Raw genomic sequence first — 55,607 nt, forward strand, 5'->3', positions numbered from 1 at the left:
TGAACATCTCGAGCATGCGCCGCGTGACGAGGAAGCCACCGAAGACGTTGACCGCGCACAGCGCCACGGCGAGAACGCCCATGGTCTTGCCCAGGTCCGTCTCGGTCAGCGCCGCCGCCAGCATCGCGCCGACGATCACGATCGCCGAGATCGCGTTCGTCACCGCCATCAGCGGCGTGTGCAGGGCCGGCGTCACGTTCCACACCACGTGGTAGCCCACATAAATGGCCAGCACGAAAATGATCAGGTTCGTGACGGTATGGCTGACGATTTCCATCTCCGCCTCCTTCAGTTCTTCTTCAACTCGCCGCCCTGCGCCATCAGGCAGGCAGCCACGATGTCGTCGTCGGCCGGGATCGCGAACGCGCCCTCCTTCGTCACGACCAGCTTGAGAAAATCGAGCACGTTGCGCGCGTACAGGCTCGAGCTGTCGGCCGCGACAAGCGCCGGCAGATTGGTCTCGCCGATGATCGTCACGCCGTGCTTCTTCACCGTCTGCCCGGTCTCGGTCAGCGGGCAGTTGCCGCCGACACCGTCCGGGCCGCGGCCCGCGGCCATGTCGACGATCACCGAGCCCGGCTTCATGCTCTTGACCATCTCCTCGGTGATCAGCACCGGCGCGGCGCGCCCGGGGATCAGGGCCGTCGAGATGACGATGTCGGCCTGCGCCACACGCTTGGCGACCTCGACCTTCTGGCGCTCGAGCCAGCTCGGCGGCATCGGCCGCGCGTAGCCGCCCACGCCTTCGGCCGCTTCCTTCTCTTCGGGCGTCTCGTAAGGCACCTCGATGAACTTGGCGCCCAGCGACTCGACCTGCTCCTTGACGCTGGGGCGGACGTCGGACGCTTCGATGACCGCACCCAGCCGCTTGGCCGTCGCGATCGCCTGCAGACCGGCCACGCCCACACCCAGGATCACGACACGTGCGGCCTTGATCGTGCCGGCCGCCGTCATCAGCATCGGGAACAGGCGCTGGTAGCGGTCGGCCGCCATCATCACGGCCTTGTAGCCGCCGATGTTGGCCTGGCTGGACAGCACGTCCATGCTCTGCGCACGCGTCGTGCGTGGCGCGGCTTCGAGCGCGAACGCGGTCAGCCCTGCACTCGCCAAGGCCTGCAGCCCGGGCTTGTCGAAGGGGTTGAGCATGCCCACCAGCACCGCGCCCGGCTTCATCAGCGCGAGTTCGTCGGCGTCCGGGCTCCTGACCTTGAGCACCAGCTCGGCAGCCAGCGCACCCGCGCGGTCCGTGATCTCCGCACCGACGGCCGCATACGCTTCGTCGGGTGCGCTTGCCGCCACCCCCGCGCCGCTCTGCACCTTCACGGTGTGGCCCTGGGCCTTCAGTTTTTTCGCCGTCTCCGGGGTGACGGCGACCCGGGTTTCCCCGAGGTACGTCTCCAACGGCACTCCGATGTTCATGACCACAGTTCTCCTCGGAAGACAGGGCCTGACGGCCGCCGTCTCCGGTGTATTACGTATCTCACGATGCACCCGCTATTTCATCCAAACAGTGGATAAGGCGAGGCGCTCGCACTAGACTGACGTGCCGCCTGCGCAGGGCGGCGCAGGCAACCGCAGTACGGCATCAGGTGGACACCGCCAAGCTTCTCGAACTGCCCCTGATGAGGGGCTTCTCGCAACCGCTGCGGCACGCAATCGCCGACGGTTCCAAGGTCCGGACCTACCCGAGCAACTCGGTCGTGTTCCCGCAGGGCACGCACCCCGGTGGCGTGGTCTACACGCTCACCGGCATGCTGTTCTCGTGGATCTCGAACGCCGAGGACGAACGCATCCTGCTGACGCATTTCCATCCGGACCGCCTGCTGCTCGTGAACAACACGCTGCAGCATAGGCCGCTGGATTTCGAGCTCTACGCCGTCACGCGCGTCGAGCTGCTGCTGATCCCCAGCCACGTGTTCGTGCACCTGCTGGAACACTTTCCCGAGTTCCAGGCCTTCGTCATCAATGGCCTGGGCCAGACGCTGGACGACATGCGGCTGGCGCTGCGCACGCACAAGGCGGGCAGCAAGGAGCAGTGTGTCGCCCAGTTCCTGGTGCACTGCTGCGGCTGGAGCGCGATCCCGCAGCAGCAGTTGCCGTTCTCGATCGAGTTCATCTCCGACTGCCTGCGCCTGTCGCGTCCCTTCGTCGCCAAGACGCTCAAGCGCTTCGCGCAACTGGGCATCATGGGTTCGAAGTACGGCAAGACCATCGTGCTCGACCTGGAAAGGCTGCGCGACATCGCCGCCAACGGTCTGCACCACCTGGAGCAGACCGTTGCCGATGCCGCCGATCCGGACACGCCGGATCTGGCGGACACGGCCGAGGCGGGCAGGCTGCCGCACGACGGCTCCAACTTCAGGCTTGACGCCTGAGCTGCAGGATCTCGCGCGCCTCGTCCGGCGTCGCGACTTCCTTGTCGACCTCGGCCGCCAGGCGCTTGACGCGCTCGACGAACTCGACGTTGCTCTTCGCCAGCTGGCCCTTGCGGTAGAAGATGTTGTCTTCCATGCCGACGCGCACGTGGCCGCCCAGCGCCAGGCAGGCGAGCTGGATCGGCAGATGGCCCTTGCCTATGCCCAGGCCGCCCCAGGTGAAGTCCTCGCCCACGGCCTCGCGGCAGGTGTCCAGCAGGAACATCAGGTTGCGCACTTCGGCCGTCATGCCGCCGGGCGCGCCGAGCACGAACTGGAAGTGCGGCCGATGCTGCAGCAGGCCTTTGCGGCGGTAGTAGGCGATGTTGTAGATCATCCCGGCGTCGAAGATCTCGTACTCGGGCTTGACGCCGCAGGCCGCGGTCTCGATCGCCAGCTTCTCCAGGAAACGCGGGCTGTTCTCGAAGATCGTCGAGTGCGCCCAGTTCATCGTGCCGGCGTCGAAGGAGCAGATCTCCGGGCGCAGCTGCTGGAACGGCTTCATCCGGATCTCGTCGGTGAGGCCCAGGCCGCCGGAGGTCGTCAGGTTGATGACGATGTCCGCACGGGCGCGCACCAGGCGCACGGTCTCGGCGAACTTGTCGAAGTCCATCGAGGCCTTGCCTTCGTCGTTGCGCACGTGGATGTGCGCGATCGAGGCCCCCGCCTCCCAGCAGCGCACGATCTCGTCGGCTTCTTCCTGCGGCGTCAGCGGGATGTACGGCGTGTCGGCCTTGCTCGGCCACGCACCGGTGCACGCGACGGTGCAGATCACTTTGTTGCTGAGGTTCATGTCAGTCTTTCCGTCGTTCGACCGAGCACCCGCGAGAGCCCGGCCGGCCAGCCCCGCGCCCGCCAACGGACGCGGCACCGGCAGATGTTCAGCAGCGCCTCGCTAACCGTCCGGGCCCTGCCGAACGAGTCAAGCTGCCGCAGTGGCCCGGCTTTGCCGGGTCACTTGCGGCGCCCCCTTGAGGGGGAGCGCCGAAGGCGCTTCGGGGGTGGGCCTTAATAAGTGCCGTACTTGTAGACGCGATCGGGCACGGGATTCAGGTCGTCCTCGTCGATCTCGGCGACCAGGCGCACCCACGAGCCGTCGCCCATGTACCAGCGGATCGGGAAGCCCATGATCTTGAAGCGCTTGCCGACCACCTTCTCGATGTCGCCGCCGACGTTCTCGTAGCCCATGATCCCGTTGCCCAGGATCAGGTTGTGGCACGGTTCCCATTCGGGGAAGTCGTCCTTGACCTCGCGGCCGGTGCGCTCGCGGTACTCGTCCATCAGGCGCGGCACCAGCGGGCCGGTGCCGTGCGGGCCGATGGCGGTGTGCAGCGGGTGGTCCAGCGCCTGCTGGTCGACGCCGACGGCCTTCACGCCCTTCTTGACGAACCATTCGCCGGCGCTGCGGCCCAGGCCCGGCGCGTAGTGGTAGTACTTGGTGTTGTCGCCGTAGTACTTGTGCCAGCCGGTGTGCACGATGACGATGTCGCCCGGGCGGATTTCCGGGGTCGCCTTCTCGAGGTCTTCACCGGTGATCACGCCCCACTCGGGCTTCTCGATGTGCACGCACACCGCGTCGCCGTAGTACTTGTCGAGCGGGATCTCGTGCGTGAACTCCTTGCCTTCGACCACGTGCGCCGGCGAGTCGGCGTGGGTCGAGCAGTGCATCGTCGCGGTGATCTGCTGCGTCAGCACGCCCGACTTGGCCATGTAGTGCAGCTTGCTGATCTGCGGTGCTTGGAAATACGGCCACAGCGGCGAGGTTGCGCCGAACGGGTGGCTGAGGTCCACGAGTACTTTCTTGCCCATGATGAATCCAGTTTGGTGTTGAGACAGGCCGCCGCGGGGGCCGGGCCCCGAGGGAGGAGCGGCGGCGAAACGAAAAGGGCGGTCCTCAGCCCGCGGTACAGCCGCCGTCGACGTAGACGATCTGGCCAGTGATGAAGTCCGAGGCCGGCGAGCACAGGTAGACCGTGGTGCCGACCATGTCGATCACTTCGGCGGCGCGGCCCATCGGGATGCGGTCGAGGAAGATCTTCTTCAGCTTCTCGTCTTCCAGGACTTCCTGCGTCAGCGGCGTCCAGAAGATCGTCGGCGCGACGGCGTTGACGTTGACGCCGTACTTGGCCCATTCGGTGGCCAGCTGCTTGGTCATCAGGTTGACCGCGCCCTTGCTGGTGCCGTAGGCCGCGTAGCCGCCCGGGTGGCCGGCGAAGGCACGCACCGAGGAGGTGTTGACGATCTTGCCGCTCTTCTGGCGCACGAAGATCTCGCCGAACACCTTGCAGGGGATGAAGGTGCCGGTGACGTTGGCTTCGATGACCTTGCGGAAGTCCTCGACCGGGAACTTCTCGGCCGGGTGCCGGCGCGCGATGCCGGCGATGTTGACCAGCAGGTCGACGCGGCCGAACTGCGTCAGCACCTTGTCGGCCAGCGCCTGCACCGAGGCTTCGTCGGTGACGTCGCTGGTGATGGCCACGGCCTTGCCGCCGGCCTCCTCGACCTGCGCCACGGCCTTCTGCAGCGTCTCCAGCGTGCGGCCGGTGACGACCACCGTCGCGCCGTGCACGGCCAGGCCGCGCGCCACGCCTTCACCCAGCGAGCCGGCACCACCGGTGACGACGGCCACCTTGCCCGTGAGGTCGAACAGAGCCTTCACGCGTTGATCCCATTGACGGTCCATGTCTTTCTCCTCTTTCAGCTGTTCATGGCCACCACCAGCATGCTGGCGGGGTAGTTGGTCTTGTTGATCACCGAGCGGCCCTCGAAGGGCGCCAGGAACACGGCGTCGCCGGCACGCACCGTCTGTTCGCCTTCCTTGGTCTTGATGACGAGCTCACCCGAGATGACGTAGTAAAGCTTCTCGGTCGGCGAGTCCTCGTAGGCCCAGTCGGCGCCGCCGCCGGGCAGGAAGTGCGACATGCCGCACCAGAACTTCTCCGCGCCCGTGAGCGCCTTGTCGCTGAGCTTCAGCGCCACCATGCCGTTGTGCAGCGGGGGGTTGTAGGCTTTGGCCGCCGCCACGTTCGTGACCTTCATTGCTCTAACTCCTCTTCACCGAAAGTCTTGAGATCGAGCGCGACCGCAAGCCGCGCCCCCGTCGTTTGCATGACTTCGTCGACCGTCGTGTCGACGGCGATCTCGGTCAGCAGGGGTCCGTCGGCGGTCATCGCGATGACCGCCTTTTCCGTCACGATCAGGTCGACGACAGCGACCGCCGTGAGGGGCAGGGAGCAGCGTTGGAGGACGCGCGGCCTGCCGTTCTTGTCGCAGTGCTCCATCGCGACGATGACGCGGCGCGCCCCCGTCACGAGGTCCATCGCACCGCCCATTCCCGGCACCAGCTTGCCGGGCACGATCCAGTTGGCCAGGTTGGCCTCGGCGTCGACTTCGAGCGCGCCGAGCACGGTCACGTCGACGTGGCCGCCGCGGATGATCGTGAACGACATCGCGCTGTCGAAGTAGACGGCGCCGGGCAGTTCGCCCACCGGCTGGCCGCCGGCGTTGGTGATGTCAGGGTCTATCTCTTCCTGCTGCGTCGGCGCCGGGCCCACGCCCAGCATGCCGTTCTCGGACTGGAAGACGACGCCCAGTTCGTCGGGCACGAAGTTGACGACCGCAGTCGGCAGGCCGATGCCCAGGTTCACCAGGTCGCCGCTCTTGAGTTCGCGCGCGACGCGGCGCGCGATGCGCCGCCGGATCAGGTTCTTGTCCATCAGCGCCGCTCCCCTTGGACGAGGTGGTCGACGAAGATGCCGGGCAGCTGGAAGTCGTCGCCGCAGCCGTAGCCGATCTCGACGATCTCCTGCGCCTCGCAGACGACGATGTCGGCCGCGGTCGCCATCGTCGGGTTGAAGTTCTTCGTCGTCTTGAAGAAGGCCGAGTTGCCGGCCGCATCCGAGCGCGAGCTGCGGATGAAGGCGATGTCGGCGCGCAGCGGCGTCTCGACCAGGAAGTCGCGCTCGCCGACCCGCACGCGCGCCTTGCCGGTCTCGACGACGGTGCCCAGGCCGGTGGGCGTCAGCACCCCGCCGAGACCGGCGCCGTGGGCGCGGATGCGTTCGATCAGCGTGCCCTGGGGCACGAGTTCGACCTCGAGCACGCCGTCGGACATCTGGCGGCCGGTTTCGGGATTGGTGCCGATGTGCGAGGCGATGACCTTGCGCACCTGGCGGTTGGCGACCAGCTTGCCGACGCCGCGGTCGACGAAGCCGGTGTCGTTGGCGATGATCGTCAGATCGCGCCGGCCGCTGGCGACCAGCGCGTCGACGATGGCTTCCGGCGTGCCGACCGCCATGAAGCCGCCGATCATCACCGTCATCCCGTCCTCGACGAGGGCCGCCGCGTCGGCGGCCGTGATCAGGGGTTTGGAGATCATGGTTTCTACTTGGTTTTCCGACCGGGAGCGGCGGGCTCGTCGCGCCGCGGTCGGTGAATATCAGGAGTTGGCCTCTGGATATTCAGTGGGCGTAGCCCGCGTCATTCGCATCGACCCGGCCCTTGCATTCGGTGGTGATGAAGAAGATCAGCACGGCACCGACGAAGTCGAGGAAGATGAAGAAGATGTAGGCGGCGTCGAAGTCGCCGGTCCATTTCAGGCTGGCGGCGATGACGGCGAAGCACATCACCCGGAAGAGGCAGGCGATCGTCGAGATCACGCGGTTCGCGGCGGCGAAGTCATAACGCCCGTAAACCGACCCGACCTGCGACGTCGCGAGTTCCTTGATACCCGCGATGCTGGCACCCACCATCAGCAGCGTGAAATACGTGAAGGTATCGCTGCCGCGCACCAGGAGACAGGCGTGGGTGGCCGCGAAGAAGAACGCGTAGGCGATGCTGGTGCGGCGCGTGCCGAATTTCACGTCGGCCCAGCCCCAGAAGTAGCTGAAGATCGCGCAGAACAGTGCCGCAGTCGTGAACATCATGATCGCGGTCTGCTTGTCATAGCCCACCGAAATCAATCGCGGGATCAGCTGGCTGACCACACCGATATCCACCAGCCAGAGCACGCCATAACCCACCGAGATCAGCCACATGTCGCGGTCGCGCAGCAGCACGGGCAGCGTGAACGGGCTCTTGTGCTCGTTGAACTCGCGCAGGTTTTCTGCCATCGCCTCCTTGGACAACTGCTCGTTGTCAGGCGAGCAGCCGAGTTCCTCGGGGGTGTTGCGGACCCAGAAGAAGGAAACGATGCCGAAGACGATGAGAACGCCGCCGACGACCGCGTAGGTATCCTGGACACCGAATCGGCTGAACAGCATGACCATCAGCGGGACGAGCGTCGCGGTACACAGCGACATACCCATGGTGGCCCAGCCCAGAGCCAGGCCCTTTTTCCGCGGGAACCAGGTCGTGAGCAGCGTGCCGGGCACGTTGAAACAGGTTCCGGTGGCCAGGAAGTTGATCAGCGTGAGGCCGATCGCATATTCCATCGGGGTCGTCACGCGGCCGAACCAGATCATCGTCGCGCCGAGGCAGACCAAACCCCCGACGGCGACCAGGCGGGCGCCTTTGCGGTTGATCATCTCGGCGATCAGGAACGAGCCGAGTACCCCCAGCCAGCCTGCCGGCGTCGAGAATGCGAGCAGCGTCGCATAATCCCAGCCGTGGAGATCGACGAAACTCTCGACGATGACGTTGAGGCCATCCGCGGTCCAGGCCGCGAAGTTGTAGTACATCAGCAGGCTGAAGCCGATCATGCTCCAGCCCCAACCGCCGAAATTATTCGCGCCGGTTTTCTTCTTGTTTGGTGGAGTCGCTTGGGACCCCCCAAGCGTGCCGTGTGCGCCCATCTGTTTTCTCCTCGTGTCATGGCCCCTGAATGGGGTCCGGTGAATTCATCTTCGGATTTACTTGGGACGGCCACACGATATCGCCGCGGCTCGCGCCGTTCGGGCGCGAACTGTCATCGCTTGACATTGCGTTTTTGATCTGCCGCAAAGTCGGATTCGCGCTGCGCGAAGCGCGACTTGCCGCCGCGCAAGGGGCTGGCGGGCCGCCGCGGCGCCAAAAAAAGAAGGCCCGGCAGAGCCGGGCCTTCGGGGGGCGGGAGGGTGAGCGGCGGCCGCCGCCGGCTTCAGCCGCCGGCCTGCAGCGAAGCGAAGGCTCGGGCCAGCGCCAGGCGCGCCGCGCCGGGCTCGTCGGCGGCTGCCGGGGCCGGGGCCGACGTCAGCGTCACGGCCAGCAGGCCGATCAGGCCGAAGAGCGTGCAGCGCGACATGCCGCGCCGGTCGGTCCGCGCCGGCACCGCGTTGCCGCCGGCCAGCCAGTGTTCGAACACTTCGCGGGCGAGCGCACGCATGCGGGCGTCGTCGGCCCAGTCGATGCCGAGCGCCAGGCCCACGCGCTGCAGCTCGGCCTCGATCTGGCCCAGCGTCCTGTCGTAGTCGATGAACATGAGGATCTCCTGCCGCGCCGGCGGCCGCGACGGCCGCCCGGTGGGCGGGTGTGCTGCGCAACCCCCGTGCCAGACGCTGCGGCCCGGCCGCCGCGGCGTTTTCCCCCGGTGCGCGGCGGCTGCGGCCGCTTGCGGGCGCGCAGCCCGCTTCACACCTGCGCAAAGCGCTGCGCAGCGGCGCCCCAAAGAAGAAGGCCCGGCGCGGGCCGGGCCTTCAGGGGCGGGTGGTTGCCGCGCGGATGTCAGCCGTGCGCTTCGCGCCGGCCCAGCAGCGCCCACAGCAAGATGGCGCCGAAGGTGGCGGTTCCGATGCCGCCGAGCGTGAAGCCGCCGAACTTCAGCGTGTAGTCGCCGGTGCCCAGCACCAGCGTGATCGCGGCGACGACGAGGTTGCGGTTGTCCGAGAAGTCGACCTTGTTGTCGACCCAGATCTTGGCGCCGGCCACCGCGATCAGGCCGAAGACGACGATAGACACGCCGCCCATCACCGCCAGCGGAATGGCCTGGATCAGCGCGCCGAACTTGGGCGAGAAGCCCAGCAGCAGCGCGATGCCGGCGGCGCAGACGAAGATCGCGGTCGAGTAGATCTTGGTCGCCGCCATGACGCCGATGTTCTCGGCGTAGGTGGTGACGCCGGTGCCGCCGCTGGCGCCGGAGATCATCGTCGCGATGCCGTCGCCGACGAAGGCGCGGCCCATCATCGGGTTCAGGTCGCGGCCGGTCATCGCGCCGACGGCCTTCAGATGGCCCAGGTTCTCGGCGACGAGGATGATCGCCACCGGCGCGATCAGCAGCATCGCGCCGCTGTCGAACACCGGCGCCGCGAACTTCGGCGCGCCGAACCAGGCGGCGTTGATCACGCCCGACAGGTCGATCGCCTTGCCCAGGCCCAGGCCGTTGGTCAGCACGGCGTAGACGGCGCTGGCGACGATCAGGCCGACGAGGATCAGCAGGCGCTGCGTGAAGCCGCGCGTGAACACCGCGACACCGGCGACACAGACGAAGGTCACACCCTGCATCCAGGCGTCGAACGAGGTCGGCGCCATGTTCTTGATCGGCACGCCGGCCAGGTTCAGGCCGATGACCGCGACCACCGAGCCGGTGACCACCGGCGGCATCAGCGCCTCGATCCAGCGTGTGCCGACGGCCATCACGATCAGGCCGATCAGCGTGTAGACGGCGCCGCAGGCGATGATGCCGCCGAGCGCGACGCCGAGGTTGCCGTTGGCGCCATGGCCGGCGTAGCCGGTGGCGGCGATGACGACGCCGATGAACGCGAAGCTCGACCCCAGGTAGCTGGGCACCCGGCCGCCGACGATGAAATAGAAGAGCAGCGTGCCGACGCCGCTCATCAGGATCGCGAGGTTGGGGTCGAAGCCCATCAGGATCGGCGCCAGCACGGTGGCGCCGAACATCGCGATGACGTGCTGCACGCCCATCGCCGCGGTCTGCGGCCAGGGCAGGCGTTCGTCGGGGGCGACGACGGCGCCGGGGGCGGGGCGCACTTCGCGCCAGCGGAAGATCGAACTCATCGGGGTGGTTGCTCTCTTTAGGTCTTGGGCTCGTGGCCGGCCGCGAGTCTAGGCCCGCGCGCCCCGGCCGACGTCTGCGGGCCGCACGGTCGCGTGGGCCGCGGCGCCGTTTGCAGCGCGCGCGGCCGCGGCTACAGTGCGCACGCCGATGTCCGCCGCCCGTTTCGTCCGCCATGCCACCGTCGTCGCCGCCGCCGTGCTGCTGGCGGCCTGCGCCAGCCGGCCGGCGCGCGACGGCGCGCCGGCGCGCGTGCCGGGCGACCTGTCGAATACACCCGACGCCCAGCCGCGTGTCGAGCCACTGCGCCGCGGCGGGCCGAACAAGCCGTACGAGGTGCTGGGCCGGCGCTACGTGCCGATGGCCGCCGACGAGCCCTACAGCGAACGCGGCCTGGCGTCCTGGTACGGCACCGCCTTCCACGGCAAGTCCACGTCCAGCGGCGAGCCTTACGACATGTACGCGATGTCGGCGGCGCACAAGACGATGCCGCTGCCGAGCTACGCCGTCGTGCGCAACCCCGCCAACGGGCGCGAAGTCGTCGTGCGCGTCAACGACCGCGGCCCCTTCGTCGCCGGCCGCGTCATCGACCTGAGCTACACCGCGGCGCTGCGCCTGGGGCTGCTGGCCGGCGTCGCGCCGGTGGAGGTGCGGCGGCTGACGCACGACGAGATCCGCGCCGGCCTCTGGCGCCGCGGCGCGCCGCAACCCGAAGCGGCGCCGCAGCCCGCGCCGGTGCTGGCCGCCGCTGCCCCCGATGCCGCCGACCCGCTGATGGCGCTGGTGGCCGCGGCCGATGCCCGCGCGCCGGCACGCAGCGCAACAGCGCCCGCCGGAGCGACGACGGCCGCGGCCGCGCCCGGTTTCTGGCTGCAGCTGGGCGCGTTCCGCCAACCTGAGGGCGCGGCGACGCTGCGCCGCCAGGTGCTGGACGCTGCCGGCGACCTCGCCGTCGCCGTCTTCGACGACGTCTTCGCCTACCGCGTGCAGGTCGGCCCCTACGCCAGCCGCGGTGAAGCCCAGGCCGCCGGCGAGCGGCTGCGCTCGCTGCTGCTGATCGCGCCGCTGCTGGTCGAGCGCCGCCCCTAGGCCGGTGGATGCGCCGGCTTGCCCGGCACCGGCCTTTGCCGGATGCTCGCCCGCGACCCGCAGCACCAGGAACCGCCATGGCGAGCCAGACCATCACCTTCATCGTGCCCGGCCGCCTGCAGCGGGGCGCCGCGCGCGACGGCACGCCCCAGGCAGGCCGCAGTGCGCTGCCCGGCCGCGTGCTCGAGTCGGTGCAGCTCGGCGCGCTGCGCGCCGGTGGCGAGCGCCAGCGCCTGGTGGCGCGCATCGGCCAGGACGCGGTCGCGCTGCACCTGCAGGGCGGGCCGGTGCTGGTGCTGCACCCCGAACACGCACGCGACCTGGCCTGCGCCCAGGCCGGCACGCCCCGGCCGAGCCGCGGCGCGGCCGCCGCCGACGTGGTCGAACTGAGCCCCTCGCTGCGCTGGGCCGGGCTGGAACAGGCGGCGCCGACCCGCGGCGCGGGTTTTCTCGGGGAGGTGCTGCTGAGCGCGGTCGAGATCCTCACCGACCTGGGCCGCGACGCGCTCGCCGACGCCGCGGTCGAGGCCGTCGCCGCCCGCGCCGACGGCCAGACCGGCGACGCCGTCTACGCGCTCGCCCCCGACACCCTGCCGGCGCTGAAGGGCCGCCCGCCCTGTGCCGCGGGCAGCATCGCGGCCCGCGCCGACGGCGGGCCGCTGCTGGTGCTGGCGCACGGCACCTTCGTCGACACCGCGAGCACCTTCGCCAAGCTCTGGAGCGAACACGCCGCGGGCGTGCAGCGCCTGTTCGGCCACTACGGCGGCCGCGTCTATGCGCTCGACCACCCGACGCTGGGGCAGAGCCCGGTGCGCAACGCGCTGACGCTGGTGCAGGCGCTGGCGCCGGGCCAGCCGCTGCGGCTGCACCTGCTGACGCATTCGCGCGGCGGCCTGGTGGCGGAGGTGCTGGCGCGCGTCGCCGCCGGCCCTGACGCGGCGCTGGCCGACTTCGACCGCCTCGAAGCCCAGGACGGCGGCTGGGGCGACGCAGCACGGGTGCTGCGCCCCGAACTGCAGGCGCTGGCCGACGCGGTGAAGCAGTGCGATCTGCGCGTCGAACGCATCCTGCGCGTGGCCTGCCCGGCGCGCGGCACGCTGCTGGCGTCGCACCGGCTCGACGCGTATATCTCGGTGCTGAAGTGGGCGCTGGAGCTGGCGCAGATCCCGGTGGCGCCGGCGCTGGTGGGCCTGCTCGGCGAGGTCGCGCGCCGGCGCGAAGACTGGCTGCAGCTGCCCGGCCTGGCGGCGATGACGCCCGACAACCCGCTGCTGCAATGGCTCAACCTGTCGGACGCCAGCCTGCCCGGCGAGCTGCGTGTCGTCGCCGGCGACCTGCAGGGCGACACGCTGGGCAGCTGGGTGAAGACGCTGCTGGCCGACGCCTTCTACTGGACCGACAACGACCTCGTCGTGCAGACGCGCTCGATGTACGGCGGCACGCGCCGCGCCGACGGCGCCGCCTTCGTGCTCGAACGCGGCGCCCGGGTCACGCACTTCGACTACTTCCGCAACACGCGCAGCGTCGAGGCCGTGGTCCAGGGGCTGACCGAGGACAGGCCCGACGGCTTCGCCACGATCGGGCCGCTGTCCTGGGCCGGGCGCGAAGCCGACGGCCTGCGCGGCGGCGCCGCGCCACGCGCCGACGGCCGCGCCGGTGCCGAACTGCCGGCAGTCTTCGTGCTGCCGGGCATCCTGGGCAGCAACCTCGCGGTCGACGGCCGGCGCATCTGGCTCGGGCCGCACTTCCTCGGCAGCCTGCCGCTGCTGCAGTACGACCCGGACCACGCCGACGCGGTGCAGCCCGACGGCCCGGTGGCCGCGGTCTACGAGGACCTGGTGCGCCACCTGGAGCGCAGCCACGAGGTCATCGCCTTCGGCTACGACTGGCGCCGGCCGCTGGAGGACGAGGCGGCGCGCCTGGGCGACGCGGTGCTGCAGGCGCTGGACGCACGCGTGGCCAGCGGCCAGCCGGTGCGGCTGCTGGCGCATTCGATGGGCGGGCTGCTCGCGCGCACGCTGCAGCTCGAGCGCCCCGAGCTCTGGCAACGCCTGATGGAGCGCCCCGGCGCGCGCCTGCTGATGCTGGGCACGCCCAACGCCGGCTCGTGGTCGCCGATGCAGGTGCTGTCCGGCGACGACAGCTTCGGCAACACGATGGCGGCCTTCGGCATGCCGCTGCGCGACCACCAGGCGCGCACGCTGATGGCCGGCTTCCCCGGCTTTCTGCAGCTGCAGGCCGGGCTGTGCGACGCCAGGCTGGGCCTGGGCGACAGCGCCACCTGGAAGGCGATCGCCGCGCGCGACCTCGAGGCCGCGCGCCGCTTCAACTGGTGGCACCGCCCGTCCGACGGCTGGGACGAGACCGTGCCGGCCTACGAATGGGGCGTGCCCGGCCCCGCGGTGCTGGCGCGTGCGGTCGCGCTGCGCGAGCGCCTGGACCGCCAGGTGCAGGAGGCGCTGCCGGCCTTCGCCGACCGGCTGCTGCTCGTCACCGGCCGCGCGAAGTTCACGCCCGACGGTTTCGAGTGGAGCGAACACGGCCTCGAATACCGCGACGCCGTCGACGGCGGCGACGGCCGCGTGCCGCTGCCCTCGGCGCTGCTGCCGGGCGTGCGCACCTGGACGCTGGACTGCGAACACGGCGCGCTGCCGACCCGCGCCGAGGCCTTCGACGCTTATGTCGAGCTGCTGGAGCGCGGCGACACCACGCGGCTGGCGCCGCTGGCGCGGCCCGACGCCGCCGCGGTGGCGGTGGCGCACCAGCTCAGCCGGCCCGCACGCGGCCAGCGCGACGACGCCACGCCGGCCGGCGACCCGGCTTCGGTGTTCCGGCTGCCGGCGCGCGGCGCCGAGGGCGCGGCGCCACGGCGCACGCCGCCGCCGCTGCGCATCAAGGTGCACAACGGCAACCTGTGTTTCGTGCGCCAGCCGCTGGTCGTCGGCCACTACGACTCGCTGCGGCTGGAAGGCACCGAACGCGCCGTCGACACCCTGGTCGGCGGCGCGATGGGCCAGGCGCTCTCGCTCGGGCTCTACCCCAACGGGCTCGGGCGCTGCCAGGTCTTCCTGAACCCGTCGCCGCTGGCCGATAGCGGCGTGCTGGTGCCGCGGCCGCAGGCGGTGGTCGTCGTCGGTCTCGGGCCCGAAGGCGGCCTGGCGGGCAACGAACTCGCCGACGCCGTGCGCCTGGGCGTGCTCGCCTGGGCTCAGCGTCTGGTCGAAAGCGGGCACGGCGGCGCCGACTTCGATCTCGCGGCGACGTTGCTGGGCAGCGGCGGCCTGGGCGTGTCGCCCGGCAGCGCCGCGCGTGCGATCGCGCAGGGCGTGCGCGACGCCAATGCGCTGCTGGCGCGCAAGAGCTGGCCCGGCGTGCAGGCGCTGACGCTGGTCGAGCTGTTCCTGGAACGTGCGGTCGAGGCCTGGAAAGGCCTGCGCGTGCAGGCCACCGCCGCTCCCGGCACGCTGGAGGTCGAGCCCCGGGTCGAGAGCGGGCTGGGCGCGCTGCGGCGCTCGCTCGACGCCTACCGCGGCACCGACTACGACTTCATCCGCGTCAACTCGGCGGCCGCCGACTTCATCGAGTTCACGCTCGACTCGCACCGCGCGCGCAGCGAGGTGCGGGCGTGCAAGGCGCAGCGCAAGCTGATCGCCGAGATCGTCGCCTGCGCCGCGCGCGACGCCAACGACGACCCGCAGCTCGGGCGCACGCTGTTCCAGCTGCTGGTGCCGGTGGAGCTGGAGCCCTTCCTCGGCGGCACGACCAGCACCGTGCTCGAACTCGACGCCGGCACCGCCGGCATCCCCTGGGAGCTGCTGGACACGCAGCAGGCCGGCCAGCCCGGCGTCGAAACCCGGCCCTGGGCCATCCGCAGCCGGCTGCTGCGCAAGCTGCGCACGCCGCACTACCGCGAGCAGGTCAGCGACGCCAGCGCCGACGACGCCGTGCTCGTCATCGGCGAGCCTTCCGCCGCGCCGCTGCCCTATGCCCGGCTGCCCGGCGCGCGGCACGAGGCGCAGGCCGTCGCCGACCTGTTCCGCGGCGCCGGCGGCGTCGGCAGCGACCGTGTCCGGGCGCTGATCGCGAGCGAACAAGGCCCCGGCGACGATGCGCTGGCCGTCGTCAACGCGCTGCTCGAGCGCCGCTACCGCATCGTGCACGTCGCCGGCCACGGCGAACCCGGCGCCAAGGGCGGCGTCGTGCTCTCGGGCAAGACCGTGCTCGGCGCCGCCGAGATCCAGGCGATGCGCACGGTGCCCGAACTCGTCTTCGTCAACTGCTGCCACCTCGGCGCGCGCGACGCGGGCGAGCTGCTCGCCGGGCCCGATGGCTTCGACCGGGCGCGCTTCGCCGCGACGGTGTCGGAGGCGCTGATCGACATCGGCGTGCGCTGCGTCATCGCCGCCGGCTGGGCCGTCGACGACGCCGCCGCCGAGGCTTTCGCGCGCACGCTGTACCGCGTGCTGCTGGCCGGCGAGCCCTTCGTCGAGGCGGTGGCGCAGGCGCGGCTGGCGGCCTGGCACGAAGGCGGCAACACCTGGGCCGCCTACCAGTGCTACGGCGACCCGAACTGGTGCTTCCGCCCGCGTTCCGGCGACGCGCAGACCGTGGCGCCACGCAGCGGCGGCGACAGCGAGGAGATCGGCTCGCCGGTGGGGCTGGCGCTGGCGCTGGAGGAGATCGCGATCGAAGCCCGGTTCTCCAGCCCCGACGGCCGCGGCGCACGGGCCGAGCGCCTGCGGCGCCTGGAGGCGCGTTTCCAGGCGCCCTGGGGCGGCATGGGCGCGGTGGCCGAGGCCTATGCCGTCGCCTGGGCCGAGCTCGGCGAGGACCGCAAGGCCATCGGCTGGTACCAGGCCGCGCTCGCGGCCAACGACGGCAGCGCCTCGATGCGGGCGGCCGAACAGCTCGCCAACCTGAGCGCACGCGCCGCCTGGGAGCAGCTGCAGGCCGCCGAGCGCGACGCCGCACCGGCGCCCCGGGCCGCACGCCGCGGCGCGCGCACGGCGGGGCGGCCCGAACTCGACGCCGCCCGCCAGGCGCTGCTGGACGCCGTCGCCCAGCTCCAGCGCCTGGTGGCGCTCCAGCCCACGATCGAACGCCTGGCGCTGATCGGCTCGGTGCACAAGCGGCGCGTGATGCTCGAACGCCTCGCGGCCGACGCCGCGGCCGAGCACGCGGCGCTGGTCGAGATGCAGCAGGCCTACGCCGCGGCCGAAGGCCTGGCCCGCGACCGGCACGACCCGCAGCTGCACTACCCGCTCAGCAACCGCCTGGCCGCCGAACTGGCGCTGCATGCCGGCAAGGCGGGCTGGGCCGGGCTGGACCCGGACGCGGTCGCCGAGCTGCGCCAGGCACTGGAGCAGCGCATGGCCGAACAGCCCGAGTTCTGGGCCGCGGCCAGCCTGGTCGAACTCGACCTGATGCTGGCGCTGGGCGCGGGCGAAGCCGGCCTGGCGGCCGCGCTGCAAGGCATCCGCAGCCGCTTCGAGGACCTGCACAACCGCGTGCCGGGAAGCCGCCACTGGGCTTCGGTGCTCGACCACGCCGAGTTCGTGCTGCAGCCGGCCCCGGCGCGGCGCGCCGAGGCGGCGCGCGACGCGGCCGGGGAGTTGCTGCAGCTGCTGCGCGGCTGGGCCGGACGCTGATCAGGCGGCGTGCAGCAGCGCGGCGAAGAAGTGGCAGACGCTGCCGGCGATGACGAACAGGTGCCAGACGAAGTGCGCGAAGCGCAGCTTGCTGTCCAGCAGGTAGAAGACGGCGCCGCCGGTATAGGCCAGGCCGCCGGCGACCAGCAGCACCAGGCCGCCGACCGGCATGCGCTCGGCCAGCGGGCCGATCGCGAAGATGACCAGCCAGCCCATGCCGACGTACAGGCCGGTCGACCACAGCGGGTGCGAGAGCCGGTCGAAGGCCTTGGCGACGACGCCGAAGATCGCGATCGTCCAGACCGCCGCCAGCAGCGCCCAGCCCCAGGTGCCATGCAGCGGCCCGAGCGCGAACGGCGTGTAGCTGCCGGCGATGAACAGGAAGATCGCCGCGTGGTCCAGGCGCTGGAACCAGCGTTTGGCGCGCCAGTCCTGCGGCAGTGCGTGGTACACCGCCGACGCCAGATACAGCAGCATCATCGTCGCCGAGAAGATGCAGGCGCCGACGAGCGAGCCGTGGCCGCCGTGGCGGCCGGAGAAGACGACGAGGATGGGCAGCGAGGCGACGGCGAGCAGGAAACCGATGCCGTGGCTGATCGCGTTGGCGAGTTCCTCGCGCAGCGTCTGAGGGCGGGTGGCGGTCGCGTTCATAGATGATGTTCGGCTGATTCAAACATGGTGCGCCCGGAACTTCGAAACAAAACCTCTCCGGATCAAATGTTTTACCGGAGTTTTGCCGACAGAAGCCGCCGGCAGATATGCATCAGCCGTGCCAGCGCAGGCCCCGGCAGCGGCCGCGACCTGCGATCCGGCACGGCCCTGCCCTGCCGCGCGGGCGACAGCCGGTGTTCGATGCCGGGCGCCGGCCCGGCGCGAGCCCGCCGCGCCGCGCTAGAGTGCGACGCATGAACACCCGACGCCACCTCCTCGCCGCCGGGGCGACCCTGCTGGCCGCCCCGGCGCTGCTGCGCGCCCAGACGCTGGAAAAGCCCCGGCTGACGCTGGCCGTCGGCGGCAAGAACCTGCTGTATTACCTGCCGCTGACGGTGGCCGAGCAGCTGGGCTACTTCAAGGCCGAGGGCCTGGACGTCTCGATCGTCGATTTCGCCGGCGGCGCCCAGGCGCTGCGTGCGCTCGTCGGCGGCAGCGCCGACGTCGTCTCGGGCGCCTTCGAGCACACGATCAACATGCAGGCCAAGGGCCAGCGCCTGCGCGCCTTCGTGCTGCAGGGGCGTGCGCCGCAGGTGGTGCTGGGCATCAACCCGAAGACGCTGCCCAACTACCGCGGGCCGGCCGACCTGAAGGGCCGCAAGATCGGCGTCACCGCGCCGGGTTCGTCGACCAACGTGATGGTCAACTACTTCCTCGCGCGCGCCGGCATCAAGCCCAGCGAGGTGTCCATCATCGGCGTCGGCGCGACCCAGGGTGCGGTCGCGGCGATGCGCTCGGGCCAGATCGACGCCATCGCCAACCTCGACCCGGTGATCTCGCTGCTCAAACGCAGCGGCGACATCCGCATCATCTCGGACACACGCATCGTCGCCGAGTCCGACAAGCTCTTCGGCGGCCCCATGCCCGCCGGCTGCCTGTACGCGCCGCAGTCCTTCGTCGACAAGAACCCGGCGACGGTGCAGGCGCTCGCGAACGCGATCGTGCGCGCCGACAAGTGGATCCAGGCCGCCGGTGCCGGCGACATCATCAAGGCCGTGCCCGAGAGCTACCAGCTCGGCGACCGCGCGATCTACGTCGACGCTTTCCTCGCCGCCAAGGGCGCGCTGTCGCCCGACGGCACGATCCCCGAAGCCGGCGCCGCGACCGCGCTGCGCGCGCTGCAGAGCATCGACGCGTCGCTGAAGAACACGAAGTTCGACCTCGCCGCCGCCTGGACCAACGACTTCGCCAAACGCGCCAACACCCGTTACCCGCGCGCCTGATCGCGCCCACCGGGGCGCCCGCAGCCCCGCTCCCTCCATGACCCAGACAACCGATGCCGGCGCGCCGGCGCTCGCCCTGCGCGGCGTCTCCTGCACCTTCCTGAGCCGCCACGACCCCGGCCAGCGCTACACCGCGGTGCGCGAGGTCGACCTGAGCATCGGCGCCGGCGAGTTCGTCTCGGTGGTCGGCCCGACCGGCTGCGGCAAGAGCACGCTGCTCAACGTCGCCGCCGGGCTGCTGCTGCCGAGCTCCGGCACGGTCGAGGTCTTCGGCGCGCCGCTGCAGGGCCTGAACCGCCGCGCCGGCTACATGTTCCAGGCCGAAAGCCTGATGCCCTGGCGCACCGCGCTCGGCAACGTCATGGCCGGGCTCGAGTTCCGCGGCGAGCCGCGCGCCGCCGAGATCGCCCAGGCCTGGCTGCGCCGCGTCGGCCTGGGCAACTTCGGCGACCGTTACCCGCACCAGCTGTCCGGCGGCATGAGAAAACGCGTCAGCCTGGCGCAGACGCTGGCGCTGGACCCCGACATCATCCTGATGGACGAGCCTTTCAGCGCCCTGGACATCCAGACGCGCCAGCTGATGGAAAACGAGCTGCTCGCGCTCTGGGCCGAGAAACGCAAGGCGGTGCTGTTCATCACCCACGACCTGGACGAGGCGATCGCGATGAGCGACCGCGTCGTCGTGCTGTCCGCCGGCCCGGGCAGCCGGCCGATCGGCGAGTTCACGATCGACATCCCGCGCCCGCGCGACGTCGCCGAGATCAAGACCACGCCGCACTTCATCGAGCTGCACGCCGCCATCTGGGCGGTGTTGCGCGCAGAGGTGCTCAAGGGTTACGCGCAGCAGCTGGAGGTGGTGTGATGGGCCGCACCCTGCAGCTCCGGGCCTGGCAGCTGGCGCTGCTGTTCGCGCTGTTCGCCTTCTGGCACCTGATGACGACGCCCGGCCTGGTGCCGCCGTTCATGTTCGACGACGAGCAGCAGGCGGCCTTTTTCTTCGGCGAGCCGCTGAAGGTGCTGGGCCGCGTCTGGGCCTGGTTCGTCACCGACGCCGACATCTACCGCCACCTGGGCGTCACGCTGCTGGAGACGGTGCTGGCCTTCGGCATCGGCGCCGCCGCCGGGCTGGGCACGGGGCTGTGGCTGGCGCTGGCGCCGACGGCCTCGGCCATCCTGGAGCCTTACGTGAAGGCGGCGAACTCGATGCCGCGCATCATCCTGGCGCCGATCTTCGCGGTCTGGTTCGGGCTGGGCGTGGGCTCCAAGGTCGCGCTCGGCGTGACGCTGGTGTTCTTCATCGTCTTCTTCAACGTCTACCAGGGCGTCAAGGAGGTGAGCCCGGTGGTGCTGGCGAACGCCCGCATGCTCGGTGCCAACCGGCGCCAGCTGCTGCGCCACGTCTACCTGCCGAGCGCGACCAGCTGGGTCTTCAGCAGCCTGCACACCAGCGTCGGCATGGCCTTCGTCGGCGCCGTCGTCGGCGAGTACCTGGGTTCGGCCCAGGGCGTGGGCTACCTGATCCTGCAGGCCGAGGGCACTTTCGACATCAACACCGTGATGGCCGGCATCCTGGTGCTGACGCTGTTCGCGCTGCTGCTGGACGCGGTGGTCGGCCTGGCCGAGCGCCGGCTGATGAAGTGGCAGCCGCGCAGCGGCGAGACCGAAAAGCTCTAGGCAGGCGCGTCGACGACGAGGCGGTTGCGGCCTTCGGCCTTGGCGCGGTAGAGCGCGCGGTCGGCACGTTCGAACAGCGGGTCGAGCTCGTAGCTCGGGGCGTGCGCCAGGCCGATCGACAGCGTCACCGCCAGCCCGGGCGCCAGCTCGGCCCAGTCGTGCTCGTCGACGCAGTGCCGCAGCCGCTCCAGCACCTCGTGCGCCAGTTCGGGCGAGGTGTCGAAGAGCACGACGACGAACTCCTCGCCGCCGACACGCGCCAGCACGTCGGCCTGGCGCAGCCCGCCGCGCAGCAGGCGCGCGATGGCGACCAGCACGCGGTCGCCGAGTGCGTGACCATGGCGGTCGTTGATGCGCTTGAAGTGGTCGAGGTCGACGACGGCCAGCGACACCGGCCGCAGCTGCGTGGCCGCAACCAGCAGCTGCGCCGGCAGTTGCTCCTGGAGTTCGCGCCGGTTGGACAGCCCGGTGAGCGCGTCGCGCCGCGCCTCGTCGCGGAAACGCTGCGCGCGCTCGCGCGCCGCCAGCGCCTCCTGACGCACCCGTTCGGTCTCGGCACGCGTGACGAAAAGCTCCGACTGCGCGCGCAGCTGGCGCGTCGCACGTTCACGTTCCAGCCGTTCGTAGGCCTCGAGCGCAGCGAGCGCGCGTTCGTTTTCGCCGAGCGTGCGTGCGGCGCGGTAGATCGCCTGATGCAGGCGGATCAGCGTCGCACGCTGTTCGGCAGCGGCGACGGTGTCCAGCAGCGCCTCGAGCTCGGCCAGTGCCTGCTCTGGGTGACCGAGCGCGAGTTCGAGTTCGGCGATCGAACAGGCGATGCGCCAGGTCTGGGCGTGGTAGCCGCCCTTGCGGCTGCGCGCCAGCGCGTCGTGCAGCATCGCCGCGGCTTCGTCGAGCAGGCCGGCATAGAGCAGCGCCTCGCCGAGGTTGCCGTCGACAAAGACCGCGAACAGCGGGTCGGGCATCAGCGGCAGCATCGCCTGCGCCGCCAGCGCATGTGCGATCGCGCGTTCGATCGACGCCCGCGCGTCGGTCTCGTCGACCTCGCGCAGGCGGTGGAAGCGGCCGATGCAGACGGCACACAGGTTGTTCAGCACGACCATGCGCACGTAAGGCTCGTCGACCCGCTGCGCGGCTGCGTAGGCCTCGTTCATCAGGCGCTCGCCCTGCCAGGCGTCGCCCATGCGTTCGAAGCAGGCGCCGAGCGCGGTCAGCGACAGCGCCAGCTCGCGGTCGTCGGGGTGCAGCCGGGCCGATTCGCAGGCCTCGTTGGCATGTGCCAGCGCGACGTCGAAACGCGCCAGCTCGCAGGCCGAGATGACGATGCGGCGCAGCAGGTCGCCGTATTCGCGCCGCCGCGCCGGCAGCGCCTGCAGCCGCGGCTTGAGCAGAGCGCCGTCCTCGAGCATGGCGACGTGGTCGCCGAGCTTGAGGTCCAGCGCATAGCAGGCGAGCCCCGCCTCGACTGCGACCTCGGCCTCGTCGGCGGCTATCGCGTCGCGGAAGGCGGCACGCGCCTGCTCCCGGGCCGGGGCCAGATCACCCGCCTGACCCAGGCGCGTGACCTCGGCGAGCCGGGCGCGCAGCGCCTGCGGATCGCCGCCGGTGCTCATTTGGCCGTCGGCATCACGAACTCGGCGCCCTTGGCGATGCTCGCCGGCCAGCGCTGCATCACGCTCTTTTGCCGCGTGTAGAAGCGCACGCCCTCTTCGCCGTAGGCGTGCAGGTCGCCGAACAGGCTCTTCTTCCAGCCGCCGAAGCCGTGCCAGGCCATCGGCACCGGCAGCGGCACGTTGATGCCGACCATGCCGGCCTCGACGCGGCGCGTGAACTCGCGTGCGACACCACCGTCGCTGGTGAAGCAGGCGACGCCGTTGCCGTATTCGTGCGCGTTGACCAGTTCCAGCGCGGCGGCGAAATCGGGCACGCGCACGCAGGCCAGCACCGGGCCGAAGATCTCCTCGCGGTAGATGCGCATGGCCGGCGTGACGTGGTCGAACAGCGTGCCGCCGGTCCAGAAGCCGTCCTCGTGGCCGGGCACGCTCAAGCCGCGGCCGTCGACGACGAGTTCGGCGCCTTCGGCGACGCCGGCGGCGATGTAGCCCTCGATGCGGTCGCGCGCCTCGCGCGTGACGATCGGGCCCATCTCGGCGTCGAGCTCCATGCCGTTCTTGATCTTCAGCGTGCGCGTGCGTTCGGCCAGCAGCGGCAGCAGGCGGTCGGCAACGTCGCCGACCAGCACCGCCACCGAGATCGCCATGCAGCGCTCGCCGGCCGAGCCGTAGCCGGCACCGACGAGGGCGTCGACCGCCTGGCCGATGTCGGCGTCGGGCATCACGACCATGTGGTTCTTGGCACCACCCAGCGCCTGCACACGTTTGCCGTGGCGCGCGCCGGTCTCGTAGATGTACTGCGCGATCGGCGTCGAGCCGACGAAGGACACGGCCTTGACGTCGGGGTGCACGAGCAGCGCGTCGACCGCGACCTTGTCGCCCTGCACGACCGAGAAAACGCCGTCGGGCAGGCCGGCCTGCTGCAGCAGCTCGGCCATGAAGAGGCTGGCGCTCGGGTCGCGCTCGCTGGGCTTCAGGATGAAGGCGTTGCCGCAGGCCAGCGCCACCGGGAACATCCAGCACGGCACCATCGCCGGAAAGTTGAACGGCGTGATGCCGGCAACCACGCCCAGCGGCTGGCGCAGCGTCCAGTTGTCGATGCCGGTGGAGACCTGGTCGGTGTAGTCGCCCTTCAACAGCTGCGGGATGCCGCAGGCGAACTCGACGATGTCGATGCCGCGTGCGACCTCGCCCTGGGCGTCGGTGAAGACCTTGCCGTGTTCGGCGGTGATCATCGCTGCCAGCGTGTCGCGGTGTTCATTGAGCAGCGCGAGGAACTTGTTCAGCACGCGCGCGCGCCGGATCGGCGGCGTGTTGCCCCAGGCCGGCTGCGCGGCGACGGCGGCAGCGACCGCTGCGGCCACGTCGGCCGGCGCGGCCAGGCGCACACGCCGCGCGACCCGGCCGGTGGCCGGGTTGAAGACCGGCTGCGAACGTTCGCCGGAGCCGGCAGCGGGCTGACCGGCGATCCAGTGGCCGATGTCGGCGGTGGCGGTGAAGGCAACGGGTGCGCCCATGAAGCGGGTCTCCTGCACGGGAAATGGGTCGGGGATGGCTGACAGTCTAGGCTCGCCCGGTGATGCTCGCAGGCCACGCCGGTGACCGCCCGCACGAGCCCGCGCAAAAAAAAGGCCCACCGGCAAACCGGCGGGCCCTGCAAGTCCTTCGGAAAGGACGTCGTTGGGATCCTTGGAAGCGGCAGGCGCGTGCACCACAATCCACTCCCTCAGGCCGCGGAATGTAGCGGCGCCGCTATCGACCGACCATCCCCATCAAAGGGGAAGGCCCCACGATGAATACCTCCCCGCTCCAAGACGCCGACATCGCCCGGCTGCAAGCCCTGCTTGACCGCGTGCCCGAACCGCTCGAAGCGCTGGACGCCGTCGCGCTCGACGGTTTCCTCTGCGGCATCGTGCTGCAGCCGCGCAGCGTGCCGCCGGCGAAGTGGCTGCCCCACATCACCGACTTCGAAGGCCGCGAACTGCCCGTCGCCTATCCGAAGACCGAACTGCACGCGCTGGTGCAACGCCGCCACGCCGAGATCGAACGCGCCGTCGGCGCGCGCGACTGGTTCGACCCCTGGATCTTCGAGCTCGAGGAAGACGCGCCGCCGTCCGACGCGGTGCTGCCCTGGGTCGCCGGCTTCGCCGCCGCGATGGACCTGTTCCCGGCGCTGATGAACCTCGAGGACCCGGAACTCGTCGAACCGCTGGCGCTGCTGTACCGCCACTTCGACCCGGCCGACCTGGAAGACGCCGAGGCGCTGCTGGCCGTCATCGAGACGCTGGAGCCGGCCGAGGACCTGGCCGAGGCGGTGCAGGACCTGGTGCGCAGCCTGATGCTGATCGCCGACGTCTCGCGCCCGCGCGCCGCCGCGCCCCGGCCGCGGCCGCCGGCCGCGCGCAAGACCGGCAAGCGCCGCCCGGGTTAACCGAATACCGCGCGCGCGTGCAGGCCCAGGCCCTGCGCGACGCTCGCGAAGCGGTCGCCGCGCACGCGCCGTGCCGCCGGGAAGGCGGCGGCGATGCGTTCGACCAGCGCGTCCAGCCCGGTCGAGCCGCCGGTGAAGTACAGCGTGCCCACCGCCTCGGCGGCGACCCCGGCGCGGCGCAGCGTCTCGCGTGAGCCTTCGACGATGCGCTCCAGGTCGTCCTCGATCGCCGCGGCCACCTGCGCCGCGTCGACCGCCGTCTGCAGCCCGAACTCGACGAGCCCGAGGTCGACCTCCGCCCGGCCGTTGACGGCGACCTCGATCTTGGCGTGTTCGGCATCCGAGGCCAGCGCATGCCCGAGATGGTGCTCGACGACCGCAAGCAGCCGGCGGTGGTGCACCGGGTCGCCGTACCAGCTCTTCAGCCGGCGCAGCTCGGCGACGCGGCCGGCGTTGTAGACGGTGTTGATCAGGTGCCAGGTGGCGAGGTCGAAGTAGATGCGGCTGGGCACCTCGCGCGGCGCACGCCCGGCCTCGGACGGGCCCAGGCTGCGGTAGCCGAACAGCGGCATCAGCGCCTCGAGTTCGACGCGGCGGTCGAAGTCGGTGCCGGCGACGTGCACGCCGTGGTTGGCGAGGATGTCGTCGCGCCGGTCGGCGCGGCCGCGGCGCTCGGGGCCGACACGCACGATCGAGAAGTCGGAAGTGCCGCCGCCGATGTCGGCGACCAGCACCAGTTCCTCGGCAGTGACGTGGCGCTCGTGGTCCAGCGCGGCGGCGATCGGTTCGTACTGGAAGCTGATGTCGGCGAAACCGGCGGCGCGCGCCGCGGCTTCCAGCGCCGCCGCAGCCGCGGCGTCGCGCACCGGGTCGTCGTCGACGAAGAAGACCGGCCGGCCGAGCACGACATGCGGCAGCGGCGCGCCGGCCGCGGCTTCGGCGGCACGTTTCAGGTGGCGCAGGTAGCCGACGACGACATCGAGATAACGCACCGAGTGGCCGCCGCCGAGGTCGGTCGCCTGCTCCAGCAGCGACGAGCCCAGCAGGCTCTTCATCGAGCGCATCAGGCGCCCGTCGTGGCCTTCGACATAGGCGGCGAGCGCGGCGCGCCCGTACAGGCGCAGCGGTTCGGCCTGCGGTGTCCTCTCGTCGAGCTGGTAGAAGACTGCGGTCGGCATCGTCGGGTGGCCGGGCTCGAGTTCGACCAGGCGCACGCCGTCGGCACCTGCCGGCAGCGCAATGCCCGAATTGGAGGTGCCGAAGTCGATGGCGGCAAAGCCGGTTGCGGAGCTCATGGGAGGGGGGTCGCAGACGCCGAAGGGGCGCGGATTGTAGTAAGCCGCGGCACGGCTGCGCCAAGTCCCGTGCATTCCGTCACGCGGCCGCTCGAACACGGGTGAACCCCGACTTCATCCCGGTCGCCTTGAGTCGATGCTGGTAACAGGAGACCACGATGGGAGACCAAACATGACGACGCGACACGAGACCCCCTGGTGGCGACGGCTGGCCCGGCGCGGCCCGAGCGCCTCGCGCCACGTGCCCGACGCCGGCGACATGGGCACCTGCTTCGGCCTGGAAGCCGTGCTGCAGGCCGAAGCCGAAGCTCACGCGCTGCGGGCCGAAGCCGCGGCGCTCAGCGCGCAACCGGCGGCGGAACCGTCGAGCGCCGTCTGAACATCGCCCGGTGCGCCGGGACGGGCCCGGCGCACCGATAGAATTTCGCCATGGTCAGACTGTCGTTTCGCGAACAGGTGCTGCGGGTTCGCGAAGACGCGATCGTCGCCTCGGTCAACCGCTTGCTCGCCGAGAAGGGTTTCGACCTGATGACGGTGGACGAGGTGGCCGCCGACGTCGGCATCGCCAAGGCCAGCCTCTACAAACACTTCCCGTCGAAGGAGGCGCTGGCCGCCGCGGCGATGGTGCGCCTGCTCGAACAGGCGCGCAACGTCGTCGACAGCCAGCAGGCCGAGACCGCGTTCGGGCGCCTGGAAGCGGTGACACGCTGGGCGCTGCAGCTGCAGCTGGCCGGCGAGATGCCTTCGCTGCCGTCGCAGAACTCGACGCTGCGTGCCGAGCTGATGGCGAGCAAACCCTATCTGGACCTGCTGATGGAAGTCAGCGACCGGCTCGGCGAGTGGATCGTGCAGGCCCAGGCCGACGGCGACATCGACCCGGCGCTGCCGCCCGAGGCGGCGCTGTACACGATCTTCGCGCGCGCCTGCGACCCGGTGCCGGCCTACCTGAAAGCCGGCGGCCGCTACAGCGACGAGCAGATCGTCGGCTGGGTGCTCGCGACCTGCATGAACGGGCTGCGACCGCGCCGCGCGCCGGCTGCCTGAAGCCGGCGCCGCGCCGTCAGCGGATCAGCAGCGCCGGCGTCTTGCAGCGCGCCAGCACCTTGGTCGCGACCGAGCCGAGCACCAGGTTGGCGAGGCTGCCGTGGCCGTGCGAACCGAGCACGACCAGGTCGTATTCGTTCTTCTCGGCGAGCGCGACGACGACGTCGGCCGGCGCACCGACCTTGTAGACGAAGTCGGCCTTCAACCCCTGCTTGGCGAAGAAGGCGCGGATCGGCTTGAAGACCTTCTCGGCCTCTTCCTCGTAGTGCGACTTCAGCACCGCCTTGTCGAGCACCGCGGCGGCGCGCGGCGGCACGGCGCCGACGGCGTTGACCACGGTGTACTGGTGCTGGCCGCCGAACCAGTCGTCGTGGGCCGCGAGATAGGCCAGCATGCGCTTGGTGAACGGGCTGCCGTCGACGGCGGCGAGGATCTTCATGCGCTGAGTCTCCAGGGTCGTTGTGGTGCTCCGAGTGTGGCACCGCAGCGGCAAGCCGGCGTGCTTCACCCCAGGGCAGGGCTCAGATCTCGATCAGCTTGAAAGGATCGAGCCCCTCGTGCTCGCCCTTCTTCGCCAGGCCGCGTGCCTGGCAGACGACACGCGTCGCACGCGCGCCGGCACGCTCGACACGGTAGTCGTGGCGGCAGTGCAGGTGGCCGTGCAGCCACAGGTCGGCGCGTGTGATCAGGTCGTCGTCGGCGTTGCAGAAGCTGGCCGTCGCCGGCTGGCGGCCGTAGCGCGGGTCGGCGCTCTTCAGGCTGGGCGCGAAATGGGTGACGACGACGCTCGCGTCCCAGCGCCCGCGCGCCGGCTCGGCGAGCACGGCCTCGAGCCAGGCACGGCAGGCCAGCGCCTCGGCACGCACCGCCTGGACGTCGAAGGGCTGGCCGCCGCGGCGCGCGTCCATCAGCCGCATGAAGTAGGCGGCGGCGCGCTGAGAACGTTCGCGCTCGGCGGCGCCGAAGAGGTCGAAGTCGTTCCAGCGCACGGTGCCGGCGAAGCGGATGCGGCGTCCGTCGGCGGCGTCGACGACGAGCGTCTCACGCTCCAGCAGTTTCAGGCCGTGGCGCTCGCAGGTTTCGGCCAGTGCCGGCCAGGCTTGGTCGAGCTCGCGGCCGTCGAACTCGTGATTGCCGGCGACGACCAGCACCGGCACCGGCCAGCCGGCGAACCGTTCGTAGGCCGTCCAGGTCGCGTCGATGTCGCCGCCCAGCACCAGCAGCTCGGCGCCGGGCGCGGGAACGGGCTCGAAGCTCTCGCTTTCGAGGTGCAGGTCCGACAGCAGCTGGATCTTCATCGTGGCGCGCCCAAAGAAAACGCCCGGCCTAAGCCGGGCGTTGCAGTCTCGCACGGGCCGTGACGGGCACGGCCGCGAGTGGACTATCAGGCCGAGAGGCGGGCCTCGATGCGCGCCATCGTCGCCGGCAGTTCGGCCGGCAGGCCGGCGGCGAGCTGCTTGAACAGCTCGGCGTGCAGCTTGAGCTCCTGCTTCCAGGCTTCGGGGTCGACGCCGATGACGCTGTCGAACTGCGCCTTCGTGAACGCCAGGCCTTCCCAGCGCAGGTCTTCGTAGCGCGGGCTGAGGCCGAAGACGTTCTCGACCGGCTCGCCACCGTGGCCTTCGGCGCGCTTGAGCATCCACTCCAGCACACGCATGTTGTCGCCGTAGCCCGGCCAGACGAACTTGCCGTCGGCGCCCTTGCGGAACCAGTTGACGCAGTAGATGCGCGGCAGCTTGGCGCCCTGGGCCTGCAGCTTGGCGCCGGTGTCCAGCCAGTGCTGGAAGTACGCGGCCATGTTGTAGCCGCAGAACGGCAGCATCGCGAACGGGTCGCGGCGCACGACACCTTGCGCGCCGACGGCGGCAGCGGTCGTCTCCGAGCCCATGGTCGCGGCCATGTAGACGCCTTCGGTCCAGTTGCGCGCCTCGGTCACCAGCGGCACGGTCGTGGAGCGGCGGCCGCCGAAGACGAAGGCGTCGATCGGCACGCCGGCGGCGTTGTCGTAGTCCGGGTCGAGCACCGGGTTGTGGATCGACGACACCGTGAAGCGTGCGTTCGGGTGCGCGGCCTTGGCGCCGGTTTCCTTGGCGATCGCCGGCGTCCAGTCCTTGCCCTGCCAGTCGATCAGGTGCGCCGGCGGGGTGTCGGTCATGCCTTCCCACCAGACGTCGCCTTCGTCGGTCAGCGCGACGTTGGTGAAGATGGTGTCGCCCTTGATCGAATCCATGCAGTTCGGATTCGTCTTGTAGTTCGTGCCCGGGGCGACGCCGAAGTAGCCGGCCTCGGGGTTGATCGCGTACAGGCGGCCATCGGCACCCGGCTTGATCCAGGCGATGTCGTCGCCGATGGTCGTGACCTTCCAGCCGTCATAGCCGGCCGGCGGCACCAGCATCGCGAAGTTGGTCTTGCCGCAGGCGCTGGGGAAGGCGGCGGCGATGTGGAACTTGTGGCCTTCGGGGTTGGTGACGCCCAGCACCGTCATGTGCTCGGCCAGCCAGCCCTGTTCGCGGCCCATCGTCGAGGCGATGCGCAGCGCGAAACACTTCTTGCCCAGCAGCGCGTTGCCGCCGTAGCCCGAGCCGTAGCTCCAGATCTCGTGCGTGTCGGGGTAGTGCACGATGTACTTGGTCTTGTTGCAAGGCCAGGCGACGTCCTGCTGGCCCGGCTCCAGCGGCGCGCCGACCGTGTGCACGCAGGGCACGAACTCGCCGTCGGCGCCCAGCACGTCGTAGACGGCCTTGCCCATGCGCGTCATCAGGCGCATGTTGGTCGCGACGTAGGCGCTGTCGCTCAGCTCGACGCCGATGTGGGCGATGTGCGAACCCAGCGGGCCCATCGAGAACGGGATCACGTAGAGCGTGCGGCCCTTCATCGCGCCCTTGAACAGCGCCTTGTCGCCGGTCTGCAGCAGCGTGCGCATCTCGGCCGGGGCCATCCAGTTGTTCGTCGGGCCGGCGTCTTCCTTCTTCGCGCTGCAGATGAAGGTGCGGTCCTCGACGCGGGCGACGTCGCTCGGGTCGCTCTTGGCGAGGTAGCTGTTGGGGCGCAGCTCGGGGTTCAGGCGCTGCATCGTGCCCGCGGCGACGAGGCGAGCGCAGAGGGCGTCGTACTCGGCCTCGGAGCCGTCGCACCAGTGGATGTCGGCGGCTTCGGTCAGCGCGGCGATCTCGGCCACCCAGGCCACCAGGCGGCTGTGCTTGACGTACTCGGGCACGTTCAGCTGCAGCCCTTCCATCGCGGGACGGTTCATGGACACTCCAGTTTTCTTCAGACAGTCAAAAAAGGCGGAATCTGGTCAGCCTCCCCCGCCGGGAGAGGTTCACCGGATACCGCCAACGCCCGACTTCGCCGCGCGTACGAGAATTCGCGCGAACAATGTAATCGCCATGTACCCCACACGGCAGCAGAGGTCATGCAAATTCCGAATAGAACGATGCCGTGTTTCGACCTCTGCCGGACCCAAACGACATGAAGCTGCTCAGCGTCAACATCGCCCGGGCGCACGAGATCCTGATCGGCCAACGCCGCGTGCTGACCGCGATCGACAAGCGCCCCGTCGACGGGCCGATCGAGGTGCAGCCGCTGGGCCTGGCCGGCGACGAGCAGGCCGACCTCTCGGTGCACGGCGGGCTCAGCAAGGCGGTCTACGCCTATCCGAGCGAGCACTACGCGTTCTGGCGCACGGTGCGCGCCCAGGCCAAGGTCTCGGGCTGGGACGACTCGCTGCCACCGGGCGCGATGGGCGAGAACCTGACGCTCGAAGGCGTGCTCGAGGACGGGCTCTACGTCGGTGACCGGCTCGTGTTCCCGGGCTGCGTGCTCGCCGTCAGCGAGCCGCGTTTCCCGTGTTTCAAGTTCAACGCGGTGATGGGCTTCCCGCAGGCGGCCAAGCTGATGGCGCAGTCGGGCTTCTGCGGCAGCTACCTCGCGGTGATCGAAGCCGGCACGCTCAGCGCCGGCCAGGACTTCGAGCTCGTGCCCGGCCCGCGCGAGGTGAACATCCGCGAGCTGTTCCGCGCGCGCGTCAGGGCCTGAGCCGCAGCTCGAGCGCGAACAGCGCCGGCATCAGCGTCAGCACGGCGATGTAGCGCACGACCTGGAAGGCCGTCACCACCGGCACGCCGAGCTGCAGCACCTGGGCCGTGATCGCCATCTCGGCGATGCCGCCGGGTGTCGTCGCCAGCACCGCCGTCGCTGCCGGCAGGCCCGCCGCCCGGCCCAGCAGCCAGCCGTAACCGGCTGAAACCACGAGCATCGCGAGCGTGCCCGCAGCCACCGCGGCCAGCCAGCGCGGCGCCGCCTGCGCGAACGCGGGCGTGAAGCGTGTGCCCAGCGCGACGCCGAGCGCCATCTGGCCGAAGGCGCTGGCTCCCGGCGGCAGCGCCGACAGCTCCAGCCCTGCCGCGCAGGGCAGCAGGGTCGCCAGCAGCGGCCCCAGCACCCAGGGGTTGGGCGCTTTCAGGCGCTGCAGCAGCACGACGCCCGCCGCGGCGCCGACGGCCAGCGCCGCCAGCCCCGGCAGCCGCACGGCCGTCGCGGCCGTTGCCGAGGCCTCGTCCCCGTGCACGCCGAAAGCCTGCAGCGTCAGCGGCACCAGCGTGACGACGAGCAGCACACGCAGCGAATGCGCCGCGGCGACGCGGTCGACCCGGCCGCCGGCACGTTCGGCGAGCAAGGCCATCTCCGAGGCGCCGCCGATCGCGGCGGCGTAGAAGCAGGTCGCGCGGTCACCGCCGTGCAGGCGGTGCAGCATGCGGTAGAACAGATAACCCAGCAGCAGCGCCCAGAGCACGCCGAGCACGATGGCCGGCGCGATGCGCAGGATCAGCGCCGCCACGTCCGGCGAGAAGTGCAGCCCGAGCCCGACACCGATCAGCGCCAGGCCCAGGTTGCGCAGCCGCACCGAGGCCATCACCGGCACGCCGGCGACGCCGAGCGCAGCCGTCGCCAGCAGCGGCCCCAGCATCCAGGGCAGCGGCAGATGGACGGCCCGGCAGCCCAGCGCCGCCAGGCCGGCCAGCACGAGCGTGGCGCCGATGCGCAGCGCCCGTGCCGTCGAACCGGCGCCTTCAGGCGCCGGCGGCATCCAGCGTCGGGTAGTCCGTGTAACCCTCGGCGCCGCCGCCGTAGAGCTTGGGCACGTTCAGCGGGTTCAGCGCCGCACCGCGGCGCAGGCGCAGGCCGAGGTCGGGGTTGGCGATGAAGGGCCGGCCGAAGGCCACCGCGTCGACGGCGCCCGACGAGACGGCCTCGAGCGCCAGCTCCCGCGTGTAGCCGTTGTTGGCGATCCACGGGCCGGCGAAGTGCCGGCGCAGCGCCGCGTAGTCGAAGGGCGCGACGTCGCGCGCGCCGCCGGTCTGGCCTTCGATGACGTGCACGAAGGCCAGGCCGAGCCCGGCCACGCGGTCCAGCGCCAGCGTGTACAGCGCCTGGGCGTCGCTGTCCTGGGCGGCGTCGTTGACCGGCGTCACCGGCGAGATGCGCACGCCGGTGCGGCCGCCGCCGATCGCGCCGGCCACCGCCGTCAGCACCTCGACGAACAGGCGCACACGGTTCTCGGGCGAGCCGCCGTAGGCATCGGTGCGGTCGTTGATGCTGTCGCGCAGGAACTGCTCGATCAGGTAGCCGTTGGCGGCATGGACCTCGACGCCGTCGAAACCGGCTTCGATCGCGCTGCGCGCGGCGTGCACGTAGGCGGCGACGACGCCGGGGATCTCGTCGCTGCCCAGCGCGCGCGGCGTCGAGCAGTCGACGAAGCCCTCGGCGGTGAAGGTCTTGGCCTTGGCCGCACGCGCGGTCGAGGACACCGGCGCCACGCCGCCCGGCTGCAGCGAGACGTGCGAGATGCGGCCGACGTGCCAGAGCTGGATCACGGCGCGGCCGCCTTCGGCATGGATCGCGTCGGTGACGCGGCGCCAGGCCGCAACCTGCTCGGGCGAATAGATCCCCGGCGTGTCGAGGTAGCCCTGGCCCTCGGGGCAGATCTGCGCCGCCTCGGTGACGATCAGGCCGGCGCCGGTGGCCGGGTTGGCGCGCTGGCGGTAGTACTCGACCATCAACTCGTTGGGAACCTGGCCGGCGCCGGCGCGGTTGCGCGTCAGCGGGGCCATGACGATGCGGGTGGCGGCGGCGATGTCGCCGTACTGGATGGGGTCGAACAGGGTGCTCATGCGGACTAGATTACTGCAGCGCAGCATCCGCTGCAGGCCGGCCGTGGCACAGTCCCGCCCCATGCTCGCCTATCGACACGCATTTCACGCCGGCAACCATGCCGACGTCCTCAAGCACCTCGTCTTCGTCGCGGTGCTGCGCCACATGGCGCAAAAAGAAAAAGGCTTTCGCGTCGTCGACACCCATGCCGGCGCTGGCGGCTACTCGCTGGAGAGCCGCTACGCGCGCCAGAAGGCCGAATACGCCGCCGGCATCGAACGCCTGTACGACGCGCCCGACCTGCCGCCGGCACTGGCGGACTACGTCGCCCAGGTGCGCGCCTTCAACGGCGGCAACGCACTCAAGCAGTACCCCGGCTCGCCGGCGATCGCACGCCAGCTGCTGCGGCCGCAGGACCAGCTGCGCCTGTTCGAGCTGCACCCGACCGACCACCGCATCCTGGCCTCGTTCGTAGAGGACGTGCCGGGCGCGCAGGTGGCGATGAGCGACGGTTTCGCGGCGCTGAAGTCGACGCTGCCGCCGCCCACGCGCCGCGGCGTCGTGCTGATCGACCCGCCTTACGAGATCAAGACCGACTACACGCGCACGCTGGGCGCGTTGCGCGAGGCGCTGGAGCGTTTCGCCGACGCCGTCGTCGTGATCTGGCTGCCGCAGCTGCAGCTGCTCGAGTCGCGCCAGCTGCCGCAGCGCCTGAAGGCCAGCGCCGACGCGCACGCGAAAAAAGGCTGGCTGCACGCGCGGCTGACGGTGGCGAACGCCGACACGCGCGGCTTCGGCATGCTGGGCTCCAGCGTCTTCGTGGCTAACCCGCCGCACACGCTGCACGAGGCGCTCGCGCCCTGCCTGCCGCTGCTGGCACGCACGCTCGGCGAAGGCCACGGCCAGCACGCGCTCGAACGATCGACCCACGCTTGATACCCACGATGAGAACGACACGGAGGAGGCGCCTGGGCGCCGCCGCCGGCGCGCTGGCGCTGGCGGCTTCGATGGCACAGGCGCAGAGCGCGCCGACGACGCAGACGACACCGGCGGCGCTGGTCGCCGGATTCGAGCGCACCGAGCTGCCCGGCGGCGAACACATGGGGCTGGCGCAGATCGCCTACCTCGTCGAGTTCGCGCCCGGCTGGCGTGCCGGGCCGGCGCTGTACGGCTCCGCCACCGGCCAGCGCGGCGGCCTGTTCACCTGGGGCGCCGAGGCACAGAAGCTCTGGCGCTTCGGCGAGCGCTGGCAGGCCGTCGGCGGCCTGTACGTCGGCGGTGGCGGCGGCGGCAACGCGCCGGTCGGCGGCGGGCTGATGCTGCGCCCGCACGCCGACCTGCTCTACGGCTTCGATGGCTGGGCGCTGGGGGTCTCGGCTTCGCAGGTGCGGTTCCCGAACGGCGACATCCGCAGCTCGCAGCTCGGCGTGGTGCTGAGCGTCGACGACCGCTTCGAACACGGCACGCCGGGCAGCGCCTGGCGCGGTGCCGGCGAGTCCTGGCTGCGTGTGGACCGCCTCGTGCTCGGCGGCGGCCGCTACGCCGAACCGGCGCCGGGCGCCGATTCGCTGGGCGTGATCAGCCTGCGCGCCGAACACGACCTCGGGCCGGTCTGGATCGCCAGCGCCGAAGCCGGCGCCGCGGTGCAGGGCGACGGCGACGGTTATGCCGAGTTCGGCGCCGGCCTGGCGGCGCTGTGGCCGACGCCGCTGCCGGGCCTGCGCCTGGGCGGCCGCGCGATGCTGGGCCTGGGCGGCGGCGGCGCCGTGCCCACCGGCGGCGGCATCATCGGCAAGGCGGCGCTGCTGGCGCGCTGGCAGTTCGCCGGCCCCTGGCTGGTCGAACTCGAAGGCGGGCGCGTGCACGCCTTCAGCGGCGGCGACCTGGACAGCAACTACGCGATGCTGTCGCTGGGCCGCAGCTTCGGCGCGCCGGGCGCCGGCACGCCGGCAGTCGAGACCGAGTTCGCGCTCGCGGCGCAGAGCTACGACGCCCAGCGCCGCGACGGCAGCCGCCGCCGGCTCGAGACCGTCGGCCTGAAGATCAGCCGAGCACTCGACGAGCGCTGGTACCTCGCCGGTCAGGCCTTCGGTGCGGTGACCGGCGGCGCCGGCGCGTATTCGGTCGGCCTGGTCGGCCTGGGCGCACGCTGGCCGGTGGCCACGGGCTGGAGAGTCGGCGCCGAGGCGCTGGCCGGCGCGGCCGGCGGCGGCGGCGTCGACAGCAAGGGCGGCGCCATCGTCCAGCCCAAGCTCTGGGTCGGCACCGACGTCGGCCGCCACGGCCGGCTGCAGCTGGGCGCGGGCTACATCCGCTCGCTGCGCGGCGAGCTGTCGGCGCCGCTGGTCGAGCTGAGCTGGGGCGTCGCGCTCGGGCGGCCCTGAGCCACTCGGTCGCCGGCTGACAGGGCGCGGCCGGGCCCTCACCCCAACCCTCTCCCGCGAGCGGGAGAGGGGGCCGGATGGCTTCAGCCGATGCCGCGCGCGCGGTCGGCCTTGAACTGCAGGCGGAAAGCCTCGAAGCGCCCTTGGTCCAGCGCTTCGCGTACTTCGTGCATCAGGTTCAGGTAGTAGTGGATGTTGTGGATGCTGGCGAGCATGGGCCCCAGCATCTCGCCGCAGCGGTCCAGGTGGTGCAGGTAGGCGCGGCTGAAGTTGCGGCAGCAGTAGCAGCTGCAGGTCTCGTCGAGCGGGCGCTCCGACGCGCGGTGCTTGGCGTTGCGGATCTTCAGGTCGCCGAAACGCGTGAACAGGTGGCCGTTGCGCGCATTGCGCGTCGGCATCACGCAGTCGAACATGTCGACGCCGCAGGCGACGCCCTCGACCAGGTCCTCGGGCGTGCCGACGCCCATCAGGTAGCGCGGCTTGGCCGCCGGCAGCCGGTGCGGCGTGTGCGCCATGATGCGCAGCATCTCGTCCTTGGGCTCGCCGACGCTGACGCCGCCGATCGCGTAGCCCGGCAGGTCCATCTCGACCAGCGCGTCCAGCGACTCCTGGCGCAGGTGCTCGAACATGCCGCCCTGGACGATGCCGAAGAGCGCGTTCGGGTTCTCCAGCCGCTTGAACTCGGCGACGCAGCGTCGGGCCCAGCGCCGGCTCAGCTCCATCGAAGAGCGCGCCTGGGCCTCGGTCGTCAGCTGGCCCTTGCTCTCGTACGGCGTGCACTCGTCGAACTGCATGACGATGTCCGAGTTGAGCACCGTCTGGATCTGCATGCTCGTCTCAGGCGTCAGGAAGAGCTTGTCGCCGTTCACCGGCGAGGCGAACTTGACGCCTTCCTCGCTGATCTTGCGCATCTCGCCCAGGCTCCAGACCTGGAAGCCGCCGCTGTCGGTGAGGATGGGCTTGTGCCAGCCCTCGAAGCGGTGCAGGCCACCGAAGGCCTGCAGCACGTCCAGCCCCGGGCGCATCCACAGGTGGAAGGTGTTGCCGAGGATGATCTGGGCGCCGGCCTCCTCGAGCGAGCGCGGCAGCACGCCCTTGACGGTGCCGTAGGTGCCCACTGGCATGAAGATCGGCGTCTCGACGACGCCGTGGTTCAGCGTCATACGACCGCGGCGCGCATGGCCCTCGGTCTTCAGCAGTTCGTAGCGGAGCATGGGCAGGAAGTTCAGGTGCTGCGGTCGAGCAGCATCGCGTCGCCGTAGCTGAAGAAGCGGTAGCGTGCCTCGACGGCGTGGCGGTAGAGCGCGCGGATGTGGTCGGTGCCGGCGAAGGCGCTGACCAGCATCAGCAGCGTGCTCTTGGGCAGGTGGAAGTTCGTGATCAGCCGGTCGACGACGCGGAACTCGAAGCCCGGGCGGATGAAGATGCCGGTGTCGCCCGACGACGGCACGAGCGTGCCGCCCGCCGCGGCCGATTCGAGCGCACGCAGCGTCGTCGTGCCGGCGGCGACGATGCGGCCGCCGCGCGCCCGCGTCTGCTCGATCGCCGCGACCGTGGCCGCATCGACCTCGAACCGCTCCTGGTGCATCTTGTGCTCGTCCAGGTTCTCCACGCGCACCGGCTGGAAGGTGCCGGCGCCGACGTGCAGCGTGACCGCGGCGCGGCGCACGCCGCGTGCTTCCAGCAGCGCCAGCAGCGCCTCGTCGAAGTGCAGCGACGCCGTCGGCGCCGCCACCGCGCCCGGGCGTGCGGCGAACACCGTCTGGTAGCGCGCCACGTCCTCGGCCGCGTCTTCGTGCGTGATGTAGGGCGGCAGCGGCACGTGGCCGTGGCGCTCGAGCAGCACCAAGGGGTCTTCGGGGAAGCGCAGGTGGAACAGCGAGCCGTCGGGGCCGTCGCGGCCCAGCACCTCGGCGTCGAAGGCTTCGGCGAAACGCACCGTCGTGCCCGGCCGCGGCGACTTGCTGGCGCGCAGATGCGCCAGCACCTCGTGGCCGCCGAGCACACGTTCGACCAGCGCCTCGACGCTGCCGCCGGTGGGCTTTTCGCCGCGCAGGCGCGCCTTGATGACGCGGGTGTCGTTGAAGACCAGCAGGTCGCCCGGGGCCAGCAGCTGAGGCAGCTCGCGAAAGACGCGGTCCACCGGCAGCGCGCCGCGGCCGTCGAGCAGGCGCGAGGCGCTGCGTTCGGGGGCCGGGTGCTGGGCGATCAGCTCGGGCGGGAGCGGGAAATCGAAATCGGAGAGGGTGAGATCAGTCATCGTGCAGGCTGTACCGGCCTGGAGTCGCGACGGTCTCGATTGTTCCATGCCCTCGGCGGCGACAATCGCGCGCCATGTCGGAAACCGCACGCCAGAGCACCAAATCGGCCCCGCAGCGGGCGCTGGAACGCCTGGGCCTGCTGCGCGACATCGACCTCGCGCTGCACCTGCCGATGCGCTACGAGGACGAGACCCGGGTCGAGCCGATCGCCGCGCTGCACGACGGCGACAGCGCCCAGGTCGAGGGCGTGGTGCGCGACAGCCACGTCGAGCAGCGGTCCCGCCGCCAGCTCGTCGTGCGCCTGGCCGACACCAGCGGCGAGCTGACGCTGCGTTTCCTGCACTTCTACCCGTCGACGCAGAAGCAGCTGGCGCCCGGTGCGCGCATCCGCGCACGCGGCGAGCTGCGCGTCGGTTTCCTCGGCCGCGAGATGGTGCACCCGACCGTCAGGCGTGTGGACGAGAACACGCCGCTGGCTGCGTCGCTGACGCCGGTCTACCCGGCCAGCGCCCAGCTGCCGCAGGCCTATCTGCGCAAGGCCGTGGCCGCGGGCCTGTCGCGGGCGCCGCTGGACGAGCTGCTGCCGCCGGGCACGCTGCCGCCGGGCCTGCCGCCGCTGCGCGAGGCGCTGCAGCTGCTGCACCACCCGCCGCCGGGCATCGCGATGGGCGCGCTGGAAGACCACAGCCACCCCGCCTGGCAGCGGCTGAAGTTCGACGAGCTGCTGGCGCAGCAGCTGTCGCAGCTGCAGGCGCGCATCGAACGCGCGCGGCTGGCGGCGCCGGCCTTGCGCGACACCGAGCTGCCGGCGCGGCTGCGCACGGTGCTGCCGTTCACACTGACCGCGGCGCAGGAACGTGTCGTCGCCGAGATCGACGCCGACCTGGCGCTGGCGCAACCGATGCACCGGCTGCTGCAGGGCGACGTCGGCTCTGGCAAGACGGTGGTCGCGGCGCTGGCGGCGGCCACCGCGATCGGCTCGGGCTGGCAGTGCGCGCTGATGGCGCCGACCGAGATCCTGGCCGAGCAGCATTTCAAGAAGCTCGTCGACTGGCTGCTGCCGCTGGGGCTGCAGGTCGCCTGGCTGACCGGCAGCCGCAAGGGCAAACAACGCAAGGCGATGCTGGAGCTGATCGCCTCGGGCGAGGCGGCGCTGGTCGTCGGCACGCACGCGGTGATCCAGGAGGACGTGGTCTTCGCGCGCCTGGGGCTGGCGGTGGTCGACGAGCAGCACCGCTTCGGCGTCGCCCAGCGCCTGGCGCTGCGGCGCAAGCTGGAGCTGCAGGCGCTGGAGCCGCACCTGTTGATGATGAGCGCCACGCCGATCCCGCGCACGCTGGCGATGACCTACTTCGCCGACCTGGCCGTCAGCACCATCGACGAGCTGCCGCCGGGGCGCACGCCGGTCGTGACCAAGGTCTTCGCCGACGACAAGCGCGAGCAGGTGGTCGAGAAGATCCGCGACGAGGTGGCACGCGGGCGCCAGGTCTACTGGGTCTGCCCGCTGGTCGAAGAAAGCGAGCACATCGACCTGCAGAACGCGACCGCGACACACGCGCTGCTGAGCGAAGCGCTGCCGGGCGTAGCCGTCGGCCTGCTGCACGGGCGGCTGCCGGCGGCCGAGAAGGCGGCGGTGATGGCCGAGTTCTCCGCCGGGCGGCTGCAGCTGCTGGTGGCCACCACCGTCATCGAGGTCGGTGTCGACGTCCCCAACGCCAGCCTGATGGTGATCGAACACGCCGAACGTTTCGGCCTCGCGCAGCTGCACCAGCTGCGCGGGCGTGTCGGCCGCGGCGCGGTGGCCAGCGTCTGCGTGCTGCTCTACACCGCGCCGCTGTCGGCCACCGGCAAGGCGCGGCTGCGCGCGATGGCCGAGACCACCGACGGCTTCGAGATCGCACGCCGCGACCTCGACATCCGCGGCCCGGGCGAGTTCATGGGTTCGCGCCAGAGCGGCGACGCGCTGCTGCGTTTCGCCGACCTGGCCGAGGACGACGCGCTGCTGGAGCGAGCGCGCGAACTGGCGCCCAGGCTGCTGCGCGAGCATCCGGCGGCGGCACGCGCGCACGTGCAGCGCTGGCTGGGCGGCAAGGCGGAGTTCCTGAAAGCCTGAGCGCCCCGCATCCCCGGGACGACGCCGGTCGCCGAGCCTCTTATCCTGGCGGGACAAGAACGCTCCAGGGAGGAAGCGATGGTCTGCATGAGGAGCTTGCGGCTTCGGGCCGTCGGCATGGCCTTGGCCTGTGTTTTGAGCGCCTGCGGAGGCGGCGGAGGCGGTGGCGAGGAGCCGGCCCCGAGCTCGGGCCTCGTCCCCACAGCACCCACGCCAGGCGCCACGCTGTACACCGACGCCACTCTCCTGCGGCCCGTCGCCGACGGCGCCAGCTGGACCTATCGTGGCACCGCCGAGTGGGCCGCGATGCCGACCACCATCTACCAGAACGTCGTCAGCCAGGCCCGCGCGAGCGACGGCACGATGGTCGAAAGCGCCACCGACATCGGCCACACCGGGACCGGCGAGCAGGCCGTCTCGGCCTCAGGTGGCGAGGTGGCGACGATCTCCGGTTTCGCGGTCGCCTACGAGCCACCCACCGCGCTGCGCTACCTGGAACTGCGCTCGCCGGTGCGCGTAGGCGACCAGTACACGACGCTGGACCTGCACCGCAAGGACAGCGGCTACGACGCCGATGGTGATGGCCGTAACGACGCGGTCGACTACGCGATCTACAGCCGCGTCATCGGCACCGAGACGGTCGATCTGGTGCACGCCCCGGGCGTGAAGACGGTACGCGTGCGCACGACGCAGGCCGTGCGCTACACGCTGAGCTACAGCGGCCAGCAGACCGAAGTAGTGTCGGCGACGACCGACCTCTGGTACGCCGAAGGCGTCGGCATCGTCAAGCGCGTCGACGACTATCCGTCGTCCGTCGCCGAAACCGGTCGCGATGTGACGACTGAGGAACTGGTCGTGTTCGACGGCGTGGCCAAGGGCCTCGGCCCGATGGCTAAGACCGCACTGACCACGGCGGGCGGACAGCGCGTGCAGGAGTTCCGCGCCGCCGTCGGTTTCGGTGATCACGTGCTGCTGATGACGATGCTCCAGGCGGGCCAGGACGCCGGCGTCACGGTGCACAAGCTGGACGCACGGGGCCAGTGGCTGTCCGGTCACGACGTCGCCGGATTCCCGAACTCCGACGCACAACTGGTGCGCCTGGGCGAGCGCGTGCTGGCCCTCGCCCACGACGACGCCGGCATCGTGATGCAGGCATTCGACGCCGAAGGCGTGCCGGCCGGCAGCGGCGTGCGCCTCGTGTCCGGCTCGCTGACGCGCCTGGCCGGTGCCTGGTGGTACGGCGCCGCAGTGTCGCGCGACACCCTGTGGGTCGTGTGGGAGGAGCAGGTCGGCGGCACCTTCGGAACGTACCGCCTGCGGGCCCAACCGTTCGACGCCGCCGGCCGGGCACTGGCTGCGGCCTCGACGCTGACCGAGGGCCAGAGCACCGCGAACAGCATCAGCGGCCTGAGCGCCACGGGCCGCAGCTCCGGCGCCGCGCTCGTGACCTGGAGCGAGTTCAGCGACGGCCAGGGTTATCTGCGTTATGCGGTACTGGACGGCCAGTCGGCGCCGGATGTGCATGGCATCGGGCCGATCTCTTTCACGGCGTCGCTGAAGCCCGCGGTGGTTTCCTCGGGTTCGGCTCTGCTGTGGGTGTCGCCATCCCGCGGCGGAGCGCTCAGCGGTGTCACGCTCTCGCAGGACGGCAGCATTCTCACCACACCCGGGAAGTCGCTGCTGGAGGAAGTCCTGCCAGTCGAATGGTGGTCGCGAACAGACGGCTTCGTCCTGTCGGGCGATCAGACGATCGACATCGTCGCGCAGGAACAGAACGCGAAGCTGTGGCCGGAGGACTTCCCCAGGGCGCTGCAAACACTGACCGAACTGAAGCCAGGCGCCGGCTCGCTGGCGGCCACCGGCACGGTGCGTCTCCTGGCGCGCGGCATCGACTCCTGGCCAACGGCGCTGGTGGAGCTGGACGGCAGAATCCTGATGATCATCTGGGAGTCCGCGGGCCTGTCGACGCAGGTCGTCTGGCGCCGTCCCTGAACCGGCGGCGGCCGGGAGGCGTGCGGAGCCGCTGGCTACACTGCCCCGCATGAACCCCTCGAACATCGCCTTCATCGGCGGCGGCAACATGGCCGGCGCCTTGATCGGCGGGCTGCTGAAGAGCGGCCGTGCGCCGGCGTCCATCCTCGTCGTCGAGCCCTTCGCGGCGCAGCGCGAGCGGCTGCAGCGCGAGTTCGGCCTGGCGCCGCTGGCCGAGGCCGGCCCGGCACTGGCCTCAGCCGGCACCGTCGTCTGGGCCGTCAAGCCGCAGCTGTTCCGCGAAGCCGCGGCGCCCTGCGCCGCGCACATCGGCGGCGCACTGCAGCTCAGCGTGATGGCCGGCGTGCGCAGCGACGCCATCGCCGCCGCGAGCGGCAGCGAGCGTGTCGTGCGCGCGATGCCGAACACGCCGGCGCTGATCGGCCGCGGCATCGCCGGGCTGTATGCGCGCGACGCGGTGACACCGGCCGAACGCGGCGTCATCGAGGCGCTGCTCGCGCCGACCGGGCGCACGGTCTGGGTCGACCGCGAAGCCGACCTCGACGCGGTGACGGCGCTGTCGGGCTCGGGCCCGGCCTACGTCTTCTACGTGCTCGAGGCGATGATGAAAGCCGGCGTCGAGATGGGCCTGCCCGAGGCCCAGGCGCGTGCGCTGGCGCTGGCCACCTTCGACGGCGCGACGGCACTGGCCGAGGCCTCGCCACTGCCCCCGGCCGAGCTGCGCGCCCAGGTCACGTCCAAGGGCGGCACGACCTACGCGGCGATCACGTCGATGGAAGCCGACGGCGTCGGCCCGGCGCTGGTGCGCGCGATGGGCCGGGCGCGCGAACGGGCACGCGAGCTGGGCGACGAGTTCGGGTCCTGAGGCGGCAGCGCGATTCGACGCGCGACGGCTGCGGGGCAGCCCGGCGTCAGCGCGCCGCCAGGTCGACGACGACCCCGGCGAAGACCGCGAAGCCCACCCAGTGGTTGACGCGGAAGGCGCGAAAGCAGCCGTCGCGGCTGCGCTCGCGGATCATCGTCCAGTGCCACAGCGCCTGCGCTGCGGCTGCGGCAATGCCCAGCAGGAAGACCGAACCGAGACCCAGCGACAGGCCGACAACGGCCCAGATCGCCAGGAACAGGCCGTAGAAGGCCATCACGCCGACGACGTCCAGCCGGCCGAGCGTGATCGCCGAGGTCTTGATGCCGATGCGCAGGTCGTCGTCGCGGTCGACCATCGCGTACTCGGTGTCGTAGGCCAGCACCCAGAACAGGTTGCCCAGCAGCAGCCACCACGCGGCCGGCGGCACCGCGGCGAAGTTCCATTCCTGCCCGCCCTGCGCGGCCGCGAACGCCATCGGGATGCCGAAGCTGAAGGCCACGCCCAGCACCGCCTGCGGCATCGACACGAAACGTTTGGCGTAGGGGTAGACCAGCGTCACCGCCAGCCCGAAGAAGGACAGCAGGATCGTCGGCGGGTTGGTCGTCAGCACCAGCAGGAACGAGACGAAGGCCAGCGCCGCGCCGACGCCCAGCGCGTCGGGCACACCGAGCGCGCCGCTGGTCACCGGGCGCTGCGCGGTGCGTTTGACGTGGCGGTCGAACTCGCGGTCGGCGACGTCGTTGATGCAGCAGCCGGCGCTGCGCATCAGCACCGTGCCCAGCGTGAAGACGGCGATCAGGTGCAGACCGGGGAAGCCGTCGGCGGCGATCCACAGCGCCGCCAGCGTCGGCCACAGCAGCAGCAGCCAGCCGGCCGGGCGGTCCCAGCGGATCAGGTCCAGGTAGAGATTGAAGCGGCGCGCGGCGATCACGGCGGCGATTATCCGGTGAGCGCCCGGCATGGAAACTGTATATTCATACAGCATGGATCTGATCCGCAAGCTCGCCATCCTCGCCGACGCCGCCAAGTACGACGCGTCCTGCGCCAGCAGCGGTGCCGCCCCGCGCGACTCGCGTGGCGGGCGCGGCATCGGCTCGACCGCGCCCATGGGCATCTGCCACAGCTTCACGCCCGACGGCCGCTGCGTGTCGCTGCTCAAGCTGCTGCTGACCAACTACTGCGTCTACGACTGCCTCTACTGCGTCAACCGCGTCAGCAGCAACGTGCCGCGCGCACGTTTCCGCATCGACGAGGTCGTCGCGCTGACGCTGGACTTCTACCGCCGCAACTGCATCGAGGGCCTGTTCCTCAGCTCGGGCATCGTGCGCAGCCCCGACCACACGATGGAGCAGCTGGTCGAGGTGGCGCGCCGGCTGCGCGAGGATCACGACTTCCGCGGCTACATCCACCTGAAGACCATCCCCGATGCCAGCCCCGGGCTGCTGGCCGCCGCCGGCCGCCACGCCGACCGCCTCAGCCTGAACGTCGAGCTGCCGACGGCGCAAGGCCTGGCGACGCTGGCGCCGCAGAAGGACGCGCTGGCGATCCGCGGCGCGATGGGCCGGCTGCACCAGCGCATCGAGGACGCCAAGGACGCGGCGCGCGAACGCCCCCCGGTCTCTCTGCCCGGCGCCCCGCCCCGGCGGGCGCCGCCGCCGCGTTTTGCGCCCGGCGGCCAGAGCACGCAGATGATCGTCGGCGCCGACGCCAGCGACGACCGCAGCATCATCAGCACCGCCGCGACGCTGTACCGCGACTACCGGCTGCGCCGCGTCTACTACTCGGCCTTCAGCCCGATCCCCGACGCCGCACGGGCGCTGCCGCCGGTGGCGCCGCCGCTGGCGCGCGAGCACCGGCTGTACCAGGCCGACTGGCTGGTGCGCTTCTACGGTTTCGGCCATGACGAGATCGTCACCGGCAGCGACGGCATGCTGGTGCTCGAGCACGACCCCAAGCTCGCCTGGGCGCTGGCGCACCGCGAACGTTTCCCGGTCGACCTGAACACCGCGCCGCGCGAGCTGCTGCTGCGCGTGCCCGGGCTGGGCGTACGCACCGTCGAGCGCCTGCTGGTGGCGCGGCACGGCCGCCGCCTGCGCCACGCCGACCTGAAGGCGCTGCGGGTGCCGCTGGCCAAGGCCCTGCCCTTCGTCGTGCTCGCCGACCACCGGCCCGGCAAGGTGCCCGACGCCGCCGCACCGCGGCCGGCGCAGCAGCTCGGGCTGTTCGACGCGGCGCCGGCATGAAAGCCATGTCTCATGCCCGCTCGCCGGAACCGGCCGGGCGGGCGGCGGGTGCACGACGGACGCTGCCGGCGGGTCCGGCGCTCATTTGCCCGGCAGCACGGGCCGACTGGCCCGAGGAGTGCAGGTGAGCCGGGTCGAACTCGCGCACGAGGCCGACTTTGACGGCTTTCGCGCCGCCGCTCGCCGGCTGCTCGCGGCCGGCACACCGCCCGAAGCCATCGCCTGGAGCGTGGCCGGCGGCGCCGACGCCGACCTCTTCGCTGCCGAACCGGCGCCCGCGCCGGCCTGGCCCGACGCGCCGCCGCTGGCCGCGCCGGCAGCCTTCGTGGCACTCGCGTCGGACGTCGTGCAGCACGCCGACCCGGCGCGTTTCACGCTGCTGTACCGGCTGCTGTGGCGGCTGCAGCGCGAGCCGGCGCTGCGCCGCGACCCGCTGGACGCCGACCGGCATCGCGCCGCGGCGATGGCGCAGGCGGTGCGGCGCGAGCAGCACCACATGGAGGCTTTCGTGCGCTTCCGCGGCTTCACCGACGCCGACGACCAGCCCTGGCAGGCCGCCTGGTACGAGCCGGCGCACCACGTGGTCGACGCCGTCGCGCCCTTCTTCGCGCGCCGCTTCGCGACGCTGCGCTGGTGCCTGCTGACGCCGCGGCGCAGCGCGCGCTGGGACGGCGCGCAGCTGAGCTTCGGCCCCGGCGCACGGCGCGAGGACGCACCCGGCGCCGACGCCGGCGAAGCGCTCTGGCTGACCTATTACGCCAGCACCTTCAACCCGGCGCGGCTGAACACCCGGGCGCTGGACCAGCACCTGCCGCGGCGCCATCGCGAGCTGCTGCCCGAGGCGGCGCTGATCCCGACGCTGACGGCGCAGGCCGGCGCGCGCACCCAGGTGATGCTGGCCTGCCCGCCCAGCGCTGCAGCACGGCGCTTGCCGGCTGCGGCGAGGGCGCCGCGACCTGAGTTCGAACCGGAGGCGCCGGTCGGGCAGCTCCTGCCCACCGCCAACGGCTCCGCCGGGATGATCACGCCGGTGCCGCCCGCCTCCGACCGGCCCGCGCGCCGCATCGCGCTCGAATCGCAGCGCGAGGCCGCCTCGGCCTGCCGCGACTGCGCGCTGGGTGCGCTCGCGACGCAGACCGTCTTCGGCGAAGGCCCGCTGGACCCACCGCTGATGCTGGTCGGCGAACAGCCCGGCGACCTGGAAGACCACCAGGGCCGGCCCTTCGTCGGCCCGTCGGGGCAGCTGCTCGAGCGCGCGCTCGCCGCGCTCGGCTGGGAGCGCTCCGTCGCCTACGTCAGCAACGCCGTCAAACACTTCAAGTACGAGCTGCGTGGCAGGCGCCGGATGCACAAGACGCCGGCGCAGCACGAAGCCGACGCCTGCCGGCACTGGCTCGAAGCCGAGATCGCGCTCGTGCGGCCGCAAGCCGCGATCGCGCTCGGCGCCACCGCGGCGCGCCAGCTGCTCGGCCGCCCGGTCGCCGTGATGCAGGAACGCGGCCGCTGGCTCAGGCGCGACGACGGCCTGCCGGTGCTGGTGACGCTGCATCCTGCCGCGCTGCTGCGCGGCGACCCGGCCGAACGCGAGACGGCGTGGGCCGCCTGGCTGGACGATCTGCGCGCCGCCGACCCGGTGGCGCGCGGCGGCGCGCTGCCGTGAACACGCCGCTGTCGACGGCGCAGCCCGACCTCTTCGGCAGCGCCGGACTGCTGCCGCCGGGTTTCGTCTTCACGCCCGACTTCGCCACGCCGGCCGAGGAAGCGGCGCTGATCGACCTGGCCGCGACGCTGCCGTTTGCCGAGGCGCGCTACCACCAGTACACGGCGCGCCGACGGGTCGTCGCCTGGGGCTCGGCGCGGCACGAGGTCGGCGCCGACGAGCCGAACCGGCGGCCGCTGCACGAGCTGCCGCCGGCGCTGGCCACGCTGCGCACGCGGCTCGCGGCCTGGGCCGGCCTGGCGGCGGAGGAGATCGTGCAGGTGCTGATGTCCGAGTACCGCCCCGGCACGCCGCTGGGCTGGCACCGCGACGCGCCGCAGTACGAGCTGATCGCCGGTGTCTCGCTCGGCGGCCCGGCGCGGCTGCGGCTGCGGCCCTGGCCGCCGGAAAGCGGCAGCCGCGACGACGTCATCAGCCTGGACCTGGCGCCGCGTTCGGCCTACCGGATGAGCGGCCCGGCGCGCTGGGGCTGGCAGCACGGGCTGCCGCCGGTGCCGGCGTTACGCTGGTCGGTGACGATGCGCAGCGCGCGAGCGAGCGCGATCAGGCCGTCAGCAGGTTGATCAGCGCGCGAGCACTGCGGTCGCGGTAGACGTCGAAGTCGGAATCGACCGACAGCAGGTGGCGGATCTTCAGCCGTGCCGCGGCTTCGGCGATCGACGCGTCGGCGAGGTCGAACGGCAGGTCGGCAAACCGTTCGCTGATCGCCAGCACCTCGGCCAGCGACACCGCCTGCGGCGTGTCGACGACGACGGCGCCGCGCTGCACCCAGCGCAGGAAGTCGATTGCGGCTGCGCTGGCGATGCGGCGCGACAGCAGCGCCGTCACCTCGTTCAGCACCGGCCAGGTGCTGATCAGCTGCGCCTCGCGGTTGGCCGCCAGCCAGTCGCGTGTGCGCGCGTGCCAGGCGTCGCGCCGATTCATCAGCGCCAGCAGCGGCCCGCTGTCGACCAGCACCGGCCCGCGGTGCGGCAGCAACGGCGGCGGCGGTGGTTCCTGGGCCGCCACCGCAGCCGCGGCGGCCGATCGCGGCTTAGACGCTGCCATCGAGCCCGCGGCGCTTGTCGGCCCAGACCTCGGCCGCGTGTTCCCGGTGCCGGCCGGACAGATCGGCCGGGCCTTCGTAGCGTCCGAACAGCTCGGCGCCCAACTCGTAGGCCGACGGCGGCGCGGCCGCCTCGCCGGCGTCCAGGTAACAGACCAGCGCGGCGCGGATCACATCGCTGGTGCTGCGCTTGCTGCGCTGGGCGCTGTCGCGCAGGCGCTGTTCGAGCGCGGCGTCGAGCTTGACGGTGACGGTCATGGTGCTCGCCCGGGATCAGGAAATACGCAGCGTATTACGCTGCATCCACAAGCGTCAAGCGAGCAGCCCCGGGGCGCAGCACCTGGGGCTGCGCTGATCAGCCGTCCAGCTGCTTCTGGAACACCAGCCCGGCGTGCTCGCGCAGCGCGTGGAACTTGATCTTGGGCCAGTTCTCCTGCATCGCACGCAGCTCGCCGGCGTATTCCAGCAGCACGCAGGGCGCGTCGACGGCGTCGAGCGCGACGCGGTGGGCGTTGCCGTCGATGAAACGCTTGAGTTCACGCTCGCCGCCGTCGGCGTCATCGCAGGTGACCCAGCGCGCGACGTTGTAGCGCGCCGGCATGATGCGCGCCTTGACGCCGTATTCGTGCTCCAGCCGGTGGGCGACGACTTCGAACTGCAGCTGGCCGACGGCGCCCAGCAGCAGCAAGCTGCCGGCGACCGGGCGGAAGACCTGGATCGCGCCTTCTTCGCCGAGCTGGGTCAGGCCGGCACGCAGCTGCTTGGTGCGCAGCGGGTCGGCCACTTCGACGGCGCGAAACATTTCCGGCGCGAAGAAGGGCAGCCCGGTGAACTGCAGGCTCTCACCTTCGGTCAGCGTGTCGCCGAGCTGCAGCACGCCGTGGTTCGGAATGCCGATGATGTCGCCGGCAAAGGCCTCTTCCAGCAGCTCGCGGCGCTGCGACAGGAAGCTCACCACCGTGTTCGGCCGCAGCTCCTTGCCCGAGCGCACCACCTTCAGCCGCATGCCGCGTTCGAAGTGGCCGCTGGCCACGCGCAGGAAGGCGATGCGGTCGCGGTGCGCCGGGTCCATGTTCGCCTGGATCTTGAAGACGACGCCGGTGAACTTGGGCTCGGCCGGCTGCACCTCGCGCTGCAGCGCCGGGCGCGAACCCGGTGCCGGCGCCATGTCGACGAGTGCGTCCAGCACCTCGCGCACGCCGAAGTTGTTGATCGCCGAGCCGAAGAACATCGGCGTCTGGCGCCCCGCCAGGAACTCGGTCTCGTCGAACGGGGGCGAAGCCTCCTGCACCAGTTCGACCTCGCCCGCGGCTTCCATGTAGGCGCTGCCGAAACGTTCCTCCAGCACCGGGTTGGCCAGGCCATGGATGATCTCGTCGTCCTGGGTCGCACGCTCCTCGCCGGGCGAGAACACGCGCATCTGGTCCTTGCCCAGGTCGAGCACGCCGCCGAAGAACTTGCCCATGCCCACCGGCCAGGTGAAGGGCACGACGCTCATGCCGAGCTCACGCTCGATCTCGTCCATCAGGGTGAGCGGCGCCTGCACCTCGCGGTCCATCTTGTTGACGAAGGTGAGGATGGGCGTGTTGCGCGCGCGGCAGACCTGCAGCAGGCGGCGCGTCTGCGGCTCGACGCCGTTGGCCGCGTCGATGACCATCAGCGCCGCGTCGACCGCGGTCAGCACGCGGTAGGTGTCTTCGGAGAAGTCCTGGTGGCCCGGGGTGTCGAGCAGGTTGATGACGCAGTCGCGGTACTCCATCTGCATCACCGAACTCGCCACCGAGATGCCGCGCTGCTTCTCGATCTCCATCCAGTCGGAGGTGGCGTGGCGGCTGGCCTTGCGCGCCTTCACCGAGCCGGCGATCTGGATCGCGCCGGAGAACAGCAGCAGCTTCTCCGTCAGCGTGGTCTTGCCCGCGTCGGGGTGGCTGATGATGGCGAAGGTGCGGCGGCGGCGCACTTCGCTGTCGAGGCGGGATGAAGTCTCGGTGGCCATGGGCTTTTCTCGGGCGAACCGCGAATTATCGTCGGCGCTCATGAAAAAGCCCCGCCCGAAGCCGGCGTGGGCCGGCCCCGGCGGGGCGTCGTACACGATCGGGCGGCCCGTCAGCGGGCCGCGGCGCTCATTCTTCGAGCAGCGAGCGCAGCATCCAGGCGGTCTGTTCGTGCACCGTCAGGCGCTGCGTCAGCAGGTCGGCCGTGGGCTCGTCGCCGGCCTTGTCGGCCAGCGGGAAGATGCCGCGTGCGGTGCGCGCCACGGCTTCGTGGCCGTCGACGAGGATCTTGACCATCGCCAGCGCCTTGGGCGGCGTCGCCGGCACGTCGGGCACCGAGGCCAGCGCGCCGAACTGGGCGTAGGAGCCCGGGGCGTGGTGGCCGAGCGAGCGGATGCGTTCGGCGATCGGGTCGACCGCGGTCCACAGCTCGGTGTACTGGGTCATGAACATCGTGTGGAGCGTGTTGAACATCGGCCCCGTGACGTTCCAGTGGAAGTTGTGCGTCGTCAGGTACAGCGTGTAGGTGTCGGCCAGCAGCTTGCTCAGGCCTTCGGCGATCGCCGCCCGGTCCTTCTCGCTGATGCCGATGTTGATGGCCGGCGCGGAGCCGGTGGCCTTCTTCTTTGCCATTCACTCTCTCCTGAAAGTCGATATGCCCCGCGACTCTAACGAAGCCGCGGGACAGGGCGAGCATAGCCGGCGCAAGTGTCAGGCGAACGGGTGCCGGCCAGAGGCCAGCACCGCGAGACCGAAGGCGACGATGGCACCGCCGATGATGGGCTTCAGGCGCTTCATCGTGCGCTCCGGGCCCTGAGCGCGGCCGCAACACCCTCGGCGTAGGCCGGGTCGGCCTTGGCGAGGTGGCCGAGCCAGCGGTCCTGCAGCGTGGCGTCGACCTGCGACAGCGGCCCGGCCATGTTGTCGAACAGGTCCTGGCGCTCTTCGGCCGACAGCAGCCGGAACAGGTTGCCGGGCTGCGTGTAGTCGTCGGCCGCCGGGCGCGGGTCGAAGCGGCCGCTCGTGCCGTTCAGCGCCCAGCCGGGCTCGCCGTGGCCGTGGTCGCCGTCGGGCACACCCGCGGCATCCACCGGCTGGTAGTTCTGCGCCCGGCCGAAGTTCTCGACCGCCATCGCACCGTCGCGCTGCTGGTGCTGCACCGGGCAGCGCGGGCGGTTCACCGGCAGGTACTGGTGGTTGGTGCCGACGCGGTAGAGCTGGGCGTCGTGGTACGCGAACAGCCGGCCCTGCAGCATCTTGTCGGGGCTGAAGCCCAGCCCCGGCACGACGTGACCCGGGCTGAACGCCGCCTGCTCGACGTCGGCGTGGTAGTTGTCGGGGTTGCGGTCGAGTTCGAGCACGCCGACTTCCAGCCGCGGGAACTCGCCCTGCGGCCAGACCTTGGTCAGGTCGAAGGCGTCCCAGCCGGTGCGGCGCTCCCAGTCGAGGCGCTGGGCGTCGTCCATCACCTGCACGTAGGCGGTCCAGCGCGGGAAGCGGCCGCTTTCGATCGCCTGGAACAGGTCGCGCTGGGCGTAGTCGGGGTCTTCACCGGCGATGCGCACGGCGTCACGCGCTTTCAGGTTCTTGATGCCTTGCTGGGTCTTGAAGTGCCACTTGACCCAGACGCGCTCGCCGGCCTCGTTGATCAGGCTGAAGGTGTGGCTGCCGAAGCCGTCCATGTGGCGGTAGCCGTCGGGCGTGCCGCGGTTGGAGAACAGGATCGTCACCTGGTGCAGGCTCTCCGGCGTGTTCGCCCAGAAGTCGAACATCATCTGCGGCGACTTCAGGTTGGAGAACGGGCAGCGCTTTTGCGTGTGGATGAAGTCCGGGAACTTGATCGGGTCCTTGATGAAGAAGGTCGGCGTGTTGTTGCCGGTGAGGTCCCAGTTGCCGTCCTCGGTGTAGAAGCGGATCGCGAAGCCGCGCGGGTCGCGTTCGGTGTCGGCACTGCCCTTCTCGCCGCCGACGGTGGAGAAGCGCACGAAGGTCTCGGTCGTCTTGCCGACCGCGCTGAACAGCCTGGCCTTGGTGTAGCGCGTGATGTCCTGCGTCACCGTGAACCGGCCGTAGGCGCCCGAGCCCTTGGCGTGCACGACCCGCTCGGGAATGCGCTCGCGGTTGAAGTGCTGCAGCTTCTCGATCAGGTGCACGTCCTGCAGCAGCAGCGGGCCGCGGGCACCGGCGCTCATCGAGTTCTGGTTGTCGGCGACGGGGATGCCGGAAGCCGTGGTCAGGCGGGTGTTCGTCATGCGCTCTCCTTGTGGAAGGCCGGAGGTCCGGCATGACGAGCAGCTTAAGAACGCGAGGCCAATAGCTCCATTAGATCGTTTCGAATCCGGCGATAGCCATCGCCAGCATCAGAGCTTGAACAGCTGCACCGAACGTTTCAGCGTCTCGGTGCGCTGGTGCAGCGCCTGCACCGCGTTCGCGGTCTGCTGCACGAGTTCGGCGTTGGCCTCGGTCATGCGCCCGAGTTCGCTGACCGCGCCGTTGACCTGCTCGATGCCGGCCGACTGCTCCTCGGCCGCGCGGGTGATGGCCTGGATCATCTCGCCGACCCGCTGCACCTCGCCGACCGTACGGCCGATGGTCTCGTTGGCGGCGTCCATCTGGCGGGCGCCGTCGGCGACGTTTTCGACCGAGGCCATGATCAGCCCGCGCACGTCCTGCGCCGCGGTGGCGCTGCGCTGGGCCAGCGCCCGCACCTCGGCGGCGACGACGGCGAAGCCGCGGCCCTGCTCGCCGGCGCGCGCGGCCTCGACCGCGGCGTTGAGCGCCAGCAGATTGGTGCGGAAAGCGATGCCCTCGATGATCTGGACGATCTCGGAGACCTTGCGCGACGAGGACTCGATCGCCCGGATCGTCGCGCCGACACGCTCCATCGCCTGGCCACCGTCGGCGGCGACGGTCGCGGTCTGCACGCTCTGGCGCGCGACCTCGCCGGCGGTGGCAGCGGTATGGCGCACCGTGCCGGCGATCTCGTCCATGGACGCCGCGGTCTTCTGCAGCGCGTCGTGCTGGGCCTCGGTGCGGGCGGACAGGTCCTCGCTGCCGCGCGCGATGCCGGCGGTGGCGTCTGCCGTGCCGTCGACTTCCTGGCGTGCGTCGCTGATCGCCGCGCGCAGGTTCAGCTGGATCTGGATCAGCGAGCGTGTCAGCGCGCTGAACGGGTGCGGGTGCACGTGTTCGACCGAGGTCTTCAGGTCGCAGCCGGCGAGTTCCTGGGCGAAACGTTCGGCCTCGGCCAGGCGGCGCTGCAGGTGCTGGCGCAGCACGACGGTGCTCAGCAGCACCGCCACCGCGCCGACGGCGGCGGCCACCGGCAGCGGCGCGACCGCGGCCACGCCGATGCCGAGCGCAAGCTGCGCCCCCATCAACAGTGCCAGGCGCGAGCACAGCGACAGGCGGTGCACACGCCCCGGCAGGTCGCGCCAGCCGAGATGGCGCACGCGCCCGGCATGCAGCCGCACCGTCGGCCGGCCCGAGGCACGCTCGGCCGCGACCTGGGCGTAAAACGCTTCGGCGGCGCGGATCTCGTCGCGTGTCGGGCAAAACCGCACCGACAGGTACGCCACCGGCTTGCCCTGGTCCATCACCGGCGTCACGTTCGCCTTGACCCAGTAGTGGTCGCCGTTGCGGCGCCGGTTCTTGACGATGCCCGACCAGGGACGGCCGCGGCCTATGGTCTGCCACAGGTCCTTGAAGGCCTCCGGCGGCACGTCGGGGTGCCGGATCAGGTTGTGCGGCTGGCCCAGCAGCTCGTCGTAGGTGTAGCCGCTGATCTCCACGAAGGCGTGGTTGCAGTGGGTGATGCGGCCTTGCGCGTCGGTCGTCGACACGATCAGCGCATCGGCCGGGTACTCGTATTCCTTCTGCGTGACAGGCAGGTTGACGCGCATGGTCTGACGGTCCTCTCTTGGTGTGGACGTTCGCGGCAGGTCAGGCCACCGCGGGGCGTCTTCTTTGCACCAATGTAAGAGGCGCGCATGTCAGGCCGTCGCGCCATAAGCGGCGCGGGAACTCGACAAATCGGGCAAAACCGCTTAATTCGCCACAGCGGGGGGGCGGGATCAGGCGGTCAGACGCCGCACCCCGGGCAGTTCGCAGGCGTAAATGGCGTTGCGCAGCGCCGCGATCGCTTCGTAGCGCGTGAAGGTGCGGCGCCAGACCAGCACCACGCGCCGCGTCGGCACCGGCTCGTGGAACGGGATGTAGGCGACGTGTTTGTCGGGCTCGGCCGGCAGCGACAGCCGCGGCACGACGGTGACGCCCATGCCGGCGGCGACCATGTACTTGATCGTCTCCAGCGACGAGCCTTCGAAGCTCTTGCGTATGCCTTCGGCGTCGCTGGAAAAGCGCGCGTACTCGGGGCAGACCTCGAGCACGTGGTCGCGAAAGCAGTGGCCGGTGCCCAGCAGCAGCATGGTCTCGGCCTTCAGCTCCTCGGCGCTGACCGCCTCGCGTGCGGCCAGCGGGTGGCTGCGCGGCACCGCGGCGAGAAACGGCTCGTCGTACAGCGGCGCCACCGCCATGCCGGTGTCGGGGAAGGGCTCGGCCATGATCGCGCAGTCGAGCTCGCCGGTGCGCAGCGACTCCAGCAGCTTGACGGTGAAGTTCTCCTGGATCATCAGCGGCATCTGCGGCACGAGCTCGATCGCGCTGCGCACCAGGTCGGGCAGCAGATAGGGCCCGATGGTGTAGATGACACCCATGCGCAGCGGGCCCGACACCGGGTCCTTGCCGCGTTTGGCGATCTCGCGGATCGATTGCGCCTGCTCGATGACCTGCTGCGCCTGGCGCACGATCTCCTCGCCCAGCGGCGTGGCGCTGACCTCGGCCGTGCCGCGCTCGAAGATCTTGACGTCGAGCTCCTCTTCGAGCTTCTTGACCGCGACGCTGAGCGTGGGCTGCGACACGTTGCAGGCCTCGGCGGCACGGCCGAAATGCCGTTCGCGCGCGACGGCGACGATGTATCTGAGCTCGGTGAGGGTCATCGACACATTGTCAGCGGTCCGCCCGCGGTCTGGGGTCATGCAAAAGATGCATGAAAACACCGGGTCGGCTCCGATCCCCTGCCACGAGGCGCGGCCTACAGTCGCGGCACTGCGCAGCCGGCGCCGGCCCACGAGGCCGCAACCCGGCGCGCGCCCCCCCATCCGATCAGGAAGCCTAGATGCCGCAACCGCTCTCTTTCGTCCATCCGACACCGCACAGCCCCTGGGGCACCTACCTCGCCCAGGTCGACCGCGTCGTGCCCTATCTGGGCCACCTGGCACGCTGGGTCGAGACCCTGAAGCGCCCGAAACGCGCGCTGATCGTCGACATCCCGATCGAGATGGACGACGGCCGCATCGAGCACTTCGAGGGTTACCGCGTGCAGCACAACATGTCGCGCGGCCCGGGCAAGGGCGGCGTGCGCTACCACCCCGACGTCACGCTCGAGGAAGTGATGGCGCTGGCGGCGTGGATGAGCGTCAAGAACGCCGCCGTCAACCTGCCCTACGGCGGCGCCAAGGGCGGCGTGCGCGTCGACCCCAAGCAGCTGACGCACAAGGAGTTGGAGCGCATGACGCGGCGCTACACCAGCGAGATCGGGCTGATCATCGGCCCGCAGCAGGACATACCGGCACCGGACGTGAACACCAACCCGCAGATCATGGCGTGGATGATGGACACCTACTCGATGAACGTCGGCGCCACCGCCACCGGCGTCGTCACCGGCAAGCCCATCCACCTGGGCGGCTCGCTGGGCCGTGTGAAAGCCA

49 protein-coding genes (1 of these 49 running past the window's edge) are annotated in these 55,607 nt (G+C 71.0%); 19 read left to right on the plus strand and 30 right to left on the minus strand.

Annotation, left to right across the window (positions count from 1 at the left end):
- Window positions 1-277: NAD(P) transhydrogenase subunit alpha (locus tag CKO43_RS06020; RefSeq protein ID WP_200378147.1), on the minus strand; the 277-nt coding region annotated here is incomplete at its 3' end.
- Between the two features lie 11 nt (window positions 278-288).
- The gene (locus tag CKO43_RS06025; RefSeq protein ID WP_200378148.1) at window positions 289-1,419 is read right to left on the minus strand and encodes a Re/Si-specific NAD(P)(+) transhydrogenase subunit alpha; all 1,131 of its coding nucleotides are present in this window, start codon (window positions 1,417-1,419) and stop codon (window positions 289-291) included.
- A gap of 203 nt (window positions 1,420-1,622) precedes the next feature.
- Here CKO43_RS06025 and CKO43_RS06030 point away from each other — a divergent pair, with 203 nt between their 5' ends.
- Entirely contained in the window at window positions 1,623-2,375 is a 753-nt protein-coding gene (locus CKO43_RS06030) for a Crp/Fnr family transcriptional regulator (RefSeq protein WP_200378149.1), read from the plus strand.
- Here CKO43_RS06030 and CKO43_RS06035 read toward each other — a convergent pair.
- From CKO43_RS06035 to CKO43_RS06075, 9 genes are all read right to left on the minus strand, one after another.
- Complete coding sequence (locus tag CKO43_RS06035; RefSeq protein WP_200232173.1) at window positions 2,359-3,207, minus strand: BKACE family enzyme; 849 nt, start codon at window positions 3,205-3,207, stop codon at window positions 2,359-2,361. The genes CKO43_RS06030 and CKO43_RS06035 overlap by 17 nt on opposite strands.
- Before the next feature lie 215 nt (window positions 3,208-3,422).
- A complete protein-coding gene (locus CKO43_RS06040) occupies window positions 3,423-4,223 on the minus strand; it encodes a cyclase family protein (RefSeq protein WP_200232174.1) in 801 nt (266 codons plus the stop codon).
- A gap of 85 nt (window positions 4,224-4,308) precedes the next feature.
- Entirely contained in the window at window positions 4,309-5,097 is a 789-nt protein-coding gene (locus CKO43_RS06045; protein WP_200232175.1) for an SDR family NAD(P)-dependent oxidoreductase, read from the minus strand.
- A 14-nt stretch (window positions 5,098-5,111) separates the two neighbouring features.
- Window positions 5,112-5,453, minus strand: a complete 342-nt coding sequence (locus tag CKO43_RS06050) for a cupin domain-containing protein (RefSeq protein WP_200232176.1) — start codon at window positions 5,451-5,453, stop codon at window positions 5,112-5,114.
- Window positions 5,450-6,130 carry a 3-oxoacid CoA-transferase subunit B gene (locus CKO43_RS06055; RefSeq protein ID WP_200232177.1) on the minus strand — a complete coding sequence of 227 codons (681 nt, stop codon included), beginning with the start codon at window positions 6,128-6,130 and terminating at the stop codon, window positions 5,450-5,452. Before CKO43_RS06055 ends, CKO43_RS06050 begins: the two co-directional genes overlap by 4 nt.
- The gene (locus tag CKO43_RS06060; RefSeq protein WP_200378150.1) at window positions 6,130-6,792 is read right to left on the minus strand and encodes a CoA transferase subunit A; all 663 of its coding nucleotides are present in this window, start codon (window positions 6,790-6,792) and stop codon (window positions 6,130-6,132) included. The genes CKO43_RS06055 and CKO43_RS06060 overlap by 1 nt, the downstream gene beginning before the upstream one ends.
- Before the next feature lie 82 nt (window positions 6,793-6,874).
- Window positions 6,875-8,206, minus strand: a complete 1,332-nt coding sequence (locus CKO43_RS06065; protein WP_200232179.1) for an MFS transporter — start codon at window positions 8,204-8,206, stop codon at window positions 6,875-6,877.
- Window positions 8,207-8,490: 284 nt separating this feature from the next.
- Window positions 8,491-8,811, minus strand: coding sequence for a hypothetical protein (locus tag CKO43_RS06070; RefSeq protein WP_200378151.1), 321 nt, complete (start codon window positions 8,809-8,811; stop codon window positions 8,491-8,493).
- A gap of 242 nt (window positions 8,812-9,053) precedes the next feature.
- Complete coding sequence (locus CKO43_RS06075; RefSeq protein WP_200232181.1) at window positions 9,054-10,343, minus strand: solute carrier family 23 protein; 1,290 nt, start codon at window positions 10,341-10,343, stop codon at window positions 9,054-9,056.
- Between the two features lie 148 nt (window positions 10,344-10,491).
- On the opposite strand from CKO43_RS06075, the gene CKO43_RS06080 reads away from it, so the two are divergent.
- Together CKO43_RS06080 and CKO43_RS06085 are read left to right on the plus strand one after the other, a co-directional pair.
- Entirely contained in the window at window positions 10,492-11,430 is a 939-nt protein-coding gene (locus CKO43_RS06080; protein ID WP_200378152.1) for a septal ring lytic transglycosylase RlpA family protein, read from the plus strand.
- 77 nt (window positions 11,431-11,507) lie between these two features.
- On the plus strand, window positions 11,508-17,078 hold the full coding sequence (locus CKO43_RS06085; protein ID WP_200378153.1) for a CHAT domain-containing protein: 5,571 nt from the start codon (window positions 11,508-11,510) through the stop codon (window positions 17,076-17,078).
- On the opposite strand, the gene trhA is transcribed toward CKO43_RS06085, so the two are convergent.
- Window positions 17,079-17,729 (minus strand): PAQR family membrane homeostasis protein TrhA, encoded by a 651-nt coding sequence (trhA, locus tag CKO43_RS06090; protein ID WP_200226690.1) that lies wholly within the window; start codon window positions 17,727-17,729, stop codon window positions 17,079-17,081.
- Window positions 17,730-17,983: 254 nt separating this feature from the next.
- Between trhA and CKO43_RS06095 the strand changes: the two genes are divergently transcribed.
- The 3 genes from CKO43_RS06095 to CKO43_RS06105 all read left to right on the plus strand — a co-directional run bounded on the left by CKO43_RS06095 (window position 17,984) and on the right by CKO43_RS06105 (window position 20,686).
- Complete coding sequence (locus CKO43_RS06095) at window positions 17,984-19,012, plus strand: ABC transporter substrate-binding protein (protein WP_200378154.1); 1,029 nt, start codon at window positions 17,984-17,986, stop codon at window positions 19,010-19,012.
- Between the two features lie 37 nt (window positions 19,013-19,049).
- Window positions 19,050-19,874, plus strand: a complete 825-nt coding sequence (locus tag CKO43_RS06100) for an ABC transporter ATP-binding protein (protein ID WP_200378155.1) — start codon at window positions 19,050-19,052, stop codon at window positions 19,872-19,874.
- A gap of 71 nt (window positions 19,875-19,945) precedes the next feature.
- The gene (locus CKO43_RS06105) at window positions 19,946-20,686 is read left to right on the plus strand and encodes an ABC transporter permease (RefSeq protein ID WP_242481074.1); all 741 of its coding nucleotides are present in this window, start codon (window positions 19,946-19,948) and stop codon (window positions 20,684-20,686) included.
- Here CKO43_RS06105 and CKO43_RS06110 read toward each other — a convergent pair.
- Both CKO43_RS06110 and CKO43_RS06115 read right to left on the minus strand, forming a co-directional pair.
- Window positions 20,683-22,299, minus strand: coding sequence for a GGDEF domain-containing protein (locus CKO43_RS06110; protein WP_200378157.1), 1,617 nt, complete (start codon window positions 22,297-22,299; stop codon window positions 20,683-20,685). The genes CKO43_RS06105 and CKO43_RS06110 overlap by 4 nt on opposite strands.
- A complete protein-coding gene (locus CKO43_RS06115) occupies window positions 22,296-23,816 on the minus strand; it encodes a CoA-acylating methylmalonate-semialdehyde dehydrogenase (protein WP_200226684.1) in 1,521 nt (506 codons plus the stop codon). The genes CKO43_RS06110 and CKO43_RS06115 overlap by 4 nt, the downstream gene beginning before the upstream one ends.
- A 275-nt stretch (window positions 23,817-24,091) precedes the next feature.
- Between CKO43_RS06115 and CKO43_RS06120 the strand changes: the two genes are divergently transcribed.
- Window positions 24,092-24,730, plus strand: coding sequence for a YecA/YgfB family protein (locus CKO43_RS06120; RefSeq protein ID WP_200378158.1), 639 nt, complete (start codon window positions 24,092-24,094; stop codon window positions 24,728-24,730).
- On the opposite strand, the gene CKO43_RS06125 is transcribed toward CKO43_RS06120, so the two are convergent.
- The gene (locus CKO43_RS06125) at window positions 24,727-26,025 is read right to left on the minus strand and encodes an Hsp70 family protein (RefSeq protein ID WP_200226682.1); all 1,299 of its coding nucleotides are present in this window, start codon (window positions 26,023-26,025) and stop codon (window positions 24,727-24,729) included. The two genes, CKO43_RS06120 and CKO43_RS06125, sit on opposite strands and share 4 nt — an antisense overlap.
- Before the next feature lie 172 nt (window positions 26,026-26,197).
- Between CKO43_RS06125 and CKO43_RS06130 the strand changes: the two genes are divergently transcribed.
- Both CKO43_RS06130 and CKO43_RS06135 read left to right on the plus strand, forming a co-directional pair.
- Window positions 26,198-26,404, plus strand: coding sequence for a hypothetical protein (locus CKO43_RS06130; RefSeq protein WP_200226681.1), 207 nt, complete (start codon window positions 26,198-26,200; stop codon window positions 26,402-26,404).
- Window positions 26,405-26,454: 50 nt separating this feature from the next.
- A complete protein-coding gene (locus CKO43_RS06135) occupies window positions 26,455-27,069 on the plus strand; it encodes a TetR/AcrR family transcriptional regulator (RefSeq protein WP_200226679.1) in 615 nt (204 codons plus the stop codon).
- Window positions 27,070-27,085: 16 nt separating this feature from the next.
- Here CKO43_RS06135 and CKO43_RS06140 read toward each other — a convergent pair whose 3' ends face one another.
- From CKO43_RS06140 to CKO43_RS06150, 3 genes are all read right to left on the minus strand, one after another.
- The gene (locus CKO43_RS06140) at window positions 27,086-27,508 is read right to left on the minus strand and encodes a universal stress protein (protein WP_200226678.1); all 423 of its coding nucleotides are present in this window, start codon (window positions 27,506-27,508) and stop codon (window positions 27,086-27,088) included.
- Window positions 27,509-27,590: 82 nt separating this feature from the next.
- Window positions 27,591-28,367: a metallophosphoesterase gene (locus tag CKO43_RS06145; protein ID WP_200226677.1), complete on the minus strand. Its 777-nt coding sequence runs from the start codon at window positions 28,365-28,367 to the stop codon at window positions 27,591-27,593.
- Between the two features lie 86 nt (window positions 28,368-28,453).
- Complete coding sequence (locus tag CKO43_RS06150) at window positions 28,454-30,322, minus strand: phosphoenolpyruvate carboxykinase (GTP) (protein ID WP_200226676.1); 1,869 nt, start codon at window positions 30,320-30,322, stop codon at window positions 28,454-28,456.
- A gap of 218 nt (window positions 30,323-30,540) precedes the next feature.
- Between CKO43_RS06150 and CKO43_RS06155 the strand changes: the two genes are divergently transcribed.
- Window positions 30,541-31,107, plus strand: coding sequence for an MOSC domain-containing protein (locus tag CKO43_RS06155; RefSeq protein WP_200226675.1), 567 nt, complete (start codon window positions 30,541-30,543; stop codon window positions 31,105-31,107).
- Here the strand turns inward: CKO43_RS06155 and CKO43_RS06160 are convergent.
- Window positions 31,097-32,158: an AbrB family transcriptional regulator gene (locus tag CKO43_RS06160; RefSeq protein ID WP_200378159.1), complete on the minus strand. Its 1,062-nt coding sequence runs from the start codon at window positions 32,156-32,158 to the stop codon at window positions 31,097-31,099. The two genes, CKO43_RS06155 and CKO43_RS06160, sit on opposite strands and share 11 nt — an antisense overlap.
- Window positions 32,142-33,242 carry an alkene reductase gene (locus CKO43_RS06165; RefSeq protein ID WP_200378160.1) on the minus strand — a complete coding sequence of 367 codons (1,101 nt, stop codon included), beginning with the start codon at window positions 33,240-33,242 and terminating at the stop codon, window positions 32,142-32,144. Before CKO43_RS06165 ends, CKO43_RS06160 begins: the two co-directional genes overlap by 17 nt.
- Before the next feature lie 61 nt (window positions 33,243-33,303).
- Here CKO43_RS06165 and CKO43_RS06170 point away from each other — a divergent pair, with 61 nt between their 5' ends.
- Both CKO43_RS06170 and CKO43_RS06175 read left to right on the plus strand, forming a co-directional pair.
- Window positions 33,304-34,158, plus strand: a complete 855-nt coding sequence (locus CKO43_RS06170; protein WP_200226671.1) for a 23S rRNA (adenine(2030)-N(6))-methyltransferase RlmJ — start codon at window positions 33,304-33,306, stop codon at window positions 34,156-34,158.
- 8 nt (window positions 34,159-34,166) lie between these two features.
- Window positions 34,167-35,606 carry a hypothetical protein gene (locus tag CKO43_RS06175; protein ID WP_200226670.1) on the plus strand — a complete coding sequence of 480 codons (1,440 nt, stop codon included), beginning with the start codon at window positions 34,167-34,169 and terminating at the stop codon, window positions 35,604-35,606.
- Window positions 35,607-35,689: 83 nt separating this feature from the next.
- Here CKO43_RS06175 and tgt read toward each other — a convergent pair whose 3' ends face one another.
- Together tgt and queA are read right to left on the minus strand one after the other, a co-directional pair.
- Window positions 35,690-36,820 (minus strand): tRNA guanosine(34) transglycosylase Tgt, encoded by a 1,131-nt coding sequence (tgt, locus tag CKO43_RS06180; RefSeq protein ID WP_200226669.1) that lies wholly within the window; start codon window positions 36,818-36,820, stop codon window positions 35,690-35,692.
- Between the two features lie 11 nt (window positions 36,821-36,831).
- Entirely contained in the window at window positions 36,832-37,866 is a 1,035-nt protein-coding gene (gene queA / locus CKO43_RS06185; protein WP_200226667.1) for a tRNA preQ1(34) S-adenosylmethionine ribosyltransferase-isomerase QueA, read from the minus strand.
- 74 nt (window positions 37,867-37,940) lie between these two features.
- Here queA and recG point away from each other — a divergent pair, with 74 nt between their 5' ends.
- The 3 genes from recG (at window position 37,941) to proC (ending at window position 42,837) form a co-directional block, all read left to right on the plus strand.
- Window positions 37,941-39,980: an ATP-dependent DNA helicase RecG gene (gene recG, locus CKO43_RS06190; protein ID WP_200378161.1), complete on the plus strand. Its 2,040-nt coding sequence runs from the start codon at window positions 37,941-37,943 to the stop codon at window positions 39,978-39,980.
- Between the two features lie 306 nt (window positions 39,981-40,286).
- Window positions 40,287-41,972 (plus strand): hypothetical protein, encoded by a 1,686-nt coding sequence (locus CKO43_RS06195; RefSeq protein WP_200378162.1) that lies wholly within the window; start codon window positions 40,287-40,289, stop codon window positions 41,970-41,972.
- 49 nt (window positions 41,973-42,021) lie between these two features.
- A complete protein-coding gene (proC, locus tag CKO43_RS06200; RefSeq protein WP_200378163.1) occupies window positions 42,022-42,837 on the plus strand; it encodes a pyrroline-5-carboxylate reductase in 816 nt (271 codons plus the stop codon).
- 46 nt (window positions 42,838-42,883) lie between these two features.
- Here the strand turns inward: proC and ubiA are convergent, their stop codons facing one another.
- Complete coding sequence (ubiA, locus tag CKO43_RS06205) at window positions 42,884-43,768, minus strand: 4-hydroxybenzoate octaprenyltransferase (RefSeq protein WP_346014395.1); 885 nt, start codon at window positions 43,766-43,768, stop codon at window positions 42,884-42,886.
- A gap of 52 nt (window positions 43,769-43,820) precedes the next feature.
- Between ubiA and CKO43_RS06210 the strand changes: the two genes are divergently transcribed.
- The 3 genes from CKO43_RS06210 (at window position 43,821) to CKO43_RS06220 (ending at window position 47,363) form a co-directional block, all read left to right on the plus strand.
- A complete protein-coding gene (locus CKO43_RS06210) occupies window positions 43,821-45,080 on the plus strand; it encodes a putative DNA modification/repair radical SAM protein (protein ID WP_200378164.1) in 1,260 nt (419 codons plus the stop codon).
- A 124-nt stretch (window positions 45,081-45,204) separates the two neighbouring features.
- On the plus strand, window positions 45,205-46,740 hold the full coding sequence (locus CKO43_RS06215; RefSeq protein WP_200378165.1) for a UdgX family uracil-DNA binding protein: 1,536 nt from the start codon (window positions 45,205-45,207) through the stop codon (window positions 46,738-46,740).
- Entirely contained in the window at window positions 46,737-47,363 is a 627-nt protein-coding gene (locus CKO43_RS06220; RefSeq protein WP_346728214.1) for an alpha-ketoglutarate-dependent dioxygenase AlkB, read from the plus strand. The genes CKO43_RS06215 and CKO43_RS06220 overlap by 4 nt, the downstream gene beginning before the upstream one ends.
- Here the strand turns inward: CKO43_RS06220 and CKO43_RS06225 are convergent.
- The 7 genes from CKO43_RS06225 to CKO43_RS06255 form a co-directional block, all read right to left on the minus strand.
- Window positions 47,344-47,778 (minus strand): type II toxin-antitoxin system VapC family toxin, encoded by a 435-nt coding sequence (locus tag CKO43_RS06225; RefSeq protein WP_242477809.1) that lies wholly within the window; start codon window positions 47,776-47,778, stop codon window positions 47,344-47,346. The genes CKO43_RS06220 and CKO43_RS06225 overlap by 20 nt on opposite strands.
- A gap of 55 nt (window positions 47,779-47,833) precedes the next feature.
- Entirely contained in the window at window positions 47,834-48,103 is a 270-nt protein-coding gene (locus CKO43_RS06230) for a ribbon-helix-helix domain-containing protein (protein WP_200226658.1), read from the minus strand.
- Between the two features lie 97 nt (window positions 48,104-48,200).
- Window positions 48,201-49,841, minus strand: coding sequence for a peptide chain release factor 3 (locus CKO43_RS06235; RefSeq protein WP_200226657.1), 1,641 nt, complete (start codon window positions 49,839-49,841; stop codon window positions 48,201-48,203).
- A gap of 127 nt (window positions 49,842-49,968) precedes the next feature.
- Window positions 49,969-50,472 carry a Dps family protein gene (locus tag CKO43_RS06240; RefSeq protein ID WP_200226656.1) on the minus strand — a complete coding sequence of 168 codons (504 nt, stop codon included), beginning with the start codon at window positions 50,470-50,472 and terminating at the stop codon, window positions 49,969-49,971.
- 161 nt (window positions 50,473-50,633) lie between these two features.
- Window positions 50,634-52,091 (minus strand): catalase, encoded by a 1,458-nt coding sequence (locus CKO43_RS06245; protein ID WP_200378166.1) that lies wholly within the window; start codon window positions 52,089-52,091, stop codon window positions 50,634-50,636.
- Between the two features lie 108 nt (window positions 52,092-52,199).
- On the minus strand, window positions 52,200-53,741 hold the full coding sequence (locus CKO43_RS06250) for a methyl-accepting chemotaxis protein (protein ID WP_200378167.1): 1,542 nt from the start codon (window positions 53,739-53,741) through the stop codon (window positions 52,200-52,202).
- A 171-nt stretch (window positions 53,742-53,912) separates the two neighbouring features.
- Complete coding sequence (locus CKO43_RS06255; protein WP_200226652.1) at window positions 53,913-54,836, minus strand: LysR substrate-binding domain-containing protein; 924 nt, start codon at window positions 54,834-54,836, stop codon at window positions 53,913-53,915.
- A 179-nt stretch (window positions 54,837-55,015) separates the two neighbouring features.
- On the opposite strand from CKO43_RS06255, the gene CKO43_RS06260 reads away from it, so the two are divergent.
- Window positions 55,016-55,607, plus strand: the 5' end (the start) of a protein-coding gene (locus CKO43_RS06260; RefSeq protein WP_200226651.1) for a Glu/Leu/Phe/Val family dehydrogenase. 683 nt of this gene lie beyond the right edge of the window; 592 of the gene's 1,275 nt are visible here — the first part of the coding sequence; it begins with the start codon at window positions 55,016-55,018; its stop codon lies off the right edge, out of view.

The organism is Rubrivivax gelatinosus (assembly GCF_016583785.1).
GTDB classification, from domain to species: Bacteria; Pseudomonadota; Gammaproteobacteria; order Burkholderiales; family Burkholderiaceae_C; genus Rubrivivax; species Rubrivivax gelatinosus_B.

Excerpts from the sequence above, each read along its gene's own strand:
- CKO43_RS06210 (WP_200378164.1), top strand. The coding sequence starts at position 43,821 with ATGGATCTGATCCGCAAGCTCGCCATCCTCGCCGACGCCGCCAAGTAC.
- CKO43_RS06025 (WP_200378148.1), bottom strand. The coding sequence starts at position 1,419 with ATGAACATCGGAGTGCCGTTGGAGACGTACCTCGGGGAAACCCGGGTC.
- CKO43_RS06075 (WP_200232181.1), bottom strand. The coding sequence starts at position 10,343 with ATGAGTTCGATCTTCCGCTGGCGCGAAGTGCGCCCCGCCCCCGGCGCC.
- CKO43_RS06130 (WP_200226681.1), top strand. The coding sequence starts at position 26,198 with ATGACGACGCGACACGAGACCCCCTGGTGGCGACGGCTGGCCCGGCGC.
- CKO43_RS06060 (WP_200378150.1), bottom strand. The coding sequence starts at position 6,792 with ATGATCTCCAAACCCCTGATCACGGCCGCCGACGCGGCGGCCCTCGTC.
- CKO43_RS06030 (WP_200378149.1), top strand. The coding sequence starts at position 1,623 with ATGAGGGGCTTCTCGCAACCGCTGCGGCACGCAATCGCCGACGGTTCC.
- CKO43_RS06100 (WP_200378155.1), top strand. The coding sequence starts at position 19,050 with ATGACCCAGACAACCGATGCCGGCGCGCCGGCGCTCGCCCTGCGCGGC.
- CKO43_RS06080 (WP_200378152.1), top strand. The coding sequence starts at position 10,492 with ATGTCCGCCGCCCGTTTCGTCCGCCATGCCACCGTCGTCGCCGCCGCC.
- proC (WP_200378163.1), top strand. The coding sequence starts at position 42,022 with ATGAACCCCTCGAACATCGCCTTCATCGGCGGCGGCAACATGGCCGGC.
- CKO43_RS06110 (WP_200378157.1), bottom strand. The coding sequence starts at position 22,299 with ATGAGCACCGGCGGCGATCCGCAGGCGCTGCGCGCCCGGCTCGCCGAG.
- CKO43_RS06155 (WP_200226675.1), top strand. The coding sequence starts at position 30,541 with ATGAAGCTGCTCAGCGTCAACATCGCCCGGGCGCACGAGATCCTGATC.
- CKO43_RS06050 (WP_200232176.1), bottom strand. The coding sequence starts at position 5,453 with ATGAAGGTCACGAACGTGGCGGCGGCCAAAGCCTACAACCCCCCGCTG.
- CKO43_RS06125 (WP_200226682.1), bottom strand. The coding sequence starts at position 26,025 with ATGAGCTCCGCAACCGGCTTTGCCGCCATCGACTTCGGCACCTCCAAT.
- trhA (WP_200226690.1), bottom strand. The coding sequence starts at position 17,729 with ATGAACGCGACCGCCACCCGCCCTCAGACGCTGCGCGAGGAACTCGCC.
- CKO43_RS06145 (WP_200226677.1), bottom strand. The coding sequence starts at position 28,367 with ATGAAGATCCAGCTGCTGTCGGACCTGCACCTCGAAAGCGAGAGCTTC.
- CKO43_RS06195 (WP_200378162.1), top strand. The coding sequence starts at position 40,287 with ATGCCGACCACCATCTACCAGAACGTCGTCAGCCAGGCCCGCGCGAGC.
- CKO43_RS06175 (WP_200226670.1), top strand. The coding sequence starts at position 34,167 with ATGAGAACGACACGGAGGAGGCGCCTGGGCGCCGCCGCCGGCGCGCTG.
- CKO43_RS06240 (WP_200226656.1), bottom strand. The coding sequence starts at position 50,472 with ATGGCAAAGAAGAAGGCCACCGGCTCCGCGCCGGCCATCAACATCGGC.
- CKO43_RS06120 (WP_200378158.1), top strand. The coding sequence starts at position 24,092 with ATGAATACCTCCCCGCTCCAAGACGCCGACATCGCCCGGCTGCAAGCC.
- CKO43_RS06250 (WP_200378167.1), bottom strand. The coding sequence starts at position 53,741 with ATGCGCGTCAACCTGCCTGTCACGCAGAAGGAATACGAGTACCCGGCC.
- queA (WP_200226667.1), bottom strand. The coding sequence starts at position 37,866 with ATGACTGATCTCACCCTCTCCGATTTCGATTTCCCGCTCCCGCCCGAG.
- CKO43_RS06150 (WP_200226676.1), bottom strand. The coding sequence starts at position 30,322 with ATGAACCGTCCCGCGATGGAAGGGCTGCAGCTGAACGTGCCCGAGTAC.
- CKO43_RS06095 (WP_200378154.1), top strand. The coding sequence starts at position 17,984 with ATGAACACCCGACGCCACCTCCTCGCCGCCGGGGCGACCCTGCTGGCC.
- CKO43_RS06140 (WP_200226678.1), bottom strand. The coding sequence starts at position 27,508 with ATGAAGATCCTCGCCGCCGTCGACGGCAGCCCGTTCACCAAGCGCATG.
- CKO43_RS06245 (WP_200378166.1), bottom strand. The coding sequence starts at position 52,091 with ATGACGAACACCCGCCTGACCACGGCTTCCGGCATCCCCGTCGCCGAC.
- CKO43_RS06065 (WP_200232179.1), bottom strand. The coding sequence starts at position 8,206 with ATGGGCGCACACGGCACGCTTGGGGGGTCCCAAGCGACTCCACCAAAC.
- CKO43_RS06055 (WP_200232177.1), bottom strand. The coding sequence starts at position 6,130 with ATGGACAAGAACCTGATCCGGCGGCGCATCGCGCGCCGCGTCGCGCGC.
- CKO43_RS06105 (WP_242481074.1), top strand. The coding sequence starts at position 19,946 with ATGACGACGCCCGGCCTGGTGCCGCCGTTCATGTTCGACGACGAGCAG.
- CKO43_RS06235 (WP_200226657.1), bottom strand. The coding sequence starts at position 49,841 with ATGGCCACCGAGACTTCATCCCGCCTCGACAGCGAAGTGCGCCGCCGC.
- CKO43_RS06040 (WP_200232174.1), bottom strand. The coding sequence starts at position 4,223 with ATGGGCAAGAAAGTACTCGTGGACCTCAGCCACCCGTTCGGCGCAACC.
- CKO43_RS06170 (WP_200226671.1), top strand. The coding sequence starts at position 33,304 with ATGCTCGCCTATCGACACGCATTTCACGCCGGCAACCATGCCGACGTC.
- CKO43_RS06160 (WP_200378159.1), bottom strand. The coding sequence starts at position 32,158 with ATGCCGCCGGCGCCTGAAGGCGCCGGTTCGACGGCACGGGCGCTGCGC.
- CKO43_RS06255 (WP_200226652.1), bottom strand. The coding sequence starts at position 54,836 with ATGACCCTCACCGAGCTCAGATACATCGTCGCCGTCGCGCGCGAACGG.
- CKO43_RS06165 (WP_200378160.1), bottom strand. The coding sequence starts at position 33,242 with ATGAGCACCCTGTTCGACCCCATCCAGTACGGCGACATCGCCGCCGCC.
- recG (WP_200378161.1), top strand. The coding sequence starts at position 37,941 with ATGTCGGAAACCGCACGCCAGAGCACCAAATCGGCCCCGCAGCGGGCG.
- CKO43_RS06045 (WP_200232175.1), bottom strand. The coding sequence starts at position 5,097 with ATGGACCGTCAATGGGATCAACGCGTGAAGGCTCTGTTCGACCTCACG.
- tgt (WP_200226669.1), bottom strand. The coding sequence starts at position 36,820 with ATGCTCCGCTACGAACTGCTGAAGACCGAGGGCCATGCGCGCCGCGGT.
- CKO43_RS06070 (WP_200378151.1), bottom strand. The coding sequence starts at position 8,811 with ATGTTCATCGACTACGACAGGACGCTGGGCCAGATCGAGGCCGAGCTG.
- CKO43_RS06230 (WP_200226658.1), bottom strand. The coding sequence starts at position 48,103 with ATGACCGTCACCGTCAAGCTCGACGCCGCGCTCGAACAGCGCCTGCGC.
- CKO43_RS06115 (WP_200226684.1), bottom strand. The coding sequence starts at position 23,816 with ATGGGCGCACCCGTTGCCTTCACCGCCACCGCCGACATCGGCCACTGG.
- CKO43_RS06085 (WP_200378153.1), top strand. The coding sequence starts at position 11,508 with ATGGCGAGCCAGACCATCACCTTCATCGTGCCCGGCCGCCTGCAGCGG.
- CKO43_RS06135 (WP_200226679.1), top strand. The coding sequence starts at position 26,455 with ATGGTCAGACTGTCGTTTCGCGAACAGGTGCTGCGGGTTCGCGAAGAC.
- CKO43_RS06035 (WP_200232173.1), bottom strand. The coding sequence starts at position 3,207 with ATGAACCTCAGCAACAAAGTGATCTGCACCGTCGCGTGCACCGGTGCG.